This window comes from Paenibacillus tengchongensis, assembly GCF_008973665.1.
Lineage (GTDB): Bacteria > Bacillota > Bacilli > Paenibacillales > Paenibacillaceae > Paenibacillus_AQ > Paenibacillus_AQ tengchongensis.
Window position 1 is genome coordinate 1 of record NZ_WACP01000025.1, and the last position, 45,093, is coordinate 45,093.

The 45,093-nt window shown below is 53.2% G+C and carries 44 protein-coding genes, 1 tRNA gene, 1 rRNA gene, 1 other RNA gene and 2 riboswitches; of the genes, 34 read left to right on the plus strand and 13 right to left on the minus strand.

Annotated features, from left to right (window positions below):
• Positions 1 to 433 precede the first annotated feature (433 nt).
• From guaB to F1381_RS27345, 7 genes are all read left to right on the plus strand, one after another.
• On the plus strand, positions 434 to 1,891 hold the full coding sequence (gene guaB, locus F1381_RS27315) for an IMP dehydrogenase (protein ID WP_151737973.1): 1,458 nt from the start codon (positions 434 to 436) through the stop codon (positions 1,889 to 1,891).
• Positions 1,892 to 2,082: 191 nt separating this feature from the next.
• On the plus strand, positions 2,083 to 3,396 hold the full coding sequence (locus tag F1381_RS27320; RefSeq protein WP_151738013.1) for a D-alanyl-D-alanine carboxypeptidase family protein: 1,314 nt from the start codon (positions 2,083 to 2,085) through the stop codon (positions 3,394 to 3,396).
• 164 nt (positions 3,397 to 3,560) lie between these two features.
• The gene (gene serS / locus F1381_RS27325; protein WP_151737974.1) at positions 3,561 to 4,850 is read left to right on the plus strand and encodes a serine--tRNA ligase; all 1,290 of its coding nucleotides are present in this window, start codon (positions 3,561 to 3,563) and stop codon (positions 4,848 to 4,850) included.
• A 65-nt stretch (positions 4,851 to 4,915) separates the two neighbouring features.
• A tRNA-Ser gene (locus F1381_RS27330) sits at positions 4,916 to 5,004 on the plus strand.
• Positions 5,005 to 5,210: 206 nt separating this feature from the next.
• Positions 5,211 to 5,552 (plus strand): hypothetical protein, encoded by a 342-nt coding sequence (locus tag F1381_RS27335; RefSeq protein ID WP_151737975.1) that lies wholly within the window; start codon positions 5,211 to 5,213, stop codon positions 5,550 to 5,552.
• A 15-nt stretch (positions 5,553 to 5,567) separates the two neighbouring features.
• Positions 5,568 to 5,717, plus strand: a complete 150-nt coding sequence (locus F1381_RS27340) for a small acid-soluble spore protein P (RefSeq protein WP_151737976.1) — start codon at positions 5,568 to 5,570, stop codon at positions 5,715 to 5,717.
• A gap of 102 nt (positions 5,718 to 5,819) precedes the next feature.
• Positions 5,820 to 6,932 carry a hypothetical protein gene (locus F1381_RS27345; RefSeq protein ID WP_151737977.1) on the plus strand — a complete coding sequence of 371 codons (1,113 nt, stop codon included), beginning with the start codon at positions 5,820 to 5,822 and terminating at the stop codon, positions 6,930 to 6,932.
• Between the two features lie 91 nt (positions 6,933 to 7,023).
• On the opposite strand, the gene F1381_RS27350 is transcribed toward F1381_RS27345, so the two are convergent.
• Both F1381_RS27350 and tadA read right to left on the minus strand, forming a co-directional pair.
• A complete protein-coding gene (locus F1381_RS27350) occupies positions 7,024 to 7,581 on the minus strand; it encodes a GNAT family N-acetyltransferase (RefSeq protein ID WP_151737978.1) in 558 nt (185 codons plus the stop codon).
• Positions 7,582 to 7,615: 34 nt separating this feature from the next.
• On the minus strand, positions 7,616 to 8,119 hold the full coding sequence (gene tadA / locus F1381_RS27355) for a tRNA adenosine(34) deaminase TadA (protein ID WP_151737979.1): 504 nt from the start codon (positions 8,117 to 8,119) through the stop codon (positions 7,616 to 7,618).
• A gap of 441 nt (positions 8,120 to 8,560) precedes the next feature.
• Between tadA and F1381_RS27360 the strand changes: the two genes are divergently transcribed.
• Positions 8,561 to 10,717, plus strand: a complete 2,157-nt coding sequence (locus tag F1381_RS27360) for an ATP-binding protein (RefSeq protein ID WP_343043471.1) — start codon at positions 8,561 to 8,563, stop codon at positions 10,715 to 10,717.
• Positions 10,718 to 10,749: 32 nt separating this feature from the next.
• A complete protein-coding gene (locus tag F1381_RS27365) occupies positions 10,750 to 11,451 on the plus strand; it encodes a pseudouridine synthase (RefSeq protein ID WP_151737981.1) in 702 nt (233 codons plus the stop codon).
• A 94-nt stretch (positions 11,452 to 11,545) separates the two neighbouring features.
• On the opposite strand, the gene motB is transcribed toward F1381_RS27365, so the two are convergent.
• Both motB and motA read right to left on the minus strand, forming a co-directional pair.
• Positions 11,546 to 12,364: a flagellar motor protein MotB gene (gene motB / locus F1381_RS27370; protein ID WP_151737982.1), complete on the minus strand. Its 819-nt coding sequence runs from the start codon at positions 12,362 to 12,364 to the stop codon at positions 11,546 to 11,548.
• Positions 12,348 to 13,148, minus strand: coding sequence for a flagellar motor stator protein MotA (gene motA / locus F1381_RS27375; protein ID WP_150275759.1), 801 nt, complete (start codon positions 13,146 to 13,148; stop codon positions 12,348 to 12,350). The genes motB and motA overlap by 17 nt, the downstream gene beginning before the upstream one ends.
• Before the next feature lie 198 nt (positions 13,149 to 13,346).
• Here motA and F1381_RS27380 point away from each other — a divergent pair, with 198 nt between their 5' ends.
• Both F1381_RS27380 and F1381_RS27385 read left to right on the plus strand, forming a co-directional pair.
• The gene (locus F1381_RS27380) at positions 13,347 to 13,640 is read left to right on the plus strand and encodes a hypothetical protein (protein WP_151737983.1); all 294 of its coding nucleotides are present in this window, start codon (positions 13,347 to 13,349) and stop codon (positions 13,638 to 13,640) included.
• Between the two features lie 232 nt (positions 13,641 to 13,872).
• Positions 13,873 to 14,160 carry a 4a-hydroxytetrahydrobiopterin dehydratase gene (locus F1381_RS27385; protein ID WP_151737984.1) on the plus strand — a complete coding sequence of 96 codons (288 nt, stop codon included), beginning with the start codon at positions 13,873 to 13,875 and terminating at the stop codon, positions 14,158 to 14,160.
• A 71-nt stretch (positions 14,161 to 14,231) separates the two neighbouring features.
• On the opposite strand, the gene F1381_RS27390 is transcribed toward F1381_RS27385, so the two are convergent.
• The 5 genes from F1381_RS27390 to F1381_RS27410 form a co-directional block, all read right to left on the minus strand.
• Positions 14,232 to 14,747 (minus strand): GNAT family N-acetyltransferase, encoded by a 516-nt coding sequence (locus F1381_RS27390; protein WP_151737985.1) that lies wholly within the window; start codon positions 14,745 to 14,747, stop codon positions 14,232 to 14,234.
• 238 nt (positions 14,748 to 14,985) lie between these two features.
• Positions 14,986 to 15,477, minus strand: a complete 492-nt coding sequence (locus F1381_RS27395) for a C40 family peptidase (protein WP_151737986.1) — start codon at positions 15,475 to 15,477, stop codon at positions 14,986 to 14,988.
• A gap of 4 nt (positions 15,478 to 15,481) precedes the next feature.
• A riboswitch (cyclic di-AMP (ydaO/yuaA leader) is annotated at positions 15,482 to 15,626 on the minus strand.
• 382 nt (positions 15,627 to 16,008) lie between these two features.
• The gene (locus tag F1381_RS27400) at positions 16,009 to 16,497 is read right to left on the minus strand and encodes a C40 family peptidase (RefSeq protein ID WP_151737987.1); all 489 of its coding nucleotides are present in this window, start codon (positions 16,495 to 16,497) and stop codon (positions 16,009 to 16,011) included.
• 3 nt (positions 16,498 to 16,500) lie between these two features.
• Positions 16,501 to 16,637: riboswitch (cyclic di-AMP (ydaO/yuaA leader) on the minus strand.
• Positions 16,638 to 16,863: 226 nt separating this feature from the next.
• Entirely contained in the window at positions 16,864 to 17,694 is an 831-nt protein-coding gene (locus tag F1381_RS27405) for a hypothetical protein (protein ID WP_151737988.1), read from the minus strand.
• Between the two features lie 10 nt (positions 17,695 to 17,704).
• A complete protein-coding gene (locus F1381_RS27410; protein WP_151737989.1) occupies positions 17,705 to 19,726 on the minus strand; it encodes a M1 family metallopeptidase in 2,022 nt (673 codons plus the stop codon).
• A 104-nt stretch (positions 19,727 to 19,830) separates the two neighbouring features.
• Here F1381_RS27410 and F1381_RS27415 point away from each other — a divergent pair, with 104 nt between their 5' ends.
• Entirely contained in the window at positions 19,831 to 20,337 is a 507-nt protein-coding gene (locus tag F1381_RS27415; RefSeq protein ID WP_151737990.1) for a YwhD family protein, read from the plus strand.
• Between the two features lie 131 nt (positions 20,338 to 20,468).
• Here F1381_RS27415 and F1381_RS27420 read toward each other — a convergent pair whose 3' ends face one another.
• The 3 genes from F1381_RS27420 to F1381_RS27430 all read right to left on the minus strand — a co-directional run bounded on the left by F1381_RS27420 (position 20,469) and on the right by F1381_RS27430 (position 24,020).
• Positions 20,469 to 20,942, minus strand: coding sequence for an AbrB/MazE/SpoVT family DNA-binding domain-containing protein (locus tag F1381_RS27420; protein ID WP_151737991.1), 474 nt, complete (start codon positions 20,940 to 20,942; stop codon positions 20,469 to 20,471).
• Positions 20,943 to 21,179: 237 nt separating this feature from the next.
• Positions 21,180 to 21,854, minus strand: coding sequence for a DNA-3-methyladenine glycosylase (locus F1381_RS27425; RefSeq protein WP_151737992.1), 675 nt, complete (start codon positions 21,852 to 21,854; stop codon positions 21,180 to 21,182).
• Between the two features lie 93 nt (positions 21,855 to 21,947).
• Positions 21,948 to 24,020, minus strand: coding sequence for a transglycosylase domain-containing protein (locus F1381_RS27430; protein ID WP_151737993.1), 2,073 nt, complete (start codon positions 24,018 to 24,020; stop codon positions 21,948 to 21,950).
• 207 nt (positions 24,021 to 24,227) lie between these two features.
• Between F1381_RS27430 and F1381_RS27435 the strand changes: the two genes are divergently transcribed.
• The 6 genes from F1381_RS27435 (at position 24,228) to argS (ending at position 30,087) form a co-directional block, all read left to right on the plus strand.
• Positions 24,228 to 25,400 carry a beta propeller repeat protein gene (locus tag F1381_RS27435; RefSeq protein WP_151737994.1) on the plus strand — a complete coding sequence of 391 codons (1,173 nt, stop codon included), beginning with the start codon at positions 24,228 to 24,230 and terminating at the stop codon, positions 25,398 to 25,400.
• 150 nt (positions 25,401 to 25,550) lie between these two features.
• The gene (locus F1381_RS27440; RefSeq protein WP_151737995.1) at positions 25,551 to 26,417 is read left to right on the plus strand and encodes a carbon-nitrogen hydrolase family protein; all 867 of its coding nucleotides are present in this window, start codon (positions 25,551 to 25,553) and stop codon (positions 26,415 to 26,417) included.
• 12 nt (positions 26,418 to 26,429) lie between these two features.
• On the plus strand, positions 26,430 to 27,107 hold the full coding sequence (locus F1381_RS27445; protein WP_151737996.1) for a GNAT family N-acetyltransferase: 678 nt from the start codon (positions 26,430 to 26,432) through the stop codon (positions 27,105 to 27,107).
• A 20-nt stretch (positions 27,108 to 27,127) separates the two neighbouring features.
• Positions 27,128 to 27,802, plus strand: a complete 675-nt coding sequence (locus F1381_RS27450; RefSeq protein WP_151737997.1) for a GNAT family N-acetyltransferase — start codon at positions 27,128 to 27,130, stop codon at positions 27,800 to 27,802.
• A 159-nt stretch (positions 27,803 to 27,961) separates the two neighbouring features.
• Entirely contained in the window at positions 27,962 to 28,405 is a 444-nt protein-coding gene (locus tag F1381_RS27455; protein ID WP_151737998.1) for a YwiB family protein, read from the plus strand.
• Positions 28,402 to 30,087, plus strand: coding sequence for an arginine--tRNA ligase (gene argS, locus F1381_RS27460; protein WP_151737999.1), 1,686 nt, complete (start codon positions 28,402 to 28,404; stop codon positions 30,085 to 30,087). Before F1381_RS27455 ends, argS begins: the two co-directional genes overlap by 4 nt.
• Positions 30,088 to 30,151: 64 nt before the next feature.
• On the opposite strand, the gene F1381_RS27465 is transcribed toward argS, so the two are convergent.
• Positions 30,152 to 31,318 carry a S8 family peptidase gene (locus F1381_RS27465; protein ID WP_151738000.1) on the minus strand — a complete coding sequence of 389 codons (1,167 nt, stop codon included), beginning with the start codon at positions 31,316 to 31,318 and terminating at the stop codon, positions 30,152 to 30,154.
• A 453-nt stretch (positions 31,319 to 31,771) separates the two neighbouring features.
• Here F1381_RS27465 and rpoE point away from each other — a divergent pair, with 453 nt between their 5' ends.
• The 16 genes from rpoE to F1381_RS27540 form a co-directional block, all read left to right on the plus strand.
• Positions 31,772 to 32,332 (plus strand): DNA-directed RNA polymerase subunit delta, encoded by a 561-nt coding sequence (rpoE, locus tag F1381_RS27470; protein ID WP_151738001.1) that lies wholly within the window; start codon positions 31,772 to 31,774, stop codon positions 32,330 to 32,332.
• Between the two features lie 141 nt (positions 32,333 to 32,473).
• On the plus strand, positions 32,474 to 32,641 hold the full coding sequence (locus F1381_RS28520; protein WP_187355592.1) for a hypothetical protein: 168 nt from the start codon (positions 32,474 to 32,476) through the stop codon (positions 32,639 to 32,641).
• A complete protein-coding gene (pyrG, locus tag F1381_RS27475) occupies positions 32,638 to 34,245 on the plus strand; it encodes a CTP synthase (protein WP_151738002.1) in 1,608 nt (535 codons plus the stop codon). The genes F1381_RS28520 and pyrG overlap by 4 nt, the downstream gene beginning before the upstream one ends.
• 337 nt (positions 34,246 to 34,582) lie before the next feature.
• Complete coding sequence (locus F1381_RS27480) at positions 34,583 to 34,969, plus strand: response regulator (RefSeq protein ID WP_151738003.1); 387 nt, start codon at positions 34,583 to 34,585, stop codon at positions 34,967 to 34,969.
• A 236-nt stretch (positions 34,970 to 35,205) separates the two neighbouring features.
• The gene (gene fba, locus F1381_RS27485; protein WP_151738004.1) at positions 35,206 to 36,060 is read left to right on the plus strand and encodes a class II fructose-1,6-bisphosphate aldolase; all 855 of its coding nucleotides are present in this window, start codon (positions 35,206 to 35,208) and stop codon (positions 36,058 to 36,060) included.
• A 198-nt stretch (positions 36,061 to 36,258) separates the two neighbouring features.
• Positions 36,259 to 37,512, plus strand: a complete 1,254-nt coding sequence (locus F1381_RS27490; protein ID WP_151738005.1) for a UDP-N-acetylglucosamine 1-carboxyvinyltransferase — start codon at positions 36,259 to 36,261, stop codon at positions 37,510 to 37,512.
• 130 nt (positions 37,513 to 37,642) lie between these two features.
• Positions 37,643 to 39,001, plus strand: a complete 1,359-nt coding sequence (rho, locus tag F1381_RS27495; RefSeq protein WP_151738006.1) for a transcription termination factor Rho — start codon at positions 37,643 to 37,645, stop codon at positions 38,999 to 39,001.
• Between the two features lie 24 nt (positions 39,002 to 39,025).
• A complete protein-coding gene (locus F1381_RS27500) occupies positions 39,026 to 40,306 on the plus strand; it encodes a radical SAM family protein (RefSeq protein WP_151738007.1) in 1,281 nt (426 codons plus the stop codon).
• A gap of 110 nt (positions 40,307 to 40,416) precedes the next feature.
• Positions 40,417 to 40,614: a 50S ribosomal protein L31 gene (gene rpmE, locus F1381_RS27505; RefSeq protein WP_151738008.1), complete on the plus strand. Its 198-nt coding sequence runs from the start codon at positions 40,417 to 40,419 to the stop codon at positions 40,612 to 40,614.
• Positions 40,615 to 40,749: 135 nt separating this feature from the next.
• Positions 40,750 to 41,017: signal recognition particle sRNA large type (gene ffs / locus F1381_RS27510), an RNA gene on the plus strand.
• A 139-nt stretch (positions 41,018 to 41,156) separates the two neighbouring features.
• The gene (gene dnaX, locus F1381_RS27515) at positions 41,157 to 42,914 is read left to right on the plus strand and encodes a DNA polymerase III subunit gamma/tau (RefSeq protein WP_151738009.1); all 1,758 of its coding nucleotides are present in this window, start codon (positions 41,157 to 41,159) and stop codon (positions 42,912 to 42,914) included.
• A 48-nt stretch (positions 42,915 to 42,962) separates the two neighbouring features.
• Positions 42,963 to 43,274 carry a YbaB/EbfC family nucleoid-associated protein gene (locus F1381_RS27520; RefSeq protein ID WP_151738010.1) on the plus strand — a complete coding sequence of 104 codons (312 nt, stop codon included), beginning with the start codon at positions 42,963 to 42,965 and terminating at the stop codon, positions 43,272 to 43,274.
• 36 nt (positions 43,275 to 43,310) lie between these two features.
• On the plus strand, positions 43,311 to 43,910 hold the full coding sequence (gene recR / locus F1381_RS27525) for a recombination mediator RecR (protein WP_151738011.1): 600 nt from the start codon (positions 43,311 to 43,313) through the stop codon (positions 43,908 to 43,910).
• Between the two features lie 171 nt (positions 43,911 to 44,081).
• Positions 44,082 to 44,339, plus strand: a complete 258-nt coding sequence (locus F1381_RS27530) for a hypothetical protein (RefSeq protein WP_151738012.1) — start codon at positions 44,082 to 44,084, stop codon at positions 44,337 to 44,339.
• Between the two features lie 15 nt (positions 44,340 to 44,354).
• On the plus strand, positions 44,355 to 44,621 hold the full coding sequence (locus F1381_RS27535) for a pro-sigmaK processing inhibitor BofA family protein (protein ID WP_187355593.1): 267 nt from the start codon (positions 44,355 to 44,357) through the stop codon (positions 44,619 to 44,621).
• 292 nt (positions 44,622 to 44,913) lie between these two features.
• Positions 44,914 to 45,093, plus strand: a 16S ribosomal RNA gene (locus F1381_RS27540); the annotation flags it as partial.

Sequence of the window (45,093 nt, forward strand, 5' to 3'; positions counted from 1 at the left end):
CTCCAGCGCCGATGGTACTTGGACCGAAGGGTCCTGGGAGAGTAGGACGCCGCCAAGCACTGAAGACCACTGTTGATTAGTCAACAGTGGTTTTTTGTTGTTTCTGGATTTTAAGGGCACCATAATCATATGCTTCTTTGAGGTTGCAAAGTTGTCCGTGCCTTATGGACATTCGTCCAAGAATTCGCTTACCCTGTGACTGTTTTCTGAATACCTGCTGTGAGGATGTAATATTCTTGACAGGCCAAAAGCCCTTTGCTAAGATTGCAATAATATATTTTTGGACATGCATCTCAAACCTTATGAAGTATAAAGGAACTGGACGGCTGTGCTGCCTTAAACGGTGTCTATCCGGTGCGGACGTTAACCAGGGTTTTTTCATTTATAAAGTTTGCGGGCGGTTAAATACAACAATCGAGGAGGCATGACCCAGGTGTGGGAAGATAAGTTTGGCAAAGAAGGATTGACGTTTGATGATGTACTGCTGGTACCGCGTAAATCAGAGGTGCTGCCGAAGGAAGTGGACCTTTCCACTGTACTGAGCGACAAGGTGAAACTCAATATTCCGCTGATTAGTGCCGGAATGGATACCGTAACGGAAGCCGCAATGGCCATCGCTATTGCCCGTGAAGGAGGCATCGGCATTATTCACAAGAATATGTCCGTGGAACAGCAGGCCGAAGAGGTGGACCGTGTTAAACGTTCCGAGAGCGGTGTTATTACCAATCCTTTCTCCCTTACTCCTGACCATCTGGTATCCGATGCCGAACGGCTGATGGGCAAATACCGTATTTCCGGTGTGCCGATTGTGGATGAGAATAGCAAGCTCGTAGGTATTATCACCAACCGGGATATGCGCTTCATCCATGACTACAGCTCGCCTATCCGCGAGTATATGACCCGCGATAACCTGGTGACTGCACCAGTCGGAACGACTCTGCAGGAAGCAGAAGGAATACTGCAGCGCCATAAGATTGAGAAGTTGCCTCTGGTAGACGATAACAATATTCTCAAAGGGCTTATTACCATTAAAGATATCGAGAAGGCAATTCAGTTCCCGAACGGTGCCAAGGATGCTCAAGGACGGCTGCTCGTGGGTGCCGCAATTGGTGTCTCCAAGGACGCAGAAGAACGGGCGGATGCCTTGGTCAAGGCCGGCGTGGACATGATCGTTCTTGACTCCGCACATGGACACCACATCAACATTATTGATGCGGTGCGCAAGCTGCGCCAGCGTTATCCGGAACTCACAATCGTTGCCGGGAATGTGGCTACTGGCGACGCTACCCGCGAACTGATCGAGGCGGGAGCATCTGTAGTCAAAGTCGGTATCGGACCGGGTTCGATCTGTACGACACGCGTCATCGCCGGTATCGGTGTACCGCAAATTACAGCAATTTATGATTGTGCTTCGGTTGCACGTGAATATGGAGTGCCGATTATCGCCGACGGCGGGATCAAATACTCCGGTGAGATAACGAAGGCCATCGCCGCTGGCGCTTCGGCAGTAATGATGGGCAGCCTGTTCGCCGGAACGGAAGAAAGTCCGGGAGAATCGGAGATCTACCAAGGACGTAAATTCAAAGTATACCGCGGAATGGGCAGCATGAGCGCTATGAAGCAAGGAAGCAAGGACCGTTACTTCCAGGATGATGATAAGAAGCTGGTTCCGGAAGGGATTGAAGGCAGAGTTGCCTTCAAGGGGCCTCTGTCGGATACCGTTCATCAGCTGATCGGCGGCCTGCGCTCTGGTATGGGCTACTGCGGCACGAAGAATCTGGAGGGGCTGCGAAACGACACCTCCTTCATCCGGATTACGGGCGCGGGTCTGCGTGAAAGCCATCCGCATGATGTGCAGATCACGAAGGAAGCACCTAACTATTCCCTGTAATTCGGCAAGAATCGGTCAAATTATGGCAAGCAGGACGAATTTCGTCCTGCTTGTCTTTTTTTGATGATACCCCTGTGTTAGAATAGAACAAGCACTGATTAAGGATTAAAGGAGAGTAGTATTCATTGAAGTATAAATATAGCGGTAAGCAATTTGTAATTAGAACAGCGACAGTAGGTCTGCTTTTAAATATGTTATTATCCCCGGGAAGTGCGGCTTTCGCCAATGCGGTAGAGCCGACAGCGACGGCGGAGACGGGTGCAGCAACCACAGCTCCGGCTGCGAACGCAGTAAAGATCCCTTCGGTCAGCTCACTGGAGCTGAATTTAAAGTCGGCCATATTAATTGAAGCGACAACGGGTGAAGTGCTTATGGCTGTTAACGCGGATGAAGCCTTGCCTCCGGCGAGTATGACCAAGATGATGACGGAATATCTGGTTACTGAGGCTGTCAACAATGGGCAGATTTCCTGGGACCAGCAGGTCACCGTTAAAGAGAATGCCTCTAAACAGGTCGGCTCGCGTATCTACTTGGCTGAAGGAGATGTACATACCGTTAGAGAATTGTACATAGCAATGGCCGTCGGCTCTGCCAACGATGCCACGGTAGCTCTGGCCGAGCTGGTATCCGGCTCCGAGCAGGAATTCGTGAAGTTAATGAACGAAACTGCAAAGAAAATGGGCATGGAAACGGCACACTTCATCAACTCCACCGGTCTGGATCGGGCTGATATGCCGAAGGCCTACCAGCCGGAAGCGGAAGGCGAAACCATCATGTCAGCGCGCGATGCAGCTACCCTGGCCAGGTTCATCGTAACTGACCACCCTGATTTCACAGAGTTTACAACAATCCCTTCCTATAAATTCCGTGAACGCGACGATAAGCCGATGATTAACTACAACTGGATGCTTGAATCGAATAAAGACATTCCCAACTTCAAAGCCTATGCCTATGAAGGACTCGACGGGTTGAAGACCGGGCATACAACCAAAGCCGGCAACTGCTTTACGGGCACGGCAGTACGTGATGGCATGCGGCTGATCAGTGTAGTCATGGGGGCCGATTCCGAAGAACACCGTTTCACCGAGACGAAGAAGGTACTGGACTATGGCTTTAACAACTTCGAGATCAAGCAGGTTGCTGCTCCAAAAGCCGTAATCCCAGGCAATGAAACAGTGCCTGTAGAGAAGGGTAAGAAGAAGGAGGTCTCGGTCGTTACCGATGCCGGTGTCACGTTTATTGTCCCTAAAGGAACAACGAATCCGCAGGTCACTACAGCAGTTGCGGTGAATGATGCTTCAACGCTTGTCGCTCCAATCGCTGCAGCAAGCAACGTGGGCAAAGTAACCTACACGTATGAAGTGGAAGGCATGAACAAGCAGGAACAGACGGTCAATCTGATTACTGCAGAGGAGGCACCGAAGGCAGGCTGGTTCAAGCTGCTGATGCGGGGCATCGGCGAGTTTTTCGGTGATCTTTTTTCAGGAATTAAGAACCTTTTCTAAATTTGCTGCGCAAGGCAGGGCATAATGAAAGTAAACAGGTTGTGAATACAACTGCCTTAAAGTAAAATTAAAAGTTAGAGGAACTGCATACAAGAACATCCGGGCTCTTTCAAGGCTGTGCCCAGCCTTGAAAGAGTTTGGGCTGTTTTTCAGGAGGGAAACTTGTGCTAGATGTCAAAGTATTGCGCAGTGACTATGCAAGAGTAGAGGATGCTCTGAATAAACGGGGCAAATCGCTGGATCTGATATCCGGATTTCCGCAGCTGGACCTGCGCCGCCGCGAATTACTGCAGGAAACCGAAGGATTGAAGAACCGCCGGAATACCGTTTCCGGAGATGTGGCCAAGAAGAAGAAGAACGGTGAGCCAGCCGATGATCTGATTGCTGAAATGCGGACCGTCTCGGACCGGATTAAAGAACTGGATGATGAAGTCCGCGAGCTGGAGACACAAATTGAAGAACTGACGATGAGCATTCCGAATATTCCCCATGAATCGGTGCCGGTGGGCAAATCCGAGGAAGAGAATGTGGAGGTCCGCCGCTGGTCAGAGCCCCGTAACTTCAGCTTCACTCCGAAGTCCCACTGGGAGCTTGCCCAGAGCCTGGACATTCTGGACTTTGAAGCTGCCGGCAAGGTTACCGGGTCCCGGTTTACCTTCTATAAAGGGCTTGGAGCCCGGCTGGAGCGTGCATTAATCAGCTTCATGATGGATTTGCACAGCGATGAGCACGGTTACGAAGAAATGCTGCCGCCTTACATTGTCAATAAGGACAGCCTGTATGGCACTGGACAGCTTCCGAAGTTTGAGGAGGATCTCTTCAAGCTCCGGGATACCGAATACTATCTGATTCCGACAGCTGAAGTTCCGGTAACGAACTATTACCGTGAGGAAATCTTAAGCGCATCAGACCTGCCGAAGTACCATGTGGCCTACAGCTCGTGTTTCCGTTCTGAAGCCGGATCGGCTGGCCGGGATACCCGCGGGCTGATCCGTCAGCATCAATTCAACAAGGTGGAGCTGGTGAAGATTACATTGCCGGAATCCTCTTATGAAGAGCTGGAGAAGATGACTGCGGACGCTGAGCATGTACTGCAGCTGCTGGGTCTGCCATACCGTGTTCTTTCGCTGTGCACTGGCGATATGGGCTTTACTGCAGCCAAAACTTATGACCTGGAGGTCTGGCTGCCGGAAAGCGGCATGTACCGTGAGATTTCCTCCTGCTCTAACACTGAGGACTTCCAGGCGCGCCGGGCCAATATCCGTTTCCGTAAGGAGCCAAAGGCTAAGCCGGAATTTGCGCACACCCTGAACGGGTCTGCGTTGGCTGTGGGCCGCACTGTAGCGGCTATCCTGGAGAATTACCAGCAGGAAGACGGCACGGTGCTGATTCCTGAGGCACTTCAGCCCTATATGGGAAATGTGAAGGCCATAACGCAGAAGGTGTCCCAATAAGCACAGTTGCTTATTTTAAGAGTAGTGTGTTATAATTCTTAGTGCATGTGAAAAAATGAATTATTGGAGAGGTACCGAAGCGGTCATAACGGGGCGGTCTTGAAAACCGTTAGGGTGCAAGCCCACATGGGTTCGAATCCCATCCTCTCCGCCATACTCTAAGAAATTACGATAACCGTCTTCTCCGGAAGGCGGTTTTTTGTATAGACAGAAAGGATTTGTGGGGGAGATGGGTTCGGGGCTCCCGCAAAGCACCTGAATTAGCGTCTATGTTAAAGCTTCACTATGTGGGGGATTTTTACGGAATAAAAAGACCTCTTTCTCCGCAATGTATTAGAGAAGGAGGGTGACAACACAACTATGAACCGACAATTGCAGCTTGACCAGCAAACTCTAGTCTCAGCATGGCAGGAGCGGCTGCCCGCATTAATGAATACCGGTGACAGCTTTCAGGTACAGGGTGACGGGGCTGACCCTAACAGTCTGTTGATTCATTTCAATGCCGCCGGGCATCAGGCCTATTCCCTTGATTTTCGCTGCACGTACGTGGACAGCCGCGAGGTTGCCGTCAATCTGGTGGATGTCGAGCAGGATGGGCGTCATACCGATGAACGCGCTGAAGCCGTTCAATCGCTGGCGCAGCAGTATACGAGACAAATACATGAATGCGCGCAGGCGTTACAGCCCTTGACCCATTCCTAGGAGGAGAAGCTGATCATGAGTAAACCGAAAAGTGTACCGGTTCCCGGCACCGAAACTGACCATGCGCCCCGAAAAGAGCATCATTCCTCGGCACCCAAGCCGCTTTCGGGCTCTAAAAAAGTAAAACAGGCTAATCATGTTGATCATAATAATCCGCAAGGGTAGCAGGTTGCCCGGATTTGGGAGAAACGAAATGTTTCTCCTTTTTACATAATGGTTTATCATTAGGGAGGGATGAATTTCTTTACATGGGAGAGGAGAACAACAATGATTAAAAAATGGGGGCTATCCGCTGCGGCCTTGCTGCTAACAGCTGCAGTAATTCTGCCCGGATGCGGAAATAAGCAGGAGGCGCCGAAGGAAGCCCTGCAATCTGCAGCAGCCAAGGTAACGGAGCTTACCTCTTACGAGATGCAGAGCAAGGTGACGATTAATAACTTGTCGATCGAAGCACCGAGCGGTGAAGCCGCTGCTGACGACACTTATACATCGATGGTGCTTAACATGCTGCAGAACGCCGACCTGTCCGTAAACGGTGTATATCAGGCCGATCCGATGCAGACAGAAATGACAATGGTGCTTAATCTGAAGGGCGATCTGGCAATGTCTTTTACCATTCCGATGGTTCTGACCGCCGAGAAGATGTACATCAAGGTTCCATCGATTCCAATGCTGCCGCTTCCGGAGACGATCGTCGGCAAATTCATTGAATTTGACCTGAAGGAGCTGGCGGAGCAGGAGGGCACTGAATGGAACCCGGCTGCCATGGATACGCAGAAGACACAGCAGTTGTCCAATGAGGTGCTGAACGCATTGTTTGAAGAATATGACGAGTCGAAGTATTTTGCCAATATTGAACCGAAGGATGCTGCACTGCCGGAGAATGTGAAGGCAGAACAAGTCGTTCAGTTTAAGGTAACCAATGATAATGTCAAAGAAGCGCTCACGATCCTTGTAAACAATGCGCTGCCTAAAATTCTGGACATTCTGGCCAAGGAAGAGTATCAGGATATGCTGCAAATCGACCCTGCTGACCTGGCTGAAGCCAAACAAGAGATTCAGTCCAGCGATTCCCGGGCCGAGGTCGATAAAGGTCTGGCCGATCTGGATAAATATCTGACCGTTAACCAGTTTGAGCTGAACACAGCGCTGGATAAGGATGATTTTCCGGTATATCAGGATCTTCTAATGGACATTAAGGTGAATGATCCGGAGATAGGCCAGAACGTCGGCCTGTCCCTGACGGCCAGCAATCAATACAGCAAGATTAACGAGGAGCAGACATTTACGATTGGAATCCCGCAAGGGGATGACGTGATTACGCTGGAAGAGCTGCAGAATGAGTTCGGCGGAATGTCTGACGGAGCAGTAACGTACTAATTGGAAGTAATCCCGTATCTGTGCGAACCTTCGCACGGATGCGGGATTTTTTTTGCGTTCGCGGACAAATAGATCTGCTGCATGGATAGATCTATCCGGTGACATCGTCAACCAGAATGGCGTATACGAGGTGGTCCTGCCACTCGCCGTTAATGCGGATATAACGCCGGGCGATGCCTTCCGCCTGAAAGCCGTTCTTCTCCAGTACGCGGCGGGAGCCGTGATTATGTTGCAGGATGGAGGCTTGCACCCTGTGCAGCCCAAGGACGCGGAAGGCAAACTGGAGCACCAGCTTGACTGCTGCACTCATATGTCCACGGCCCTGCTGCCCGGCATCGATAAAATAGCCGAGATCGGCATACTGGCCGACACCTCTTACGATATTGGAGAGGGTTGCTTGTCCGATCAGTGTACCCTCCTGCAAAAAAATGCCGAACATATAGGCCCGGTCCTGATCGGCGTCGTTCAGCCGCTGGCGGATAAGCTGCCGCTGGCTCTTCAGAGTGAAAAAGTCACTCTCGCGCAGTGGCTCGAACGGCTGGTGCTCTGCCCGGTTGCGTAACCGGAGCTGCAGCAGCTCTTCGGCATGCGGCAGCTCCAGAAGCGAGATATAAATACCTTGTGCGGTATCGCTGTAGTTGAATGACATGGCAGTGCTCCTTTTCAATGAGGTGGTATATTCGTTAGAGCTTGGACGGTCTTTGACGCAGCTTGCGGAAAAAGGCGGTTAGCAGTCCGGCGCATTCTTCCTGCAGAATGCCTTCAATGACTTCCGGGCGGTGGTTAAAGCGCGGTTCCTGCAGCAGATTCATCAGCGTGCCAGCACAGCCGGCCTTGGGGTCGGTTGTACCGTATACGGTTAGCGGCAGCCTGGACTGGACCATTGCGCCTGCGCACATCGGGCACGGCTCCAGGGTGACGTATAGCCGGCAATCCAAGAGACGCCATGAACCCAGTGCTGTACTGGCCTCACGGATTGCCACCATTTCTGCATGGGCGGTGGAGTCCAGCGTGGTCTCGCGCAGGTTGTATCCCCGCCCGATGATTTGTTCATTGTGCACGATAACCGCACCAATCGGCACCTCTCCGAGCGCCTCAGCTTTCCGGGCTTCGGTAATGGCTTCGCGCATCCAGTGCTCATGAATAGCCCGTTCTTCAGGCGTCAAATCGTTATTGTGGATATTCATAGTCTGATCTTCTCCTCTATCCTTAAATCCTTGTCCAACGAACAAATATTCGTTCTTAACAAGATGTGTATAACTCTGTGGATAACCCTCTAGTTATGCACAAATTTGTGCACATCCCTTAATAACTTTTGTGTATATGTGCGTAGATTGTGGATCGTTTTTTGAAGGTTTTCGTTTAGCGGCCCTCAATATTCTATATTACGAAACCAAACAGGTAAATTGAAAGTTCTTTTCAAATGGATGGGCAAACGGTATGATATGGATGAGCACTCCGCTAGGATTTACCAGCGGCTTAAGAGGTGAACATCCAGCTTGTCCATAAAAACCAAATTATCGGCTATTATCTTTGGCTCGGTATCCTTAATTTTAGCGCTAAATCTTACACTTAACCTTTATACAACCCGGAATAATCTGCGTACGGAAAGTGTAAACAATATGAAGATGACGGCCAGACAAATCGCCGTTGCTGTCGAACAGAGCAGTTACAGCTCGAATTATGTGCAGCAGCAGATTGCCCAGAACCTGCATCTGGCTGCTGTTCTGGCTTCCCAAGAGCTTGATCCGGATTACAGGAATGTGAGCAACGAACAGCTTCGCAATCTAGCGGCCAAGCTGGGCGTATCAAATATCTCCCTTCTGGTCAAGACTGATGATGATATTATTGTAGCCAAATCGTCGGATCCCAAGGAGCTCGGCCTGTCCACCAAAGGCTGGGGGTATTGGTATGTCGCTTTTTTGGAATTGTTCGCCGGTCAGAGAGTATCTGTTAAGCAGGGTCAGACCCTGGACCATTTCTGGTCAGGACCCTTTGAGTATTCCACATCCAACCCGAAATTCATCGAGAAGTGGGGTTATTATTACGATTCTTCAACCAATTACATTATAGATCCTTATATCCGCAGCACGACCATCAGCGATTACGTGAAGATTATGAACCCCGATGAAATTGTGCAGCAGTCCAAGGATGTTAATCCGGGGCTGCTGGAGATCACCGGAATTAATCCGCGGACGTTCGGCTCGCCGACGATGAAGGCGGACGGGACGGATCCTTCCAATGAGAAGCTCCGCAACCGGCCGGTTAAGTACGGTACCTACATTTTTGGTAATCCGGATGAGGACAAGTCGGCAGTGATTACGGCGCAGGCCCGTCAGGAGCCGGTTACGCTGGATACGGAGGCACTGGGCAAAAGGGTGCTAAAGACCTTTATCCCGATTCAGCAGCCGTGGGCCGATGACTACGTCATTTCCGTGGTGATGGACTACGCAGTTATCTCTACGGTAATCAGGGACGAGCTGATTAACAACATTACTACCTCTTTGCTTCTGCTCATACTCTTCCTGATTCTGAGCTATGTGCTGGCTGGCGTGGTTACACGGCCGATCCAGGATATTCTCGCTAAGGTCAATGATGTAGCCAAGGGCATATTTGAACCTCCCCTGCATGTGAAGAACCGGGATGAATTGGGTCAGCTGGCCCACCGTGTCAATGCGATGACTTCCCATCTGCTGCAGCATACCAACCGGCTGAATCAGACTCTGGAAGAGAACCGTGCGGTCAAGGAGCACCTCGAGTCTGTCATTAACGGCACCTCCGATGCCATCCATACGGTTGACATGGAAGGACGCATTACCAGCACCAACAAGGCCTTCGAGAAGCTTTATGGCTGGAGCGCCGATGATGCGCTTAAGAAGACCCCTTACCTGGTGCCGGCGACAGTACAGAAGCAGGAGGAGGCCAGACTCCGCGAGCTGAAGGAAGGGGCGGTGCTCCCGCCTGTGGAGACGATCCGGTTAAAGCGGGACGGGTCGATCATTGAGGTCAGCGTCAGCACCTCGATCATCCGTGATGAAGAAGGGAAGCCCAAAGCGTTCGTCCATGTCTCCCGGGATATGACGGAGCGGAACCGGATTGAGGAGCTGCTGCGGCGCTCCGAGAAGCTGACCACGGTCGGACAGCTTGCCGCCGGTGTGGCTCATGAGATCCGCAACCCGTTGACTACGCTGCGCGGCTTCCTGCAGCTGCAGCGGGAGAAGCAGCTGCTGATTCCGCTCCATGTGGATTTGATGCTCTCCGAGCTGGACCGGATTAATATGATTGTGAGCGAATTTCTGATACTGGCCAAGCCGCAGGCTGTGCATTTTCAGTTAAGGGATGTCCGGCATATCCTTCAGGATGTCATCTCTCTGCTCAGCAGCCAGTCCCATCTGTTCGGTATTGAATTTGAAGCGCAGTATTCCGAGGCTCCGGCCACAGTGCACTGTGAAGAGAACCAGTTGAAGCAGGTCTTTATCAATATCTTGAAGAATGCCATTGAAGCGATGCCGGAGGGCGGGACGATTAAGGTGGCTCAGGATATTGACGACAGCTCGGCTGTCATTGTCATCTCCGACGAGGGAGTGGGCATCCCCGAAGACATGCTGCCCAAGCTCGGCGAGCCGTTCTTGACCAACAAGGAGACGGGCACAGGTCTCGGGCTGATGGTCAGCCAGCGTATTATTGAGGCCCATAAAGGCAGCCTGGAGATCAAGAGCGAATATCAGCAGGGCACGGAAGTGACGATCAAACTGCCTTCTGCCGCAGGGACAGAAGCCGTATAGTCATTAATTAGAAACGGAGTGGATGATACATCATGAGAATCAACAAGTTCATCAGCGAAACAGGATACTGCTCACGTCGGGAGGCGGATAAGCTGGTAGAGAGCGGCAGGGTGACCATTAATGGCAACCCGGCCGTGCTAGGCAGCCAGGCGGAGTCAGGGGATGAGGTGCGAATCGACGGAAAGCTGCTGGAAACCAAGGGCAAGCCGGTTTACATTGCCCTGAATAAGCCTGTAGGCATTACCTCGACCACCGAAGGTCATATTCAGGGAAATATCGTCGATTTTGTCGGCCATCCGGAACGGATTTTTCCAATCGGCCGTCTGGATAAGGATTCCGAGGGACTGATCCTGCTTACCAGTGACGGAGACATCGTCAACCGGATCCTGCGGGCCGAGGGCAAGCATGAGAAGGAATATATAGTCACTGTTGACCGTCCGGTCACCGAGTCCTTTCTGAGGGGAATGGGGAGCGGTGTACGGATTGAGGGGGGCAAGACGCTGCCCTGCGAGATTACCCGGATTTCGGAGCGGGTCTTCCGGATCATTCTTACCGAGGGCAAGAACCGGCAAATCCGTAAGATGTGCAGCGCCTTCGGCTATGAGGTGCGGCGGCTGCAGCGCATCCGGATTATGAACATCCATCTGGGGACGCTTCAGGTAGGGCAGTGGCGGGAGCTGACGGCAAGCGAGAAGCAGGAGCTCGGAGCAATGCTGCAGTATGAATTGCTGTAGCAGGGGCCTGTCCATATAACAAAGAGCTGTTCCAGTGGACCGTACGTCCCGCTGAAACAGCTCTATTTTTATTTATAAATATATATCGGGGAGTTCACGGTGTAACTACCGTAGAAGCATCACCGGCTTGAGCCGTATCCTGATATTTCCGCAGAATCGATACCTCAACCCGGCGGTTCTTGGCCCGGCCTGCGGCGGTATCGTTAGGAGCGATCGGATGATATTCACCGTAACCGATCGGACTGAATTTCTCCGGTTTGAGATTGGGATTCAGGAGAAGAATCTTCATGAAATGCAGCGCCCGGTCCACACTGAGATCCCAGTTGGACGAATAACTGCTGTTGGAGATCGGAACATTGTCCGTGTGACCCTGTACCAGGACATCATAATCCGGAAATTCCTGCAGCATATTCGAGATCGATTTGGCCAGCTGACGCGATTCATCCTTCACCGTAGCTTCACCGGAAGCGAATAGTGCGTTGTCGCTGATGGTAATCATCAGCTGGGACTGGTTCAGCTTTGTGCTAAGGAGATTTGCCAAGCCGTTGTTGCTGATGTAGGAGTCAAACTCCTTTTTCAGCTTCTCCAAATCCTCCTGTTCCTTCTGCTTCAGCTTGGCCATTTCCGAGGTGCCCGTATTCTTATCTACCACACTGTTCATCTTATCTTTGTTACCCTGGTCCAGTTGGCTGCTTGTAGGCGCATCGGAGCGGAACTCCAGCACGCCGGTGCCGCCGTTCAGCGCCGAGTTAAAGGCTGCGGCCATCTCCTCAAACTTCTTGGCGTCTGTGGCGCTCATGCCGTACAGAACGATGAAGAGGGCTACCAGCAGCGTCATCAAGTCAGAGTAGGGGAGAAGCCAGGATTCATCGGCATGCTCCTCGTGCTCCTCGTGTCTAGTCTTTTTGCTCACTGGAGCCGGCCTCCTTATCGCTCAGCTTGGCGCGTTCAGACGGTGTCAGGAATACAGACAGCTTCTGGTTGATGGCGATGGTGGATACACCGGACTGGATCGAGAGCAGGCCCTCCACCATCATCAGGCGGATCTCAATCTCACGTTTGGAGGCGCGCTTCAGCTTATTCGCCATAGGATGCCACATTACGTAACCCGTGAAGATACCGAGAATTGTCGCGATGAAGGCACCGGCGATGGCATGGGCCAGACTGTCCATATTGCTCATATCGCCAAGTGCGGCAATCAGACCGATAACGGCGCCTAGTACCCCGAGCGTCGGAGCATACATCCCAGCCTGTGAGAAGATCAGTGCCCCGGCTTTGTGCCGATCCTCGGTGGCGTGGATATCCTCCATCAGCACATCGCGGACGAACTCCTGATCGTTGCCGTCGATAATCATCCGCATGCCGTTGCGCAGGAAATTGTCCTGAATTTCGTCGACCTTGGATTCGAGCGCCAGCAGCCCTTCGCGGCGGGTGATGGAGGCCCAGTCCATGAAGGTGGTAATGAGTTCGGACTTACTGACCAACTTCTGATTGATAAAAATAAGCTTAAACAGCTTGGGGACATTCTTGATTTCCGACATGGGAAAGGCCATGAGCACCGACGCCACCGTACCGAGCAGGATAATAACGTAGGCGGCCGGGTTATTGAGGCTTGTGAGCGGCGCGTGCTTGAGCATCATCCCCCAGACGACTGCGACCAGACCAAAGACTAAACCTAGTATTGATGTAATTTCCATTTATGCACCTCGTCCATGAGAATTAAGAAGTGATCTCTTTAGCCGCGTAATCATCCTTGAACAGCGGCGGGACACCACATACAGCCAAATGACGTATATTCTTATTTATCGACAACACTCCCTTTTTTGTGAAGTGATTTTTTCGGCTATAATGGTAAGGAAAGCTATTATTCATTGTGGGAAAACGGAGTGATCAACGTGGGTGTGAAGCATGGCAGAGATTATGGAGAGATTTTGAAGGAACTGACAGCAGCGGTAGGCCGTATTACCGACAGTTATTTATTTTTTGAAATGGAGCCGGAGGAGTGGCAGGACCTGCCCCAGGAATCCAAAGACGAGGTATGGGAAGCGCTGGCAGAGGATTTATTCTTTGCATTGGGCGAAGAGCCGGTCATCGAGGTGGGCAGCGGGGTTGTCATCTACGATAAGGAGACGCACCGGATCAATATCCTGCTGGGGGAACAGGATTTGGCATCCGTTCTGCTGGTATAGGAGGGATCCTCAGGGCGCAGAATTTGTTCAGCGCACCGGGACCATGGTAAAATCAAGGTACCGTGTACTATTTGCCGGGATAGCCGAATACATTAAATCAAAAAAGGCCTTCATCCTGGCGCATCCCTTGGAGTTTCGAAGCTGAGGGATGTTTTGTTTGGCGGGTCCGGACGGAAACAGAACTGCCGGCGGAGCCCGAAGTTTACGGTACACAGTAAGGGAGGAAAAGACCGTGCAACTGACTGAGGAAGAACTGCTTGAGCAGATAGGAAAGCTGGAAGGCTGGAAGCTGGAACAGAATTATATGGTGCGCAAATATATGTTTAGCGAATATATGAAGGGAATTGCCTTTGTGGACGAGGTGGCGGCCATATCGGAAGCCTTTGATCACCATCCGCATATTACCATTGATTACAAATCGGTATACTTGCGTCTTTCGGCCAGAGAAGAGAATGGACTGGGAGCCATGGATTTACGCCAGGCCCATGAATTTAACGAGGCCTTCGAGAAGACCCGTTAGACCATAAGCAACTGTATAATTAGCCCTGCCGGAATCATTGCTCCGGACGGGGCTTTTTTCATGGAATAGGGCTACTCCTGAGTTGGAAACTCTGTATCCTGCTGTTTATCATAAACCATGCAATAAAAGGGCTTATCTCCGCTTGGTGTCCGGCGCTCATATGTATCGGTGATCGTGAATCCGCATTTATGGTAGGCTTTGATTGCCCGCTGGTTCCAGGTCAGCACCTCCAGATCAATCTCGCATTCCGGGTAACGCTTCAGTGCCTCCTTAACGATGGCCTTCATAAACAAGTGACCCATCCCCTGGCCGCAGAGCGCAGGCTTCATGCCGATCCCCAGACGCACTACCCCTTCCATCGGAAAAAGCTGAGCGAACCCGCACAGCTCCCCGCTGCCGCTCAGTACAGATACATATTGCTCCCCGCGCAGCTTGGGATCGCCGAATTCAATGCCGAGGGCCTGCATCTGTTCCCAGGGTAACCACCCGTAAATATTATAGGGCGGCTTGTAATCCCAACCGCATATCTCTTGAGCATGGAAGCTCTCCATTGGAGCCACATGAAACGTTATCCGGGGGCTGATCATCACGCCTGCCTCCTATAATTTGATAAAGGCCAATACATCTATAACCCAATTATAAGTAAAGTGAAGCTGCTGCCCAAATTTTTTCGATAAAAAAGCTGCTGATTTTGCGAAAAATGGCAGTTCCCTATGTTTGACGAATCGTAGTAAGGGTAAATATCCTTTGTAAGGACAAAAAACAGGCCCCTTTCCAAGATTTCGGCAAAAATCCTGAAAAAGAGCCTGCTTATGTGATATGAAATTATTCTACATCATCATTGTCCTGAGTATCAGAGGCTACAGCATGGTATGCGTCTGTGCTCATAATCCGTTTGGCGCCAACGTAGCGGTTGACGTAATAGCTGTCGCTCAAAGAGCTGATGGTGACCCCGCGGCTGCTTGAAGCATGCGCAAATTTGCCTCCTCCGACATAAATGCCGACGTGGGATACACCCTTGCCGCTTGTATTGAAGAATACAAGATCGCCTTCACGGAGATCATCGCGGGAGATGGCTGTGCCCATTTGGTATTGGGAGCCGGACTGGTGAGGCAGGTTAATGCCGATCTTATCGAATACGTACATGGTGAAACCGGAGCAATCGAAACCGTTCGTCGTGGTTCCGCCGGATACGTACCGGGAACCGATTGCTTTGTCGATGACTTTATCCATCTTGGAATCGGCGAAAGCGCTTCCCGCTCCAAGGGTAAAGAGGATGGAGATGCTGAGTGCAGCTGCCGCTAACGTCTTCTTCAAAAGTAAATACTCCTTCCAAATGCCTACGAGGTTAGCTTAAGGGTTCGGTTGAAGGTCCCCTATGACCCCTCTGAGAATAGGAGGTCAATTCACCCAAAACTGGTTCCCCCGTTTCCCTGAATGGACAGGGAACTCGGCACGACTGTTGATTAGGCTTAGCCGGAAAAACTATACATGACAAAACGATTGAAAACCGTAATTTATTAATTACAAAAATGTTACTAAAAACTCACTGCGCTAATTGTAACAAAGACTCCGCGTCTTGGCAATCACTTAAAACATATTATTGCACGGTTTTTCTGTTTCGCAGAGTCAAAGATAACGTAAAAGACACGATTGTAGCCTAAAATGAAATAAAAAGAAAAAATTTCCTACAATTTGTCCGATTTCATGTTTCAAAGCGCCGGAATAGGTGTATAGGTAGAATAAGGAAAAGGAAAAACCCGGAAACGATTACGGCAATAATCGCAGTCCCGGGTTTTGTATAAGCAACGTTTGATATTAGAGGCAGAGAATAATTCGGGGAATGGTTCAATCGTAAGCGACTGCTTGATAAGCGGTTGTGCTCATGACGCGTTTGGCGCCAACGTAGCGGTTGGCCCAGTAGGCTTGGCTGAGTGAAGTGATCGTTACGCCGCGCGAGCTGGAGGCTTGCGCGAATTTTCCATTTCCAACATAAATCCCAACATGGGACACGCCGTTGCCCAGTGTATTAAAGAAGACCAGATCGCCTGAACGCAGATTGCTCTTCGATACGGCCGTACCTGTGCTGAATTGCGCTTTGGAGGTACGGGGCAGGGTGATGCCCAGACTTTTGAACACATACTTGGTGAACCCGGAACAGTCGAAGCCGGCGGTGCTCATGCCCCCGGTTTTATAGGTCGTTCCCAAGGTTGTAGCAATAACGTTGTCCATTTTAGAGTCGGCGGAAGCAGTGTCCGCTCCTACACCCAGGGTGAATACCAAGGCAAGGCCCAATGCTGCTGCGGTGCATTTCTTTTTCCAATGCTGAAGTCTCAAAAGATGTTCTCCTTCCAAGGCCTGCGAGGTTAGCTTGAGGATTCGGTAGAAGTTTCCCTATGACCCCTCTGAAACGAGATCAATTCACCCAAAATATGGTTCCCCCACTTCCCGGTGCCGGAATTAGGCGATTTACGCACCGAATAGTGTTTTCTGTGTCCCGGATAAGCACGACGCAGATAAAAGTCAAAATGGTTGCAAAAGATTACAAAGTTGTTACTTGTACTACGAGCCTCATTGTACCAGACGATTTGCCGTTTTGCAAACCTTTAGATCACATTATAGGCGCTTTGTACGGCAAAAAGAGTCGCAGCCTTCGTATAACCGGGGCCGCGGCTCTTTTAGTATGGCAGAAACATATGTGATTTATTGTGGAAATGTTTTGCTGCGCCATAAATGATACTGCGAAGCGATGCCCCACATCCGTAACAGAGTGGTGGGAAGCGGTGACATTTGCCGGAGGAGAAGGGCGGGCATTCCCGGGAAGAACAATCCGCAGATTCCGTTCAGCATCAGCATCAGCAGTCCGCCTGACCCCAGGAGAAGCGAAACGGCTATAGCTTTGGGGAGCACCCGTACTAGAACCCCCAGTGAGGTGAAGACTCCGGTCCCTCCGGTGTAACCGAACTGCATGTACAACAGCATCAGGCGGACGGCGTAAAGATAGAGCAGCCAGACCAGAACGTATGGAACAAGTTTGATCAGCAGAGTATAGTCGAGCACACCGCTCAGCAGCAGATTGTACATATCGGGAAGCAGCAGGTAAAGGGGAAGGGCGGCCAGCAGCCATTCGGTCACGCTGAAGATAAATACCGGAAGCCCCAGCCGTTTCATGCCCGGGAAAAAGAACAGGCCCCGTTCCCCCTTCCGCTCCTGGTGCAGCTCGTGCAGCAGTCCTGCCCGGATAAAGGGCGACAGCAGCAGCCTCAGGATAGAGAGGCCCAGCAGCAGCAAGAGCCAGCGCCGCACATCCGGATCGGCCCCCAGCGCCTGTTGGCCTTCGATATAGTAGAGCAGCCTGCCGAGCAGGCTGCCGCCGGCATCGGCATCGGGATACCGCAGCAGTACAGGTTCAACGGCGGAGCGGACGAAGCGGTACAGGAAATACCCCCAGAACAGGCGGTAAATAAACAGCAGAATCAGGATATAAAATTGCTCCTTCATGCTGCGCCAGCCGCAGGTTATCGCAGTTTTCACAATTCTCACCTCACCAGACCAGAGTTCCGAGCATAATTTCAAGCCACTGCGTTACACTATTCGTCCAGCGGGAGAGCGTCCTTGGTTCAAGTTCTGCAAGTCTGAAATTATTGATATGCTTATTCTCCAGCAGAATGGAATGATCGGGATCCATTTCGACCGACACCAGAGGCGCTTTATAGGACATCCGGAATTCCGATTCTGCTGTATTGCCGGTCCATTTCTGCCGGGCGGTGTACCCGTCAGAGAAAGTGAATTTAACGGGTACATCCGTGTAATTGCTGCCTTTATTGCTGATCTTTACCGTGGATTGATAACGGGAATCCGCCGGGCCTTCTTTATTGACAGAGCTGCGGATATCATCTACGGCAAAATCGGGAGAGCCGCCGCCATAAATATATTGGTCAAAATAGGCTTGCCAGCTTTTTTTGGTCACTTTCTCCACAATTGCCTGAAAATCTTCGGTAGAGGGATGACGGAACCGGTACTTACGGGTGTAAGCCGATAAGATGGTGTCCATGGTTTTGGTGCCGACCTGATGCTCCAGGTCTTTCAGCACCAGCTTGCCGCGGATGTATACATTCCGTGCGTAGGCTTCGTTAGAAGGGTATTTCCAGGCTTCAAGTTTCAGCGGCTGCGGCGTGCCTATCAGGCTGGCCTGCAGCGGCAGGTTCGTGGTGACGCCGTACTCCTGCTCCATCAGCCTGTCCTCGGCATAGGAGGTAAAGGCCTCGTCGAGCCAGGCTTCCTCAAATTCATTGCTGGCCAGCATACCGTAGAAATACTGGTGGCCGATTTCGTGAACGACCGTGCGTTCCAGCGAAGTGTTCGGATTGGCTTCGGAGGCTGCAAAAGCCGTAATCAGGGTCGGATACTCCATTCCTCCTGCTCCGCTTGCGCCTGCGGGCGGTACGACGATGGAAAGCGTAGAGTAGGGGTAAGAGCCGTACCATTTGCTGAAGGCGGTCAGAGCAGCTTTGGCAGCCTGGAAATAACGTTCCTGCAGATCCTTGTGCTTCGGGTCGAGATAGAGCTTGATCCTCACACCGGGGACCTGAGGCGCGGAGAAGGCCTCTTCGGCCACGATAAAGTCAGGGGAAGCGGCCCAGGCGAAATCATGCACATCATCCGCATAGAACTGGTAAATCTTCTGGTCCTGCTTGAGCTTTGGACTCTTGACCGGAAAGCCGGTGGCTCCCACGATGTAATTGGAGGGGACGGAAATCGTTACATTGTAAATGCCGAAATCGCTGTAAAACTCCGAATTGCCGTGGTATTGATGGAGATCCCAGCCTTCCTGCCTGATTCCGCGGGTCCCGGCCGGCTCGTAAACACTCAGCTTGGGAAACCACTGCCCGGCCATTACAAAGTTCCCGGAAGTGCCCATACGGGCAAACACCTTCGGCAGCTTGACCTCAAATTGCAGCTTAAGGGTGACACTCTCCCCGCCGTTAACCGGCTGCGGCAGATGCACCTTGATAAGCGTCCGGTCATCCACATTTCCGTCATCCGGCTGCACATACTGGATACGCTGCAGCAGCGACACGCCTTCGGTGGTACGCAGATCGCTGATGGTCATCCCGCCATATCCACCTACAGGCATGGTATCGCCGCGCAGTTCTCCCCCGGATTCTTTCATGAAAGTTGTATCATCGGACGCGAACGCATTCGGGTAGAGGTGAAAATAAAGCTCCTGGACCGGCTTGCTTCCGGGATGAGTCCAGGTCACCGTCTCGGCGCCCCGTAAAACGCCGCTTTCCTGCAGGAGCTGGACGTCGATATGGTACTCCGTGACCCGCTGGCTTAAGGCTTCCGAGACCGGAAGCGGCTTACTCTCGGGAAGCTTGGGCTGCGCTGTCTTGCTGGCTGCTGCTTTGGCCGGGGCCCCGGCAGGGGACTTGGCCTTATCCGGCGCAGCGGCAGACCCGGCTGCCGGGCTGAGCCCGGAGACGGACCAGACGGCGGTACCGAGCAGGGCGAGGGCGGATAAGGCCGCAATAATGAAGACGGATTTCAATGACAGTAGCTTCATACAGTTATTCCTCCCGTGACAAGCTTCTACGGGATGTATATGTTTGCATTCGCCGCAATATTAGCTAAAATTAATTTATTAGCGATAGGAAAGGATGTGCACATGTGGATAACGTACAACCGGAGGGCAGAAAGCAGATTGCCTTGAATATTGTGAATGCCAAGAGTAAACATAAAGGCTTCGGCGCCGGCTCCATTGACCTGAACAACGTATCGCCGGTCATCATCGACGGCGGGGAAGCAGTTATCGACATCGGTGCAATGCATGCCAAGAGTAAGGTGGAGAAGGGAATCAAGTTCTCGATGAACCGGGAAGATGTCCCGAACGGCCGCCAGGTCTGGGTAGTCTGGGTTGCCGTAGACCGTACACCTGAAGGGCAAGTCTATGGGGGGATTACCGCCTGCGAAATGTGGATTGATTCAGAGGCGCGCCGGGGCTGGAAGATTCTCGCCGACCATGTGAACAAGCTGGACTCCGCCCTGAAACGGAAGATTATTGTCGAGGGACTGAGTGCAGAGGACAAGGCCGCGCTGAAATCGCTGCTCATTAGCCATAATGAGGAGTGGTGGAACGCCTCCTCCGCAGAATTGAAGGCGGCATTGTCAGACTGAGCACTCCGCCGCTGAATACAAAAGGCTTGGCCGCAGATGAACGGGCGGCCAAGCCTTTTGTTCCAAATATTAGCAGCGTGCCTATACGCCATTAGCCCCTGCTGTACGGAGGAACGGTACCGTGCCGGCAGTTACGCTTTGCCTGCAGCGCTCAGCTTACGCTTGAGCTGGCTCACCCGCGCCTGGCTGATGCCGAGCACGTCAGCGAGTTCCTTCTGGTTGGCGTAAGGATGTTCCGCCATCGCCTTCTCCAGGCGCAGGGTCATTTCCTCTGTCTTCGTCCGCCGCCCTCCGCGGCTTTGACCGGAGCTTTCCTCCGCATAGGTCTGCGCCGGCAGGGACTCTTCTTCCCGGCGCTGCGGATTACCCAGTTCCTTCAGGCAGCCGCTGCAAATAAACTGGTCTTTATAGTAGGTCACATGATCAAGGCTTCTGCAGAACGTGCATTCAGTGGAGGTGTACTTGCGCAGCACAATTACTTCGTCGTCCAGAATAAAAAATTCGATAGGATCCCCGATGTCAATATTGCGGGTCATTCGGATCTCCACGGGAACCACAATTCTGCCAAGGCTGTCTAAACTTCGGATCATCCCTGTATCCTTCATCTCATGTCCCTCATTTACAACATTTATTTTTTTATGTCGATATCATTGATTATAACAGTAATTGTCAGTTTAGAGAATGGGGAAAGCGCATTCATTGGCGTGGTTGTGCGATTTTTTTTATAACAATTTGTAACGGGAAAAGCCACAGGCCTTCGGGATTCCGAAAGACTGTGGCTAATTAGGGTTCTTAGTCATTTACCCGGCATTGGTGCCGGCTGAAACAGCCGCCGGGCCAATTTACTTCCAGCGGAAAGCCGGCTCCTGCCGGTCCCGCACTGAAACCCAAGGGTTGTTCCGCAGATAGAACCGCCACGGCAGCTTCTCATATTCGCCGGCATAGGGAATATTGATCCGCGGGGCCTCTACAATGTCCAATTTCTGCGGCGCACACCCCTGCTCCAGCCACAGCGGCCCGCCGGTCTGGTTGAGCCGGATGCCGTTCAGGCTTTTATCGATCCGCAGCGCCCGGCATAGCTTGCCGGGTCCGCTGGAAAGCCCGGTCGGCTTCTTAAGGGCGCCTCCGCGGTAGAGTGCCATCCGTGCAGCGTCTGCGTCCGTCAGCGGCTCCACCGCACGGATCAGGACCGCCTGGGGATCATCTTGTTCACCAGTGACTACATTCAGACAATGATACATGCCGTATATAAGGTATACATAGGCGGTCCCTCCGGCGCTGAACATGACTTCCGTGCGGGCTGTGCGCCGTCCGCCGTAGGCATGGCTGCCCTTGTCCTCGATTCCGCCGTAGCTCTCCGTCTCTACAATGCGGCAGCGGATTTCCCCGTCCCCCGTCCGGCGCACGACGTGCTGGCCGAGGAGCAGCGGCGCGGCCTCCAGTGCAGAGAGCCGGTAGAGACCGGAGGTAAGCGGCGTGCCACGTTTAATATCTCCGCGTTCCTGCTCTCCATTCATGGGCTTCACGGCACCTTTCAGGGCGCAGCAGGTCTCACCCGCGCGCCGTTTTTGTCCCATCGTAACCCAAGACCGGGCAGGCCGCAAGGCATCCTAATTCATCCACCAGCGTTTAATGTCGTTCCAGAGCGAATGCTCCTCTTCGGCGGGAGCGCTCTGCTCGTCCGTTTGTTCCTCTGGGGGAGATGCCTTGCCGCTCTCGCCGTGTTCATCGCAATATTCCGTAGGCTCCGTACCGCTGAGGAAGGTCTCCAGTTCCTTTTCGGGACAGGCGGCAGTGGCAAGCTTGCCGGACTCCGGATTGATATAGACGCTCACGACTCCGTCAGGGATCGGAAAAATCTTCGGCGGCACATTTTCCAGCGCCTTTTCCGTAAATTCGGCAAAGATTGGTGCAGCGCGGCGCCCGTCGGTTGTCGAGATTTCCCGCCCTTTGTCATACCCTACCCACACCGCTGTGGCCAGCTCCGGCGTAAAGCCGACCATCCAGCCGTCCGTATCGGTGGTGCCGGTCTTGCCTGCAACCGGACGTTTGATGACCGAGGCCACACGGTTACCCGTTCCGCCGCTCTCAAACACGCCTTCCATCAGCCGGGTCAGTACATAGGCAGCCCCCGGCTCAACGACCTGCTCACCCTGCCGCTGCGGAGCCTCGTAAAGCATATTACCCTGGCTGTCGGTAATCTTGAGAATCGCTGTAACCGGGTGTTTAACGCCTCCGCCGCCGATAACGGCAAAGGCTGAAGCCATATCCAGCGGGCTGACCGGAGAGGTGCCGAGAGCCAGGGAAGGCACACTCTGCAGCGGGCTGGAAATACCCATCTTGGCAGCCATTTCGGCTACGTTATCGGCCCCGACCTTCATGATGGTGTTGACGGCGTATATGTTGTCGGAAGCGGCGATGGCCTGCCGCATATTGATTTCACCCAAATATTTATCGCCGAAATTCCGGGGCTGGTAGGTCTTGCGGTTATTGTCATAGTGGAAAAGAGTCGGCTGGCTGTTGAATACAGACAGGCCGGTCATCGTCTTCGAAGACAGCGCCGTAAGATACATAATCGGCTTAAAGGACGAGCCCGGCTGGCGGGTGGTGGCCAAGGCATGGTTGAACTGGTTGGTCCGGTAGTTTTTGCCGCCCACCATCGCCTTGATATAGCCGCTGCGGGGATCTACTGATACCAGCGCCGTCTCCAGCTCGCTTTGCGCATCCATCCCCTGCCGGACGGCATCCTCCGCCGCCTGCTGCATGTCCGGATCAAGCGTGGTATAGACCCTGAGCCCGCCCTGCTCCAGCTCATCTGCGCTGATGTTCAGCAACTGCATGGTCTGAGCCCGTACATAATCCCGGAAATAAGGGGCGGGAGCGGCCGTTTCCTGATTGCCCTGAGGCTTGAAGTCCAGGGTCTCCCGGGACGCCGCCAGTGCCTGACCGTCCGTAATATCGCCTGTTTCGACCATGGCCGACAGGATAATGCCCTGGCGTTTCTTGGCGTTCTCCATATGTGTATAAGGCGAGTAGTAGGTCGGCCCTTTAGGGATACCGGCCAGCATAGTGCTCTCGGCCAGGTCAAGCTCTGCGGCCGGCTTGCCGAAATACATCTGCGCAGCCGCTTCGATGCCATAGGCCCCGTGGCCGTAGTAAATTTCGTTAAGATACATATTCAGAATTTCATCCTTGCTGAATTTCATCTCAAGCTGCACGGTATAAAAGGCTTCTTTGGCTTTGCGGGTCCAGGTTTTTTCATGGGTCAGGTAAAGGTTACGGGCTAGCTGCTGGGTTAAGGTGCTGGCCCCCTGCGAGCGTTCGCCCGATTCCAGATTAGCAAGAACGGCCCGTCCCATCCCCTTTGCATCAAAGCCGGCATGACTGTAGAATTTACGGTCCTCCACAGCTAGAGTGGCCTTGATGAGCAGCGGTGAAATCTGCTCAAGCGCCACCGGATCGCGGCTGCGTCCGTCGCTGGTGAATACGGCCAGCACTTCGCCCCGGGAGTCCAGCAGCTTTGAGCGGATATCATCTCCAAGCGGCGGCAGCGGCTTCTGGTACAGGTAGCCGAGCAGGCCTCCCGCAGCGATAAGGCCGATTACAGCCACTATGGCCAGCAGCCGGAAGAGCCGGCGGAAGGGGCGCCTTGGTTTTTTTGAATTAGCGGATTCGTGCGGCATGCAGATTCAGGCTCCTTTCGCGAGAAGGCGTTCCTTTCATTACGTTCATTTCCATTATGGGAAAGGAAGAAGGCGGATATTCATTAAAGGGAACGGTGAAGATTTTGTCTCTTCTTTGTGACCGGTTGCATGTAGATATGCCCATGGAGAGGGAGTATAACAGAGGAGTATGCCAAAAAGGGTAATTAGACTATAGGAGGTGTTACCATGAACAAAAGAAAACTGTTACGGAAAATGACGGTAACGCTGCTGCTCGGCGGGCTTGTGGCTGGCGGCTGGGGAGCTGCGGCCCCGTCTGCACAAACGGCTGCCGCTGCCCCTGCCTGCGGCAGCGGCGACCACGGTCTGCTGCAGGAGCTGCAGGCGAAGCAGGCCTCGGACGGTAATGCGCCCCTCAGCTTTAACGATATCAGCTTCCTCAGCGGCGACACGGGCCGGGCGGCCGGCAACGGCTTCATGATCGGCACCTCAAACGGCGGATGCCAATTTCAGACGATTTATGAAGGCCAGTGGAATTTCCGGCAAATGTCGTTTCCCGACAACGTTCATGGCTGGGCGTTAGCATCCGTACAAGACGGATCGGCGAACTATCTGATCGCCACTTCCGACGGCGGCTCTACCTGGAAGCGTCTCGGGCAGCAGGCAGTTACCTTCGAACGGATTAATTTTCAGGACCATAAGCACGGCTTCGGGTACAACCGTGCTTCCACCTATTATACGGCTGACGGCGGAGCGAGCTGGAGCCGCATTCCAACTCCGCCCAATACACGCGGGGCTGAATTTACCAGCCGGAGCAGCGGCTGGGCGGTGGTGGTCGCTCCCGGGGAGGGCTACCGGGTCATGAAGACCGCAGACGGAGGCAAAAGCTGGAGTCTTGCGCTTAAGGCCAAATACAGTTATCCGGAATACGGACGGGTGTATGTTGGGGGCAAGCAGGTGTACGCGCTGCTATACGGGGAAACAGGAATGTCTCAGACCTCCTATTCCCTGTATGCCAGTTCCGACAACGGGGCGCACTTTAGACGTGTGATCGCCGAGTCGACGGCGGGCGGCGGACCGGCGCCGGGCAGCGGCCAGGCGCAGCATACGTCCGGACCCGCTTCCGGGAAGCCGGGCAATATGCAGCTGGCAGGCGGCAGCACGGCCTTTCTGGCCGGCTATTCTCCGGCCGGCGAGCAAGTGGCCGTCGGCCGCACCTATAACGGGGGCGCCGATTGGGTCAACCTTCCGGCGATAGAGGGTTATGAGGGGGTAATCTCTTTTCCGGATAAGCAGAAGGGCTGGCTGGCGGCAAGCGGGCCGGAAGGAAGCTCCTTGTATGCTACGGCGGACGGGGGAGCGAACTGGAAGGTTAAATTTACGTTTAAGGGAACTGAATAAGGCTCCAAAGGCTCCACCGCGCGGCTCCTTAAGGGGGCCGTTTTTTCTTGCCTGTCCGTTTGCAGCTGCCGTGGGGGCCGAAGTGTGATTTTATCCGCCGGTATGGTAAAATTTTAGGTACTTTGAATCCGGCAAGGAGGAGTGTCATTCATGTCATCCAAGACCTTTCGTGTATCCGCCGTGCAGTATCATTTACATACAATCGCATCCTTTGAGGAGTTTGCCGCCCAATGCGAGCATTACGTCCGGACGGCCGCAGAGTACAGCGCCGACTTTGTGCTGTTTCCCGAATTCCTGACCACTCAGCTGATGTCCATCGGGGACGGACAGGGCCATGCCCTGACTATTGAAGACCTGCCGCAGTTTACAGACCGGTATCGCGGCATGTTCTCTGGATTAGCGCGGACCTACGGCATGCACATTATTGGCGGCACCCATGTGCTGCGCCGGAACGGCAAGCTGTACAATGTGGCGCACCTCTTTTATCCGGACGGCCGGATTGCCGAGCAGGCCAAGCTGCACATTACACCCGCTGAGGTCGAAGGCTGGAATATGGGGGCTGGCGAGGGGCTGGAAGTGTTTGAAACGGACAAAGGCACCATCGCCATGCTGACCTGCTATGACATCGAGTTTCCGGAGATCGTGCGGATGGCCAGAGCCAAAGGGGCCGATGTCATCTTCTGCCCGTCCTGCACGGATGACCGCCACGGCTTTCACCGGGTCAGATACACAAGCCATGCCCGTACGGTCGAGAATCAGATTTATGTGGTGCTGACCGGCACGGTCGGCTCCTTGCCGACAGTGGACCTGATGCGCGCCAACTTCGGGCAGGCGGCGGTGATCACCCCGAACGACATCCCGTTTCCGCCGCAGGGCCTGCTGGCCGAAGGAGAAATCAACTCCGATATGATCATTACCGCCGATCTGGATCTGGAGCTGCTCTACCGCGTCCGCGAGAAGGGCTCGGTAACGACCTGGCGCGACCGGAGAACCGACCTTTATACAGATTGGTCGTAAGGGGAGGCGCCGATGTACTATAAATCCTTTTATGCTTTTGACGGCAAAACCCCGGTTCCGGCTGTAATCCGCCAATATAATGAAGAGGATTTCGCCGAGCTGATGATCATTCAGGCCGAGGCGTTTCCGCCTCCATACCCCGCAGAAGCGCTATGGAACCGGGAGCAGCTCTTCAATCATGTGACCTTATTTCCCGAAGGAGCGCTATGCGCAGAAGTGGGCGGCGAGCTGGCCGGTTCGGTAACCGCTTTGAAAATCTTCTTTGAGCAAGGCGGTGCGGGGGCGCGGCATTCCTGGTCGGAGGTAACAGCGGACGGCTACCTGACCACTCATGTTCCGGATGGAAACGCCTTATATATCGCAGATCTGTGCGTCCGCCCCAAATTCCGCAAGCTGGGGCTGGGCAAGGAACTCGTCCAGTCGCTTTATCATGTGGTTGTCGAACAGAAGCTGCAGCGGCTGCTGGGAGCCGGACGCATGCCGGGCTACCATCTTCAGGCTGAACGGCTGAGTGCGGAGCGTTATCTGCAGGCGGTGGTCGCCGGCGAGCTGGCCGACCCCGTCATCACCTTCCTGCTCCGCTGCGGGCGGACGCCGGTCGAGGTAATTCCCGAATATCTCGAGGATGAAGAATCGTGCAATTATGCGGCGCTCATGGAGTGGCGCAATCCGTTTACCCATTCGAACTGAAACCGGAGGAGAAATGTCTTATGGAATATGTGCGTATCGCCAGTATTGAAGATCCGTTGTTCAGACAAGTGCATCAGCTGTTATCCGAGGTGTTCCCGCCGGAGGAAGTGCTGGAGTACAGCCTCTGGAAGGAACCGTTGGAAGATCCGGGTATCCGCGTATTCGCGGCTGTTCATGAAGGGGTGGTAGTAGGGACGACGGAGTACCGTTACTACGCCGACTGGAATGTGGCGATGACCGATTTCACGATCATCGGCAGGGAGGGACTAGGCATCGGGCGGTTTCTAGCCCACAGCCGGCTGAAAGATCTGCAGAAGCTGGCGCAGGAGAACGGACAATCCGCGCTGTACGGGATGTTCGCGGAAATTTATGACCCTTACCGTGTCCAGGAGCATGAATTCGGCGGCATTAAACCCATGGACCCGTTTGTGCGCCGTGAGGTTCTGTCGCATCTTGGATATAAGCGCATCGGATTCCCCTATGTTCATCCCTCCTGGCAGGGCGACGGCGAAGCGGTAACGGGGCTGGATCTTTGCTTTATGCCACAGGACGAGGAGCAGAATGTGCTGGAGGCGCGGCTCGCAGCCGATTTCCTGAGCCGGTATTACGCCGTGCTGGAGAATAAGCCGCAGGCCTGGCTCGACATGGTAGCCCGGTTGCGCACCCAGGATAAGCTGGCGCTGCTTCCCATTTAATCGTAAACGGCGCTTCCAATTTCATCATTGAATTGACCGTGTGAACTGGATATAGTGTACAATGGGAAAGCGGATGAAGTCTCGGCCATTGGCTGCGCCTGTGTAAGGGCCAATGGCGGATGGGCCATCATCTAATTGATTTCGAGCGAGGAACAGAAGATGCCTGAAATACTACCGGATAAATATAAGGTCGCCATTACCCTGGAGAGTATGCAGGACGGGCAGCGCAGCGTGCTTCAGGCCCGGGGCGAAGCCGTCGCCCGGGGAGCGCAGCTGTATATCCGTTATGAGGAAGTCCAGCAGGGGCCGAGAGGAGAACAGGTATCCGTCCGCAACACGCTGAAGATTTCGGAAAGCGGGCTGAAGCTGATCCGGCACGGCGGAGTCGAGTCCGAGCAGTCTTTTGCGCCGGGAACCCGCCAGCCGGGCTTTTACCGTTCGCCCTACACCCAGTTTAATCTTTCCACGGACACCCGCAGGCTCGATATTTCCCGCAGCGGCCGTTCGCTGACGGTCTCTTGGGATTACGACCTGTATGTATATGAAGCATTATCAGGGGAATTCGCGATCAGTATGCAAATACAGGAGGAAACAGAGTCATGACACAATCGTTAAATCCGCTTCAGCTGGCCCACGAACGGGTCAAAGAAGCAGTGGCCGAAGCGGTAGTCGCCGCCGGTCTGGTGGCGAGAGAGGAGCTGCCGGCCATCACGCTGGAGGTTCCGAAGGATAAGGCGCACGGCGATTTGGCCACTAATGCCGCCATGCAGCTGACTAAGATTGCGAAGCGCAATCCGCGGCAGATCGCCGAGGCGATTATTGAGCATTTGAATACGGAGGGCGCATCCATTGAGAAGGCGGAAATCGCCGGACCGGGCTTCATCAACTTCACACTCTCCAAGAGCTATCTCTATCCGGTAATTGCGCTTGCCGCCGAGCAAGGCGACAATTACGGCCGCATAGACGTTGGAGCAGGCAAGCGGGTGGAGATGGAGTTCGTCAGCGCCAATCCGACCGGCAGCCTGCATCTGGGCCATGCCCGCGGCGCCGCCGTCGGCGATGCCCTCTGCAATCTGCTGGACTTCGCCGGCTATGAGGTGACACGCGAGTATTACATCAACGATGCCGGCAACCAGGTCGCCAATCTGAGCAAGTCGATCGAGGCCCGGTATCTTCAGGAGCTGGGCCAGGAAGCCGAGATGCCGGAGGACGGCTACCACGGCGAGGACATCAAGGGCTTTGCCAAGGAACTGGTTGCAGAGCAGGGCGACGCCCTGCTGGGGATGGCACCGGGCGACCGCGCAGCCTTCCTGCGCAATTATGGCCTTGCCAAAGAGCTGGACAAGATCAAACGCGACCTCAACCGCTTCCGCGTCAACTTCGATATCTGGTTCAGCGAAACCTCGCTGTACGAGAACGGGCAGGTGCTGCGCGCGCTCGATGAGCTGCGCGAGCGGGGCGAAGTCTACGAGAAGGACGGGGCAACCTGGCTGAATACGACGAAATACGGCGACGACAAGGACCGCGTGCTGATCAAGAATGACGGCACCTATACCTACCTGACCCCGGATATTGCCTATCATAACGATAAGTACCTCCGCGGCTACGATACCATGATCAATATCTGGGGCGCCGACCATCACGGCTACATCCCGCGCATGAAAGCGGCGATGTCCGCGCTGGGCAACGATCCCGGGAAGCTGGTCGTGCTGATCGCCCAGATGGTCAGCCTGTTCCAGAACGGCGAGAAGGTCAAGATGTCCAAGCGTACCGGCAAAGCCGTGACGATGGAGGACTTGATGGAGGAAGTGGGACTCGACGCCATCCGCTACTTCTTCACCATGCGCAGCATGGATTCGCATCTGGATTTTGACATGGATCTGGCGATTTCGACATCCAATGAGAATCCGGTCTATTACGTGCAGTATGCGCATGCGCGGATCTGCAGCATCTTCCGTCAGGCCGAAGAGCAGGGCATCACGCTGCCTGAGCTGTCATCGCTCGACTTCTCCAAGCTGACGGCTGCCCACGAATATGAGCTGCTGCGCAAGATCGGCGAGCTGCCGGGCGAAATATCCGTCGCTGCGGAGAGCTATGCGCCGCACCGCCTGATCCGGTATGTCTACGATCTGGCTGCGCTGTTCCACAGCTACTACAAAGCTGAGCGCGTCATTACCGAGGACAGCGCACAGACGCTGGCCCGGCTCGCGCTGCTCGGCGCCACGCGCACGGCGATTGCCAACGTGCTGCGCCTCGTCGGCGTTACCGCGCCGGAGCGCATGTAACGCAACATACCAAAGCACCGCCCTCCCTGCAACCGGGAGGGCGGTGCTTTGCTGTTGGGCGGCGCTAGGCCTTGGCCGTGCGCCGCCTGGCCCGCACGCCTGCGCGCAGCAGGCGCAGGGCGTCGGCAGCCCCGCCGCCTAGCGCGGTGCGGCGCTGGCCCTTGCGCAGCCGCAGCGGCATCGCCGTGCGGCGTAAAAGCAGCTTCAGCTCCCGCGGCGATACGCCGGGGCGCAGGGCGAGCAGCAGGGCTGCGGCTCCCGTCACATGCGAGGTCGCCATGGAGGTGCCGCTCATCTCTTTGTAGCCCTCCTTCAGCCAGCAGGAGAGCACGCTTTCACCCGGGCCGTACACATCGATGTACGGCCCGCGGTTGCTGAAGGCCGCTACGCGGTGCCTTCGGTCCAGCGCGCCGACGGCAATGGTCTCCGGGTAGCGGGCCGGATAGTCGCCGCCCCGCTTGCCGTCATTGCCGGATGAGGCGATGACGGCGATCCCGGCCCGGTAGGCCTTGATCACCACCTCGTGCAGCGCTTTGCTCCGTGTTTTCATGCCGAAGCTCATATTGATAATATCGATTTTGTTCTGCACACACCAATCGATGCCAAGTACAATGTCCGAGACATAGGCGGAGCCGTTATGATCAAATGCTTTGACCGGATAAATCAGGGACCGGGGGGCTACGCCCATCATTCCGCGGGTGCCGCCCGCCGCCGCCAGTGTGCCGGCAATGTGTGTGCCGTGCCCGTTGTCATCGAGCGGCAGCATGCCGCGGTGCAGCAGATTAACGCCTGCCGCCAGCGAGTGCTTGAGATCGGGGTGGCGGTAATCGGCGCCGGTGTCGATCACTCCGATCTTCACATGTACTCCCGTTGATTTGGACCAGGCCTGCGGTGCGTGGATGGCTTTGACGCCCCAGGGCATAACGGCGGTGCCGCTCTTCTCGCCGGCAAGCGCGTGGATCTGAATCCGCAGGTCCTCTTCTATACAGACTTCGCCCGCATATTTGACCATCAGCTTCTCGGCGCCGGGCGCAGGCACAACAAAAGCCCGTATCAGCGGAGCCATCTGAATCCGTGCCGCTCCCGCCCGTTTAGCCTTCAGCAGTTTGAGCTGGGACAGCGCGCCGGCATAATGGCGGGCATCGTGAAAGGTGACGATGCGCCGCTCAGCATGACGGGGGGCAGCCGATATCTCTTCAAGCAGCATCTGCCAAAATCCGTAGTAATCCATAGGTTACGCCGTCCCCTCCTCGGTGCCGTGCTGACATATAGTATGAAGAGAGGCCTACCTCTGAATGGGAACTTGCCCTTTTTTGGGGAAATAGGCTGCCTTTCGTGTCAAAAAACCGGGCGTCACATAAAATATAGAAGAGGGCGCAGGCCTTCTGAATGCAACATCCCGTAAGGAGCCATTCCTTGGCGCGGATACAGTCATGTGCGGAGGTTTTGCCTCCGCCTTTTTTGACGTGTCAGAATCTATACGCCTTTCGCAGACCCGGGTACCGCATCTCTAAGAAAAGCCCCGCTTTGCGGGGTTGTTTGGCGATTGCATGACTTTCCGGGGGATGGCCTGGGTTTCGCTTGCATTTTGCCTCTAAATAGGTTTTACTTAGGTTTGTTAATGGATATTATGAAATAGAGATTAACGGGAATGTGATCAATGCGTGAGAGGAAGTGTCCTTTAGTGAGTACGCCACTCAATTTGAAGCTGGACCCTGAGAAGATTCGAGAAATGCCGATGGTCGACCTGGCTTTCCTGGTGCTCAAAGCGGCCAATACACCATTTTATTACCGTGACCTAATGGTCGAAGTGGCCAAGCTGCGCGGTATGACCGAAGAAGAAACCAACGATACGATTGCCCAGTTATATACCGAGATCAACATCGACGGGCGTTTTGCCTGCGTAGGCACCAATCTGTGGGGGCTGAAGCGCTGGTATCCGCTGGAACGTTCCGACGATCCTGTCGGCAACTCCAAGCGCCCGCGTATCATCAACGACGAAGACGACGATCTGGAAGACGACGATTTCACCGAGGAAGAAGACAGCTATGCTTCCGACGAGGATGATTTCGACGCTATCGATGAAGACCGCGACGATCTTTACTCTGACGATGACAGCGAAGATGATGTTGATGATGAAGTCGTGATGGATGACGAGGATCTCGATGAAGACGAAGACGCGGAAGAAGAAGAGGATGAAGACCTGGGCGAAGACGGCGACAGCAATCAGGACGACGATTATTAATTTGTACAGCTAAGCTGTAAAACGTCCCTTGACATGGATTGGACCGTCGAGTAAACTATTGCATGGGCTTATCATGAAAGTTAATATTGTTTCGAATTCAAAAAGTGCCCCGGCTCTACGGGTGTCACTTTTTTGTTTTTTTTGGGTGCCAAGAAGCGCGATTTTCCAGAATTTTCAGGGAGACGCTTTTATTTTTTTGGCGGCGGAAGCAACTTTGAAGTTCCCCGTTTTGACGATGGAAAAAAGGGTTACGATAAACAAAAGCGTCCCCTGACTTTCTGGACTTTATTTAGGAGGGTTTTACAGTGACAAAGTATATTTTTGTAACGGGTGGCGTTGTGTCTTCCCTTGGCAAAGGCATCACCGCCGCTTCGCTGGGCAGACTGCTCAAGAACAGAGGGCTTAAGGTAACGATCCAGAAATTTGATCCTTACATTAATGTAGACCCGGGAACCATGAGTCCTTATCAGCATGGGGAAGTGTTTGTAACCGACGATGGCGCGGAGACGGACCTTGACCTTGGCCATTATGAGCGGTTTATTGACATTAACCTGTCGAAGAACAGCAACGTTACAACAGGCAAAATCTATTCCTCCGTCATCAGCAAGGAACGCCGCGGCGAATACTTGGGCGGAACGGTGCAAGTTATCCCGCATATCACGAATGAAATCAAGGAACGCGTATTCCGCGCCGGCCGTGAGACCGGTTCGGATGTTGTTATTACAGAAATCGGCGGAACAGTGGGCGATATCGAGAGTCTTCCGTTTATGGAAGCCATCCGCCAGATCAAGAGCGACATCGGCCGTGAGAATGTAATGTACATTCACGTTACGCTGATTCCTTACATCAAAGCTGCAGGCGAAGTAAAGACAAAGCCGACACAGCACAGCGTCAAGGAGCTGCGGAGCATCGGGATTCAGCCGAATGTGATCGTATGCCGTACCGAGTATCCGCTCACCGAGGACATGAAGGCCAAGCTTGCCTTGTTCTGTGATATTGATGCGAATGCCGTTGTGGAATGCCGGGACGCTTCTACCCTGTACGAGGTTCCGCTGAATCTGCGCGACGAAGGATTGGACGAGATCGTCGTGAACCACCTGAAGCTGACGACTCCTGCTCCGGATATGCGGGAATGGGAGAGCATGCTGGGCCGGATTCAGAACCTGGAGAAAAGCGTGGAAATTGCCATTGTCGGCAAATATGTGGCGCTGCATGATGCTTACCTGAGCGTGGTCGAGTCCCTGTCGCATGCCGGTTTTGCTGCAGACAGCGAAGTTAAGATCCGCTGGGTGGATGCCGAGCTGGTCACCGACGAGAACGTAAGCGAGCTCCTGGGCGGCGTCGGCGGCATTCTGGTTCCTGGCGGCTTCGGCGACCGCGGCATCGAGGGTAAGATTTCAGCGATCCGCTATGCCCGCGAACAGAAAGTACCGTTCTTTGGCATTTGCCTCGGCATGCAGGTATCGGTCATTGAATACGGCCGTTCCATGCTTGGTCTTACCGGCGCGAACAGCTCTGAGATTGATCCGGCTACTCCGCATCCGCTGATCGACCTGCTGCCGGAGCAGAAAGATATTGAGGATATGGGCGGTACCATGCGTCTGGGCCTCTATCCGTGCAAGCTTCTGCCGGACTCGCTCGCGATGTCCTGCTACGATGATGAGCTGGTATACGAACGCCACCGTCACCGTTATGAATTCAATAACGCATACCGCGACGAGATCGAAAAAGCGGGCCTGGTCATCTCCGGAACTTCACCGGATGGCCGCCTGGTGGAAATTGTTGAGCTTCCGGGACATCCCTGGTTCCTCTCGGTACAGTTCCATCCGGAGTTCACCTCCCGTCCGAACCGTCCGCAGCCGCTCTTCCGTGAATTTGTCAAAGCTTCCCTCAAACATTCCGAACAGCTGTAACGCAGCTGAATGTCGCCGCCACAGCGCGTGGCCTAAAAGAGTCTCCCCAGCGGGGCTCTTTTAGCAAGGCGATTCTTCCTACCCACTCTGCCGCATGAATGCACTTCTCTTTTCCATAATTAATCCGGGTAAGCAGGACCAAAGTTGTATAATCATTGTATGCAATGACGAAATATCATACATTAACTGGAATCGATGTACGCATTTTAACCAATTAGCAGGAATTTGACTGTAAAGCACGAATAATAGGTTTCGTGTAGACATTTTTTGCCTAGGGGCCGTTAGCTGTGCAAGGGTACAGTATAGACATTCTGCCTTATATCTGGGAGGGTATGATATGGAAAAGAAGAAAGTGTTAATCGTCGACGATCAGAACGGGATCCGGATTCTTCTCATGGAAGTCTTTAATAGTGAAGGGTACGCCACATTTCAGGCAGCTAACGGAAAAACGGCGCTGGATATCGTCCGCAGCGAATCCCCAGATTTAGTTCTGCTAGATATGAAGATTCCGGGAATGGACGGGCTGGAGATTCTGAAGCATCTGAAGGAAATTAACCCGGCGATTAAGGTCATCATGATGACGGCTTACGGCGAGCTTGACATGATTAAGGAAGCGACCAAGCTGGGTGCACTGATGCATTTTACCAAGCCGTTCGACATTGATGAGATGCGGGTAGCTGTGAATATGCACTTGCACAACAATTCTGTAGACCAATGCAGTTAGCGCTCTGCTCCAGCTGGACCGGGGCCGAAGGCGTGCTGTTTTCTTTGTTTGGGCAGGGGGTCTTATGGACAATATAATAGAGGACCGGTGTGCCTGTATATAGGGCTGGATGGATATCGTCCCACCGGGACGTTTTTTTGCGTGTCCTATTTAGTATTTAACACCGGATGTGCTATAATAGGCCTGTATGCGATGTCGGCTTCATAAGCAACCTACAATTTAGGAGGATTGAAACCATGCCATTAGTATCTATGACTGACATGTTAAACAAAGCGCTTGAAGGAAAATATGCTGTAGGCCAGTTCAACATCAACAACCTGGAGTGGACGCAAGCGATTCTCGGTGCCGCAGAAGAAGAGAAGTCACCGGTAATCCTGGGCGTATCCGAAGGTGCAGCCCGCCATATGGGCGGCTTCTACACTGTTGTAAAGATGGTTGAAGGTCTGATTCATGACATGAAGATCACTGTCCCTGTTGCCATTCACCTCGACCATGGCTCCAGCTTCGACAAATGTAAAGAAGCCATCGACGCCGGATTTACTTCCGTTATGATCGACGGATCTCATCATCCAATCGAAGAGAACATCGAAATGACTAAGAAAGTTGTCGATTATGCTCATGCCAAAGGCGTTTCCGTTGAGGCTGAAGTGGGCACTGTAGGCGGACAGGAAGACGACGTTATCGGCGGCATCCAATATGCTAATCTTGACGAATGCGTACGCATCGTAAAAGAAACCGGCATCGACACTTTGGCTCCTGCTCTGGGTTCCGTTCATGGACCATACCATGGCGAACCAAACCTTGGATTCAAGGAAATGGAAGAAATCCGCGATGCCGTACAGCTTCCGCTGGTGCTTCATGGCGGTACAGGTATTCCATTGCATGATATCCAGAAGTCGATCTCCCTGGGTACTTCCAAGATCAACGTGAACACCGAGAACCAGATCGCTTTTGCTAAAGTGGTTCGCGAAGTTCTGGCCGCTAAACCGGATGCTTACGATCCTCGTACCTTCATCCAACCGGGCCGTGCCGCAATCAAAGAAACAGTTATCGGCAAAATCCGCGAATTCGGCTCCAACAACAAAGCCTAAGCCTTTAATGGCTGGCTTGTAGATATTGGACTTTGACGCATCTGATGAGCGGACAGGTTATTTCAGGCTGTCCATCCGAATATTCTGATATGGAAAGCACACCGCTTAGCCGGTGTCTTTCCATTTTAACCACAAAATTAGCCACAGCAAGTATTGCCAGGGCAAGCGCAATACACGTAGGGGGAAACAGATAAATCTATGGAAAAATTAATGATTGGCGGCGGGCGTCCGCTTGAGGGCGTTGTAACGATCAGCGGAGCGAAGAATAGCGCGATTGCGCTTATTCCTGCGGCGATTTTAGCCGAATCGGAAGTTGTTCTGGATAATTTGCCGTCCCTTAGCGATGTAGCTGTTTATGCCGGAATTCTGGAAGAGCTTGGCGCAACTGTCTCCTGGTCAGGCAGCCAGATGAGAATCAATCCCTCGCGTATTGTTTCGATCCCTATGCCGAATGGCCCCGTCAAGAAACTGCGGGCTTCTTATTATATGATGGGAGCGCTTTTAGGCCGCTTCAAGGAAGCGACTATCGGCCTGCCCGGCGGCTGTAATTTCGAGCCGCGTCCGATCGACCAGCATATCAAAGGCTTTGAGGCGCTGGGCGCAACTGTAACCAACGAACATGGCTCTATCCATCTTTATGCGAAGGAACTGCGCGGCGCCAAGATTTACTTGGATGTAGCCAGCGTAGGGGCCACCATTAATATTATGCTGGCGGCTTCACGGGCCAAAGGCTCCACCATTATCGAAAATGCGGCCAAAGAGCCTGAGATTATAGATGTAGCTACCTTACTGAACTCGATGGGCGCCGTAATCAAGGGTGCCGGAACCGAAACCATCCGGATCGAGGGCGTTAGCGAAATGCACGGCTGCCGCCATTCGATTATTCCCGACCGGATTCAAGCTGGAACATACATGATCGCCGCAGCGGCCACGCGCGGCAATGTGCTCATAGATAACGTAATACCGAAGCATTTGGAGGCGGTAACTGCCAAGCTGCTGGAAATGGGTGTGGAAATCAAGGAGCTGGACGAGAGTATCCGCGTTATTGGCAAAGCGAGATATGACCATGTGGATGTTAAGGCATTGGTATATCCCGGGTTTGCCACCGATCTGCAATCCCCGATGACGAGTATGCTGACCCAGGCCGAGGGCGTCAGTGTGCTGACCGACTCCGTTTACAGCAACCGTTTTAAGCATGTGCCGGAGCTGGTACGCATGGGTGCTAAGATCCGGGTCGAAGGTCGTTCGGCCATTATTGAAGGCGGCAAATTAAACGCTGCCAAGGTAAAGGCTGCTGATCTCCGTGCCGGTGCAGCATTGGTTATTGCCGGACTGACCGTTGAAGAGGGCATTACGGAGGTGACCGGAGTTGAATTTATTGACCGCGGTTATGACAATCTGGTAAGCAATCTGCGTCATTTGGGAGCTGAAGTTTGGCGGGAGAATGAATAGATCGGATCGATTCTAAGAATGGAAGGGGATAATTATCGTTTCACTCTGCATATCTCCTTCCAAATTGGGTAATCCTATCCTAATGAGCAATTAATAGACTTATATATAAAATTGAATAGGTGGTTATTACATGGATCTTCAAATTTCCGATCTGGAAGAAATGAAGCTGACCGACTTGTATAAGCTGGCCAAGAAGTACCAGATTCCCTACTACGGTCAACTCAAGAAAAGGGAGCTGATCTTCGCCATCCTGCGCGCGCAGGCAGAGCAGAGCGGTCTGATGTTTATGGAAGGGGTACTGGAAATTCTGCCCGAGGGGTATGGGTTCCTTAGACCAATCAACTACTTGCCAAGTCCGGAAGATATATATATTTCAGCATCGCAAATCCGTAAATTTGACCTTAGAAGCGGTGACCTTGTATCCGGCAAGTGTCGCACTCCCAAAGAGAACGAACGCTATTTCGGTTTGCTGCAAGTCAATGCCGTTAACGGCGAGAATCCGGCCAGTGCGGCCGAGCGCCTGCATTTCCCGGCACTGACACCTCTTTATCCGCAAGATAAGCTGCAGCTTGAAACATCCCCTACTCATTTATCTACCCGCATCATGGATTTGCTCGCTCCTGTAGGTTTGGGGCAGCGCGGTTTGATTGTAGCACCTCCAAAGGCAGGGAAAACGCTCCTCTTGAAAGAAATCGCCAACAGTATTTCCGCCAACAATCCCGAGATCGAACTGTTCGTATTGCTGATTGATGAACGTCCGGAGGAAGTAACCGATATGCAGCGTTCCGTAAAGGGCGAAGTGGTGGCTTCTACATTCGATGAGCTTCCGGAAAACCACATCAAGGTGGCTGAGCTAGTCCTGCAGCGCGCACTCCGTTTGGTTGAACATAAGAAGGACGTTGTTATCCTGCTGGATAGCATTACCCGCCTGGCACGGGCGTATAACCTTGTGGTTCCGCCTTCCGGCCGTACGCTCAGCGGAGGGATTGATCCTGCAGCGTTCCACCGTCCGAAGCGGTTCTTTGGTTCCGCCCGTAATGTGGAGGAAGGCGGCAGCCTGACGATTCTGGCAACGGCGCTGATTGATACGGGCTCTCGGATGGATGATATTATCTATGAAGAATTTAAAGGCACAGGCAATATGGAGCTGCATCTGGACCGCAAGCTGGCCGAACGCCGGATTTTCCCGGCTATCGATATCCGCCGTTCCGGTACACGCCGCGAAGAAGTGCTGTTAACGAAGGAAGAGCTCGATACCATTTGGGCAATCCGTAAGAATATGAACGAATCCTATGATTTCGTCGAGGGCTTCCTCAAGAAGCTGCGCGATAGTAAGACCAATGCCGAGTTCCTGGCGTCCTTTGATACGGCTGGAGGCAGGGAGAATGCCTCGGCCAGCGGCACTGCCAGCAGCGGTGGAACCTCGAACAGCGGAGCCGGTGCGCGCCGTACTACGCGCTCCAAGCCGCCGACTGTACCTACAACCTGAGAAAACTGACAAGAGGAGATTGACATGTATTTGGTATATGCCGACGGGCAAGGAAACGTATACGATCATCCCGAGCTGTACGGGCTGGCCCGCAGCGGGGATATGATCGTTGAGATACTGGAGGAAGAGCTGATCCCGCTGCCGGAAGGAGCCACTCTGGTTGGCTTGCCGAACACGCGCGCAGTGGGCATGAACCCTGCGACCGGGGAAATGCTGCCGCTGCCGGAAGGCTCCCAGGCGGTAGGCGCTTTGCTGCCGCAAGGATTTACCCGGCTCTGTCTTCCCGGTTACGTCAAGACAGACAAGTCGTATAAGCTCCCTCTCTTCGGTTATTCCGCTGTGGTGTGGAAGGATGGAAGATTCTACGTAGCTGCAGACCCCACCGATGATCCTGAACAATGGAATCCGCTGAATTGCGACCGGGATGACGTGAAAGCGGGAGTTGGCAAGTATACGGACAAATACCCGGAGAACCGTCTGTACGGCCATTTGTCCAACTGCGCCCTCGGTTATGAATGCCTGACCTCGTCCAATACCTTCCTGAATCGTTGGGAGGGCGGTGTTCCGGTCTCTTACTCGTGTAACGCCGGATGCTTCGGCTGCATTTCGGAGCAGCCCGAAGACAGCGGGTTTGTCTCGCCACAGACCCGGATGAATTTCCGGCCGACGGTAAGCGAGATTTCCCAGGTGATGCTGGAGCATCTAAAGACGCCGCAATCGATTATCAGCTTCGGGCAAGGCTGCGAGGGCGAGCCTTCTACACAAGCCAAGCTGATTATTGAAGCTATCCGGGAAGTACGCTCCATCACTGATATGGGCTATATCAATATCAATACCAATGCGGGCCTTAGCGACCATATCCGCGGTATTGTCGATGCCGGCCTTGATTTGATGCGGGTCAGCACGATCAGTGCGCTTGACGGCCACTACAATGCCTATTACAAGCCGCGCGGGTATACACTGGCGAATGTGGAGAAATCCCTGAAGTATGCTGCTTCGCAGGGCGTGTATACTTCCATCAACTATTTGATTTTCCCGGGCGTAACCGACCGTGAGGAAGAGATTGAGGCAATGGTGGAATTTGTCCGGAGGACTGATCTGAAGCTTATTCAAATGCGCAATCTGAACATTGATCCCGAGAGCTATCTGGAGCTTATACCGCCGGCTCAAGGCGAGATTCTCGGTATGAAGACGATGCTGGACATCTTCCGCTCGGAACTGCCGGATGTGGTGATCGGGTCATACACCCACGTTCCGCCTGCCGGTATGGCCCGGCCTAAACAGCGGCCGGTGCAGCAGCCCTGAAATCTGAAATGCAAATATCTTGCAGAGTGTTTTCATTCGTGCTAAGATATCTATTGTGCGTTTAATAACTCTGAGTCCGCATGAGACCCAGGGCATGAGAGGTGAATATAATGCAAGAAGCTATTCAACCAAAGTATCATATTACAACTGTGACCTGCGCATGCGGCAATACTTTTGAATCCGGTTCTGTTAAACCAGAGCTGCGCGTCGAAATTTGCTCCAACTGCCATCCGTTCTTCACAGGCAAGCAGAAGTTTGTGGATGCCGGCGGTCGCGTTGATAAATTCAAGAAGAAATACGGTATCTAATCATACAGCCCTTTACGGGCCTCAAGATTGGACTAACCCCCGGCCTTTGCAGCCGGGGGTTTCTTTTGGCTTAAGGCATATTGTTAATTACTGAGAGGTTGATTTTTATCCGGGCTTGGGCTATACTTATCTTCGCCGTGCTAGACGGGGAGGTAGCGGTGCCCTGTAACTCGCAATCCGCTGTAGCGAGGTTGAATTCCTGTTAGAGGTGCCGTCGATGTGAGGTCTGGTCCCTGCACGCTGTGTTGACGGTTGGGTCCTCCGCAATGAGCGCTTGTGAACCTGGTCAGGTCCGGAAGGAAGCAGCCATAAGCAAGTTTGCTTTTGTGCCGGAGGGTGGCCTAGCCCGAGCAGTTGTGCAGGATTGCCGCTTGGATCGCGGTCATCAATAACAGGTGCACGGTTTTATGTATACCGATAAAGGATAGCGTCTTTGCGTAAGCGAAGATGCTTTTTGTTTTTGGTCATATTCTGGGGAATATAGTATAATTAATTAGCGACAAAATGCCGGAAAGCGGCAGCATGAGAGAGGGTAATGCATAGTGGAACATATTGCGCTGTACCGTGCTTGGCGGCCGCAGTCGTTTCAAGACATGGTTGGACAACAGCACATTATCCAAACGCTGCAGAATGCGATTCGGGAACAGCGGGTTTCACATGCCTACCTGTTCAGCGGACCGCGGGGGACCGGCAAGACCAGTGCCGCCAAAGTGCTTGCCAAAGCAGTCAACTGCGAACGGGGACCGGGACCTGAGCCCTGTAACGAATGTCCCTCCTGCCAGCGGATTACCGCAGGCAACATTATGGATGTCCAGGAGATCGACGCCGCCTCCAACCGGGGTGTTGAAGAAATACGCGATTTACGGGACAAAGTTAAGTATGCGCCGACCGAAGTGCGCCGGAAGGTGTACATTATCGACGAAGTGCATATGCTGACAACGGAAGCGTTCAATGCGCTTCTGAAGACGCTGGAGGAGCCGCCGCCGCATGTCATGTTCATTCTGGCGACGACGGAGCCGCATAAATTGCCGGCAACCATTATATCCCGCTGTCAACGGTTTGACTTCCGCCGGGTCTCCCTGGATGAGCAGACCAAACGTCTGGAAGAAATTTGCCGGAAGGAAGAAATCTCTGCCGACACCGATGCCCTGCAGTATATCGCGCGTCTTTCCGACGGGGGAATGCGTGACGCACTGAGCATACTGGATCAGATTTCTTCATATACCGACGGTAACGTAACGTACCAGCAGGTACTGGGAATGACCGGAGGGATTGCATCTGAGCAGTTTGCCAAGCTGGCTGCAGCCATTTTGGAAGGTGATATGGGCTTGCTTCTTGAGCTGGTGGAACAGCTGATGCTCGAAGGCAAGAGCGCCGATAAATGCCTTGAGAATCTGCTTTACTATTTCCGCGATTTGCTGATGATCAAGATGGTGCCCGGTGCCGATCACTTAACGGAGCGTGTGCTGAATCCGGCGGACTTCCGGGATATGGCCGCAGGCTTTACCCGGGAACGGCTATTTCAGATTATTGAGACGCTGAACCGGTATCTGGGTGAAATGAAATATGCGACTCACCCGCAAACCTTATTTGAAGTGGCTCTGATGAAGCTCTGCAGTATTCCGCAGGGAGGGAATCAACCCTCCGCTTCGGTGTCCGCAACGCCGGAAGCCTCATCGGGGACGGCCGGAGCCAGTTCCGGGGAGTTGGAGAAGCTTAAGCGGCAGATAGCAGCCATGGAGAAGAAGCTGGAGCAAGCCCTGCAGTCCGGTGGAACAGCCGGAGGGGGGCGTGAGCAGGCCCAGACGCAGAGACCAGTTGCCCCGGCGCCGCGCGTATCATCGGCTTCCAAGCTGCCGCCGTATCTGGACAAATACATTGCCGCCAAAGACAGCTCCGAATTTACTGCTATATTTAAACAGTGGGGCAATGTACTGCAAGCGGTCAAGGAAGAGAAGGTTACAGTACATGCCTGGTTTGTAGACGGTGAACCTGTTTCTGTCATGGAAGATGCTATACTGGTGGCTTTTAAGAATACGATTCACCGGGATACGACAGAGAAGCCGGCGAACCGGCAGGTGATCGAGCAGGTATTTGCCGCCCGCCTGGGGAAGCCGTACCGGCTGGTTACCATGATGATGCGCGACTGGAACGAAGCTGCCGAGAAATCGGTGGCCAAGCCGGGAACCGAGGAGCTGCGTCTTGAGCATGAGCATGAAACCCCGGAGACCCAGGCTGAACCATGGATTGACGAGGCGATCCAGCTTTTTGGTGAAGACCTTGTTGTCATAAAGGATTAAAGCAAAGTTATCAGCGCCGGAAAGCGCATTCCAAAGGAGAGACGACGAATGAACAATATGAATCAAATGATGAAGCAAGTGAAGAAAATGCAGGAGCAAATGCTCAAAGCCCAAGAAGAGCTGGGCAGCAAGACGATTGAAGGCACTTCGGGTGGCGGTGTTGTTACCGTTCAGGTTAACGGTCACAAGAAAGTGCTCTCTATCGCCATCAAACCGGAGGCTGTGGATCCTGATGATGTAGAAATGCTGCAGGATCTTGTGCTGACTGCCGTTAACGACGCGCTGACCAAAGCTGAAGAATTGGCCAACAATGACATGGGTAAATTCACCGGCGGCATGAAAATCCCCGGCTTGTTCTAAGCCGAACTCCATCCAAGTCTAAAGGAGATCCGTCATTTGCAATATCCAGAACCGTTAGCCAAGCTGATTGAAGCATTTACGCGTTTGCCGGGAGTAGGTCCGAAGACCGCTGCACGGCTTGCATTTCATGTGCTGCATATGAAAGAGGATGAAGTCATTGATTTTGCCAAGGCGCTGGTCAGCGTCAAACGCAATCTTCATTATTGCTCGGTCTGCTGCAACATTACCGATACCGATCCCTGCCGTATCTGTCAGGATAAGACCCGCGACGCCTCCGTGATTTGCGTGGTGCAGGACTCCAAGGACCTTGTAGCTATTGAGCGCACCAAAGAATTTGATGGTTATTACCATGTGCTTCAAGGGGCAATCTCACCTATGGAAGGCATCGGTCCGGACGACATCCGTTTAAAGGAGCTGCTAGTCCGTCTTAGCGATGAGCGGGTGAAAGAGCTGATTATGGCGACCAATCCGAATATTGAGGGTGAAGCGACCGCGATGTATATCTCCCGGCTGGTCAAGCCCTTTGATATCCGGATCACCCGGATTGCCCATGGTCTGCCTGTAGGCGGCGATTTGGAGTATGCGGATGAGGTAACCCTGTCCAAAGCGCTGGAAGGCCGGCGGGAGTTATTTTAAAATAATCGAGAGTACTGGAAGGAAGCCTATGGGCTTCCTTTTTTGCGTTTACTCCAATGATATCGATGTGGTTCGGTTGTTCAAATCCGGTTCTAAGTTTGTCCTGTTCTCTATATGAATGAACTAAGCGGTATAAGCCCGCTGTGTTGTTATATAAGGGGGACGAGAACGATGACCTGGTGGAGATTGAAACGTCAGGATGGCGGTAAGAGCCGTCTCAGCGACGCAAAGCTGGATGAGCATTGGACGGCTTACCTTGAAGTCCGTAAAGCACAGGCAGAGTGGGAGAGGGCTTATTTAATGTTTGACGAGGCGAGAGGCCAGGATCAGATTGACTATGCTATATATATATTGGAGGCAGCGGAGCGTAAATACCAGATCCACCTCAAGCACGCCAAAAGTTTGGGCTTAAACCGCAGTCATATGTAAGGGGAGGCTTATATGATGGTGAGAACGGCGGCTTTAATTGTATTGATCGTATCTGCGCTGCTGCTATTATTTATTGTGCTCAGAAAAAAAATGGGGTTCGCATGGCTTACGGTGTTTGGCACACATCTGATTCTTGCTGCATTGGGCATATATATCGTTAACTTTTCCGGATTGCTTACGGATATATATCTCCCGCTTAACCCAGCAACTATCGGTACTGTAACGGTTCTTGGCTTGCCGGGAGTGATTATGCTGCTTGGTTTAAAAATTTATTTGTTTTAATGGTTGACGTAGCTTATTATTCTGTGATACATTATATCTCGGCCCTTCGGACAAGATATCCTCTGGATACTTGAACGGCAGGAAAGCGAAAAAGAAATTTTAAAAAAACGCTTGACTGAAACGAGGCTGATGTGGTAAATTATAAAGGTCGCTGCTGATGAGCGGCGGTGAAGAAAAAGACTTTGATCTTTGAAAACTGAACAACGAGTGAGTATCGGAATTCACTTCGGTGATTCCAAAATGAGAATTTATTCTCGTCAGTTTCAAAATGAGCTATCGCTCTTTCAATACCTTATTGGAGAGTTTGATCCTGGCTCAGGACGAACGCTGGCGGCGTGCCTAATACATGCAAGTCGAGCGGAGTGATGAGGGGGCTTGCTCCCGATTCATTCAGCGGCGGACGGGTGAGTAACACGTAGGCAACCTGCCCCTTGGACTGGGATAACTACCGGAAACGGTAGCTAATACCGGA

Excerpts from the sequence above, each read along its gene's own strand:
- F1381_RS27420 (WP_151737991.1), bottom strand. The coding sequence starts at position 20,942 with ATGAAGGATACAGGGATGATCCGAAGTTTAGACAGCCTTGGCAGAATT.
- F1381_RS27490 (WP_151738005.1), top strand. The coding sequence starts at position 36,259 with ATGGAAAAATTAATGATTGGCGGCGGGCGTCCGCTTGAGGGCGTTGTA.
- F1381_RS27520 (WP_151738010.1), top strand. The coding sequence starts at position 42,963 with ATGAACAATATGAATCAAATGATGAAGCAAGTGAAGAAAATGCAGGAG.
- F1381_RS27335 (WP_151737975.1), top strand. The coding sequence starts at position 5,211 with ATGAACCGACAATTGCAGCTTGACCAGCAAACTCTAGTCTCAGCATGG.
- argS (WP_151737999.1), top strand. The coding sequence starts at position 28,402 with ATGACACAATCGTTAAATCCGCTTCAGCTGGCCCACGAACGGGTCAAA.
- tadA (WP_151737979.1), bottom strand. The coding sequence starts at position 8,119 with ATGAATATCCACAATAACGATTTGACGCCTGAAGAACGGGCTATTCAT.
- F1381_RS27360 (WP_343043471.1), top strand. The coding sequence starts at position 8,561 with ATGACGGCCAGACAAATCGCCGTTGCTGTCGAACAGAGCAGTTACAGC.
- rpmE (WP_151738008.1), top strand. The coding sequence starts at position 40,417 with ATGCAAGAAGCTATTCAACCAAAGTATCATATTACAACTGTGACCTGC.
- F1381_RS27440 (WP_151737995.1), top strand. The coding sequence starts at position 25,551 with ATGTCATCCAAGACCTTTCGTGTATCCGCCGTGCAGTATCATTTACAT.
- F1381_RS27500 (WP_151738007.1), top strand. The coding sequence starts at position 39,026 with ATGTATTTGGTATATGCCGACGGGCAAGGAAACGTATACGATCATCCC.
- motA (WP_150275759.1), bottom strand. The coding sequence starts at position 13,148 with ATGGAAATTACATCAATACTAGGTTTAGTCTTTGGTCTGGTCGCAGTC.
- F1381_RS27465 (WP_151738000.1), bottom strand. The coding sequence starts at position 31,318 with ATGGATTACTACGGATTTTGGCAGATGCTGCTTGAAGAGATATCGGCT.
- F1381_RS27425 (WP_151737992.1), bottom strand. The coding sequence starts at position 21,854 with ATGAATGGAGAGCAGGAACGCGGAGATATTAAACGTGGCACGCCGCTT.
- F1381_RS27480 (WP_151738003.1), top strand. The coding sequence starts at position 34,583 with ATGGAAAAGAAGAAAGTGTTAATCGTCGACGATCAGAACGGGATCCGG.
- F1381_RS27340 (WP_151737976.1), top strand. The coding sequence starts at position 5,568 with ATGAGTAAACCGAAAAGTGTACCGGTTCCCGGCACCGAAACTGACCAT.
- F1381_RS27350 (WP_151737978.1), bottom strand. The coding sequence starts at position 7,581 with ATGTCATTCAACTACAGCGATACCGCACAAGGTATTTATATCTCGCTT.
- fba (WP_151738004.1), top strand. The coding sequence starts at position 35,206 with ATGCCATTAGTATCTATGACTGACATGTTAAACAAAGCGCTTGAAGGA.
- F1381_RS27365 (WP_151737981.1), top strand. The coding sequence starts at position 10,750 with ATGAGAATCAACAAGTTCATCAGCGAAACAGGATACTGCTCACGTCGG.
- rho (WP_151738006.1), top strand. The coding sequence starts at position 37,643 with ATGGATCTTCAAATTTCCGATCTGGAAGAAATGAAGCTGACCGACTTG.
- F1381_RS27535 (WP_187355593.1), top strand. The coding sequence starts at position 44,355 with ATGGTGAGAACGGCGGCTTTAATTGTATTGATCGTATCTGCGCTGCTG.
- F1381_RS27530 (WP_151738012.1), top strand. The coding sequence starts at position 44,082 with ATGACCTGGTGGAGATTGAAACGTCAGGATGGCGGTAAGAGCCGTCTC.
- F1381_RS27345 (WP_151737977.1), top strand. The coding sequence starts at position 5,820 with ATGATTAAAAAATGGGGGCTATCCGCTGCGGCCTTGCTGCTAACAGCT.
- F1381_RS27430 (WP_151737993.1), bottom strand. The coding sequence starts at position 24,020 with ATGCCGCACGAATCCGCTAATTCAAAAAAACCAAGGCGCCCCTTCCGC.
- F1381_RS27445 (WP_151737996.1), top strand. The coding sequence starts at position 26,430 with ATGTACTATAAATCCTTTTATGCTTTTGACGGCAAAACCCCGGTTCCG.
- F1381_RS27320 (WP_151738013.1), top strand. The coding sequence starts at position 2,083 with ATGTTATTATCCCCGGGAAGTGCGGCTTTCGCCAATGCGGTAGAGCCG.
- F1381_RS27455 (WP_151737998.1), top strand. The coding sequence starts at position 27,962 with ATGCCTGAAATACTACCGGATAAATATAAGGTCGCCATTACCCTGGAG.
- F1381_RS27435 (WP_151737994.1), top strand. The coding sequence starts at position 24,228 with ATGAACAAAAGAAAACTGTTACGGAAAATGACGGTAACGCTGCTGCTC.
- F1381_RS27410 (WP_151737989.1), bottom strand. The coding sequence starts at position 19,726 with ATGAAGCTACTGTCATTGAAATCCGTCTTCATTATTGCGGCCTTATCC.
- F1381_RS27450 (WP_151737997.1), top strand. The coding sequence starts at position 27,128 with ATGGAATATGTGCGTATCGCCAGTATTGAAGATCCGTTGTTCAGACAA.
- F1381_RS27390 (WP_151737985.1), bottom strand. The coding sequence starts at position 14,747 with ATGATCAGCCCCCGGATAACGTTTCATGTGGCTCCAATGGAGAGCTTC.